At 67.6% G+C, this 54,700-nt stretch carries 53 protein-coding genes (2 of these 53 only partly in view); 31 read left to right on the forward strand and 22 right to left on the reverse strand.

The genetic code is table 11. From position 1 onward, the window contains the following. The 7 genes in view from csb2 to ABSH63_RS02385 are tightly spaced (at most 30 nt apart) and all read right to left on the reverse strand, a layout consistent with a single transcriptional unit that may run on beyond the window. A protein-coding gene (csb2, locus tag ABSH63_RS02355; protein WP_352887097.1) for a type I-G CRISPR-associated protein Csb2 crosses the window boundary here: on the reverse strand, positions 1-608 show its start. Its footprint begins 946 nt before the window's first position; only the first 608 of its 1,554 coding nucleotides appear in the window; the start codon lies at positions 606-608; its stop codon lies beyond the left edge, outside the window. A gap of 5 nt (positions 609-613) precedes the next feature. Then, positions 614-1,645 carry a type I-G CRISPR-associated RAMP protein Csb1/Cas7g gene (gene cas7g, locus ABSH63_RS02360; RefSeq protein WP_352887100.1) on the reverse strand — a complete coding sequence of 344 codons (1,032 nt, stop codon included), beginning with the start codon at positions 1,643-1,645 and terminating at the stop codon, positions 614-616. Between the two features lie 12 nt (positions 1,646-1,657). Continuing rightward, positions 1,658-4,048 carry a type I-G CRISPR-associated protein Cas8g1/Csx17 gene (gene cas8g1 / locus ABSH63_RS02365; RefSeq protein WP_352887103.1) on the reverse strand — a complete coding sequence of 797 codons (2,391 nt, stop codon included), beginning with the start codon at positions 4,046-4,048 and terminating at the stop codon, positions 1,658-1,660. After that, positions 4,045-4,554, reverse strand: coding sequence for a hypothetical protein (locus ABSH63_RS02370; RefSeq protein WP_352887105.1), 510 nt, complete (start codon positions 4,552-4,554; stop codon positions 4,045-4,047). Before ABSH63_RS02370 ends, cas8g1 begins: the two co-directional genes overlap by 4 nt. After that, positions 4,551-7,100: a type I-G CRISPR-associated helicase/endonuclease Cas3g gene (gene cas3g, locus ABSH63_RS02375; RefSeq protein WP_352887108.1), complete on the reverse strand. Its 2,550-nt coding sequence runs from the start codon at positions 7,098-7,100 to the stop codon at positions 4,551-4,553. Before cas3g ends, ABSH63_RS02370 begins: the two co-directional genes overlap by 4 nt. Positions 7,101-7,114: 14 nt before the next feature. Then, entirely contained in the window at positions 7,115-7,501 is a 387-nt protein-coding gene (locus ABSH63_RS02380; protein ID WP_352887111.1) for an HIRAN domain-containing protein, read from the reverse strand. Between the two features lie 30 nt (positions 7,502-7,531). After that, positions 7,532-8,557 carry a helix-turn-helix transcriptional regulator gene (locus ABSH63_RS02385; RefSeq protein ID WP_352887114.1) on the reverse strand — a complete coding sequence of 342 codons (1,026 nt, stop codon included), beginning with the start codon at positions 8,555-8,557 and terminating at the stop codon, positions 7,532-7,534. A 193-nt stretch (positions 8,558-8,750) separates the two neighbouring features. Between ABSH63_RS02385 and ABSH63_RS02390 the strand changes: the two genes are divergently transcribed. The 5 genes from ABSH63_RS02390 to ABSH63_RS02410 all read left to right on the forward strand — a co-directional run bounded on the left by ABSH63_RS02390 (position 8,751) and on the right by ABSH63_RS02410 (position 13,863). Beyond that, positions 8,751-9,062, forward strand: a complete 312-nt coding sequence (locus ABSH63_RS02390; RefSeq protein ID WP_352887116.1) for a hypothetical protein — start codon at positions 8,751-8,753, stop codon at positions 9,060-9,062. 67 nt (positions 9,063-9,129) lie between these two features. Next, positions 9,130-10,632, forward strand: a complete 1,503-nt coding sequence (locus ABSH63_RS02395) for a class I adenylate-forming enzyme family protein (protein WP_352887117.1) — start codon at positions 9,130-9,132, stop codon at positions 10,630-10,632. Next, entirely contained in the window at positions 10,620-11,060 is a 441-nt protein-coding gene (locus ABSH63_RS02400; protein WP_352887119.1) for an SRPBCC family protein, read from the forward strand. The genes ABSH63_RS02395 and ABSH63_RS02400 overlap by 13 nt, the downstream gene beginning before the upstream one ends. A 29-nt stretch (positions 11,061-11,089) precedes the next feature. After that, positions 11,090-12,460 carry a CoA transferase gene (locus tag ABSH63_RS02405; RefSeq protein ID WP_352887121.1) on the forward strand — a complete coding sequence of 457 codons (1,371 nt, stop codon included), beginning with the start codon at positions 11,090-11,092 and terminating at the stop codon, positions 12,458-12,460. Further along, positions 12,454-13,863: an amidohydrolase family protein gene (locus ABSH63_RS02410; protein WP_352887123.1), complete on the forward strand. Its 1,410-nt coding sequence runs from the start codon at positions 12,454-12,456 to the stop codon at positions 13,861-13,863. Before ABSH63_RS02405 ends, ABSH63_RS02410 begins: the two co-directional genes overlap by 7 nt. On the opposite strand, the gene ABSH63_RS02415 is transcribed toward ABSH63_RS02410, so the two are convergent. From ABSH63_RS02415 to ABSH63_RS02430, 4 genes are all read right to left on the reverse strand, one after another. Beyond that, positions 13,747-17,127, reverse strand: coding sequence for a M36 family metallopeptidase (locus ABSH63_RS02415; protein ID WP_352887125.1), 3,381 nt, complete (start codon positions 17,125-17,127; stop codon positions 13,747-13,749). The genes ABSH63_RS02410 and ABSH63_RS02415 overlap by 117 nt on opposite strands. A gap of 141 nt (positions 17,128-17,268) precedes the next feature. After that, complete coding sequence (locus tag ABSH63_RS02420; RefSeq protein WP_352887126.1) at positions 17,269-17,826, reverse strand: NnrU family protein; 558 nt, start codon at positions 17,824-17,826, stop codon at positions 17,269-17,271. Between the two features lie 87 nt (positions 17,827-17,913). Beyond that, positions 17,914-18,954 carry a glycosyltransferase gene (locus tag ABSH63_RS02425; RefSeq protein WP_352887127.1) on the reverse strand — a complete coding sequence of 347 codons (1,041 nt, stop codon included), beginning with the start codon at positions 18,952-18,954 and terminating at the stop codon, positions 17,914-17,916. Positions 18,955-18,966: 12 nt separating this feature from the next. Continuing rightward, a complete protein-coding gene (locus ABSH63_RS02430; protein ID WP_352887129.1) occupies positions 18,967-20,049 on the reverse strand; it encodes a glycosyltransferase family 9 protein in 1,083 nt (360 codons plus the stop codon). A 3-nt stretch (positions 20,050-20,052) separates the two neighbouring features. On the opposite strand from ABSH63_RS02430, the gene ABSH63_RS02435 reads away from it, so the two are divergent. Then, complete coding sequence (locus ABSH63_RS02435) at positions 20,053-20,766, forward strand: 3-deoxy-D-manno-octulosonic acid kinase (protein ID WP_352887131.1); 714 nt, start codon at positions 20,053-20,055, stop codon at positions 20,764-20,766. 11 nt (positions 20,767-20,777) lie between these two features. After that, on the forward strand, positions 20,778-22,046 hold the full coding sequence (gene waaA, locus ABSH63_RS02440) for a lipid IV(A) 3-deoxy-D-manno-octulosonic acid transferase (RefSeq protein ID WP_352887133.1): 1,269 nt from the start codon (positions 20,778-20,780) through the stop codon (positions 22,044-22,046). 36 nt (positions 22,047-22,082) lie between these two features. Here the strand turns inward: waaA and ABSH63_RS02445 are convergent, their stop codons facing one another. Continuing rightward, on the reverse strand, positions 22,083-22,847 hold the full coding sequence (locus tag ABSH63_RS02445; RefSeq protein ID WP_352887136.1) for a glycosyltransferase family 2 protein: 765 nt from the start codon (positions 22,845-22,847) through the stop codon (positions 22,083-22,085). Between the two features lie 239 nt (positions 22,848-23,086). Between ABSH63_RS02445 and ABSH63_RS02450 the strand changes: the two genes are divergently transcribed. The 9 genes from ABSH63_RS02450 to ABSH63_RS02490 all read left to right on the forward strand — a co-directional run bounded on the left by ABSH63_RS02450 (position 23,087) and on the right by ABSH63_RS02490 (position 32,059). Beyond that, positions 23,087-24,010 carry a glycosyltransferase gene (locus tag ABSH63_RS02450; RefSeq protein ID WP_352887138.1) on the forward strand — a complete coding sequence of 308 codons (924 nt, stop codon included), beginning with the start codon at positions 23,087-23,089 and terminating at the stop codon, positions 24,008-24,010. A 193-nt stretch (positions 24,011-24,203) separates the two neighbouring features. Continuing rightward, positions 24,204-24,866, forward strand: a complete 663-nt coding sequence (locus ABSH63_RS02455) for a TetR/AcrR family transcriptional regulator (RefSeq protein WP_352887140.1) — start codon at positions 24,204-24,206, stop codon at positions 24,864-24,866. A gap of 31 nt (positions 24,867-24,897) precedes the next feature. Continuing rightward, entirely contained in the window at positions 24,898-26,196 is a 1,299-nt protein-coding gene (locus tag ABSH63_RS02460; RefSeq protein ID WP_352887142.1) for a cytochrome P450, read from the forward strand. 139 nt (positions 26,197-26,335) lie between these two features. Beyond that, positions 26,336-26,500, forward strand: coding sequence for a rubredoxin (gene rd / locus ABSH63_RS02465; RefSeq protein ID WP_352887145.1), 165 nt, complete (start codon positions 26,336-26,338; stop codon positions 26,498-26,500). Between the two features lie 146 nt (positions 26,501-26,646). After that, positions 26,647-27,657 (forward strand): aromatic ring-hydroxylating oxygenase subunit alpha, encoded by a 1,011-nt coding sequence (locus ABSH63_RS02470; protein WP_352887148.1) that lies wholly within the window; start codon positions 26,647-26,649, stop codon positions 27,655-27,657. A 64-nt stretch (positions 27,658-27,721) separates the two neighbouring features. Then, complete coding sequence (locus ABSH63_RS02475) at positions 27,722-28,045, forward strand: 2Fe-2S iron-sulfur cluster-binding protein (RefSeq protein ID WP_352887150.1); 324 nt, start codon at positions 27,722-27,724, stop codon at positions 28,043-28,045. A 107-nt stretch (positions 28,046-28,152) separates the two neighbouring features. Next, positions 28,153-29,508 (forward strand): DUF1329 domain-containing protein, encoded by a 1,356-nt coding sequence (locus ABSH63_RS02480; protein ID WP_352887151.1) that lies wholly within the window; start codon positions 28,153-28,155, stop codon positions 29,506-29,508. 102 nt (positions 29,509-29,610) lie between these two features. Further along, positions 29,611-30,477: an SDR family NAD(P)-dependent oxidoreductase gene (locus tag ABSH63_RS02485; protein ID WP_352887153.1), complete on the forward strand. Its 867-nt coding sequence runs from the start codon at positions 29,611-29,613 to the stop codon at positions 30,475-30,477. Positions 30,478-30,562: 85 nt separating this feature from the next. Then, on the forward strand, positions 30,563-32,059 hold the full coding sequence (locus ABSH63_RS02490) for an aldehyde dehydrogenase family protein (protein ID WP_352887155.1): 1,497 nt from the start codon (positions 30,563-30,565) through the stop codon (positions 32,057-32,059). A gap of 97 nt (positions 32,060-32,156) precedes the next feature. Here the strand turns inward: ABSH63_RS02490 and ABSH63_RS02495 are convergent, their stop codons facing one another. Continuing rightward, entirely contained in the window at positions 32,157-33,614 is a 1,458-nt protein-coding gene (locus ABSH63_RS02495) for an aldehyde dehydrogenase family protein (protein WP_352887157.1), read from the reverse strand. 200 nt (positions 33,615-33,814) lie between these two features. Between ABSH63_RS02495 and ABSH63_RS02500 the strand changes: the two genes are divergently transcribed. Then, positions 33,815-35,260 carry a WS/DGAT/MGAT family O-acyltransferase gene (locus ABSH63_RS02500; RefSeq protein WP_352887159.1) on the forward strand — a complete coding sequence of 482 codons (1,446 nt, stop codon included), beginning with the start codon at positions 33,815-33,817 and terminating at the stop codon, positions 35,258-35,260. Between the two features lie 101 nt (positions 35,261-35,361). Here ABSH63_RS02500 and ABSH63_RS02505 read toward each other — a convergent pair whose 3' ends face one another. The 3 genes from ABSH63_RS02505 to ABSH63_RS02515 all read right to left on the reverse strand — a co-directional run bounded on the left by ABSH63_RS02505 (position 35,362) and on the right by ABSH63_RS02515 (position 37,266). Beyond that, on the reverse strand, positions 35,362-36,375 hold the full coding sequence (locus ABSH63_RS02505; protein ID WP_352887161.1) for a ParM/StbA family protein: 1,014 nt from the start codon (positions 36,373-36,375) through the stop codon (positions 35,362-35,364). Positions 36,376-36,455: 80 nt separating this feature from the next. Then, positions 36,456-36,848 carry a VOC family protein gene (locus ABSH63_RS02510; RefSeq protein ID WP_352887163.1) on the reverse strand — a complete coding sequence of 131 codons (393 nt, stop codon included), beginning with the start codon at positions 36,846-36,848 and terminating at the stop codon, positions 36,456-36,458. A gap of 10 nt (positions 36,849-36,858) precedes the next feature. After that, the gene (locus ABSH63_RS02515) at positions 36,859-37,266 is read right to left on the reverse strand and encodes a GFA family protein (RefSeq protein WP_352887165.1); all 408 of its coding nucleotides are present in this window, start codon (positions 37,264-37,266) and stop codon (positions 36,859-36,861) included. Positions 37,267-37,363: 97 nt separating this feature from the next. On the opposite strand from ABSH63_RS02515, the gene dapF reads away from it, so the two are divergent. From dapF to ubiB, 9 genes are all read left to right on the forward strand, one after another. After that, positions 37,364-38,203: a diaminopimelate epimerase gene (gene dapF / locus ABSH63_RS02520; protein WP_352887167.1), complete on the forward strand. Its 840-nt coding sequence runs from the start codon at positions 37,364-37,366 to the stop codon at positions 38,201-38,203. Further along, positions 38,191-38,895, forward strand: a complete 705-nt coding sequence (locus ABSH63_RS02525; RefSeq protein ID WP_352887168.1) for a DUF484 family protein — start codon at positions 38,191-38,193, stop codon at positions 38,893-38,895. The genes dapF and ABSH63_RS02525 overlap by 13 nt, the downstream gene beginning before the upstream one ends. Further along, entirely contained in the window at positions 38,882-39,829 is a 948-nt protein-coding gene (locus ABSH63_RS02530) for a tyrosine recombinase XerC (RefSeq protein ID WP_352887169.1), read from the forward strand. The genes ABSH63_RS02525 and ABSH63_RS02530 overlap by 14 nt, the downstream gene beginning before the upstream one ends. A gap of 79 nt (positions 39,830-39,908) precedes the next feature. Beyond that, entirely contained in the window at positions 39,909-40,454 is a 546-nt protein-coding gene (gene hslV, locus ABSH63_RS02535; RefSeq protein ID WP_352887170.1) for an ATP-dependent protease subunit HslV, read from the forward strand. Beyond that, complete coding sequence (hslU, locus tag ABSH63_RS02540) at positions 40,451-41,806, forward strand: ATP-dependent protease ATPase subunit HslU (RefSeq protein ID WP_352887171.1); 1,356 nt, start codon at positions 40,451-40,453, stop codon at positions 41,804-41,806. The genes hslV and hslU overlap by 4 nt, the downstream gene beginning before the upstream one ends. An 11-nt stretch (positions 41,807-41,817) precedes the next feature. Further along, positions 41,818-42,228: a gamma-butyrobetaine hydroxylase family protein gene (locus ABSH63_RS02545; RefSeq protein ID WP_352887172.1), complete on the forward strand. Its 411-nt coding sequence runs from the start codon at positions 41,818-41,820 to the stop codon at positions 42,226-42,228. 58 nt (positions 42,229-42,286) lie between these two features. Continuing rightward, positions 42,287-43,045, forward strand: a complete 759-nt coding sequence (gene ubiE / locus ABSH63_RS02550) for a bifunctional demethylmenaquinone methyltransferase/2-methoxy-6-polyprenyl-1,4-benzoquinol methylase UbiE (protein ID WP_352887173.1) — start codon at positions 42,287-42,289, stop codon at positions 43,043-43,045. A 10-nt stretch (positions 43,046-43,055) separates the two neighbouring features. Further along, positions 43,056-43,679 (forward strand): ubiquinone biosynthesis accessory factor UbiJ, encoded by a 624-nt coding sequence (locus tag ABSH63_RS02555; RefSeq protein WP_352887175.1) that lies wholly within the window; start codon positions 43,056-43,058, stop codon positions 43,677-43,679. Then, positions 43,676-45,289 (forward strand): ubiquinone biosynthesis regulatory protein kinase UbiB, encoded by a 1,614-nt coding sequence (gene ubiB / locus ABSH63_RS02560; protein ID WP_352887176.1) that lies wholly within the window; start codon positions 43,676-43,678, stop codon positions 45,287-45,289. The genes ABSH63_RS02555 and ubiB overlap by 4 nt, the downstream gene beginning before the upstream one ends. Here the strand turns inward: ubiB and ABSH63_RS02565 are convergent. From ABSH63_RS02565 to ABSH63_RS02575, 3 genes are all read right to left on the reverse strand, one after another. Then, on the reverse strand, positions 45,187-46,023 hold the full coding sequence (locus tag ABSH63_RS02565; protein ID WP_352887178.1) for a divergent polysaccharide deacetylase family protein: 837 nt from the start codon (positions 46,021-46,023) through the stop codon (positions 45,187-45,189). The genes ubiB and ABSH63_RS02565 overlap by 103 nt on opposite strands. An 85-nt stretch (positions 46,024-46,108) precedes the next feature. Then, positions 46,109-47,449 carry a S41 family peptidase gene (locus tag ABSH63_RS02570; RefSeq protein ID WP_352887180.1) on the reverse strand — a complete coding sequence of 447 codons (1,341 nt, stop codon included), beginning with the start codon at positions 47,447-47,449 and terminating at the stop codon, positions 46,109-46,111. Positions 47,450-47,610: 161 nt separating this feature from the next. Beyond that, positions 47,611-48,774, reverse strand: coding sequence for a murein hydrolase activator EnvC family protein (locus ABSH63_RS02575; RefSeq protein WP_352887182.1), 1,164 nt, complete (start codon positions 48,772-48,774; stop codon positions 47,611-47,613). A gap of 85 nt (positions 48,775-48,859) precedes the next feature. Here ABSH63_RS02575 and ABSH63_RS02580 point away from each other — a divergent pair, with 85 nt between their 5' ends. From ABSH63_RS02580 to ABSH63_RS02595, 4 genes are read left to right on the forward strand one after another with little or no spacing between them, the layout of a single operon-like run. Then, positions 48,860-49,285 carry a rhodanese-like domain-containing protein gene (locus tag ABSH63_RS02580; RefSeq protein ID WP_352887183.1) on the forward strand — a complete coding sequence of 142 codons (426 nt, stop codon included), beginning with the start codon at positions 48,860-48,862 and terminating at the stop codon, positions 49,283-49,285. A gap of 10 nt (positions 49,286-49,295) precedes the next feature. Next, a complete protein-coding gene (grxC, locus tag ABSH63_RS02585) occupies positions 49,296-49,550 on the forward strand; it encodes a glutaredoxin 3 (protein ID WP_352887184.1) in 255 nt (84 codons plus the stop codon). A gap of 10 nt (positions 49,551-49,560) precedes the next feature. Further along, the gene (gene secB / locus ABSH63_RS02590) at positions 49,561-50,091 is read left to right on the forward strand and encodes a protein-export chaperone SecB (RefSeq protein WP_352887186.1); all 531 of its coding nucleotides are present in this window, start codon (positions 49,561-49,563) and stop codon (positions 50,089-50,091) included. Between the two features lie 39 nt (positions 50,092-50,130). Continuing rightward, positions 50,131-51,135 (forward strand): NAD(P)H-dependent glycerol-3-phosphate dehydrogenase, encoded by a 1,005-nt coding sequence (locus ABSH63_RS02595; protein WP_352887188.1) that lies wholly within the window; start codon positions 50,131-50,133, stop codon positions 51,133-51,135. Between the two features lie 11 nt (positions 51,136-51,146). Here ABSH63_RS02595 and ABSH63_RS02600 read toward each other — a convergent pair whose 3' ends face one another. Together ABSH63_RS02600 and ABSH63_RS02605 are read right to left on the reverse strand one after the other, a co-directional pair. Then, positions 51,147-51,614: a tRNA (cytidine(34)-2'-O)-methyltransferase gene (locus ABSH63_RS02600; RefSeq protein ID WP_352887191.1), complete on the reverse strand. Its 468-nt coding sequence runs from the start codon at positions 51,612-51,614 to the stop codon at positions 51,147-51,149. Then, positions 51,611-51,916, reverse strand: coding sequence for a putative signal transducing protein (locus tag ABSH63_RS02605; RefSeq protein ID WP_352887193.1), 306 nt, complete (start codon positions 51,914-51,916; stop codon positions 51,611-51,613). The genes ABSH63_RS02600 and ABSH63_RS02605 overlap by 4 nt, the downstream gene beginning before the upstream one ends. A 120-nt stretch (positions 51,917-52,036) precedes the next feature. Here ABSH63_RS02605 and ABSH63_RS02610 point away from each other — a divergent pair, with 120 nt between their 5' ends. Beyond that, the gene (locus tag ABSH63_RS02610) at positions 52,037-52,318 is read left to right on the forward strand and encodes a hypothetical protein (protein ID WP_434223238.1); all 282 of its coding nucleotides are present in this window, start codon (positions 52,037-52,039) and stop codon (positions 52,316-52,318) included. 22 nt (positions 52,319-52,340) lie between these two features. Here ABSH63_RS02610 and ABSH63_RS02615 read toward each other — a convergent pair whose 3' ends face one another. Further along, on the reverse strand, positions 52,341-54,700 hold the 3' portion of the coding sequence (locus ABSH63_RS02615; RefSeq protein WP_352887197.1) for a M16 family metallopeptidase. The gene runs 400 nt beyond the window's last position; only the last 2,360 of its 2,760 coding nucleotides appear in the window; its start codon lies off the right edge, out of view; its stop codon occupies positions 52,341-52,343.

The following is a 54,700-nucleotide window of genomic DNA, read 5'->3' on the forward strand; positions in this document are numbered from 1 at the left end:
TTGGGCGGCTTCTTGCGAGCGCTGAGCTGCTCCGCACGAAACTTGCTGTATTGCTGCGGCGACAGCGGCTTGAGCAACCGCACGATTTCTCCAACTTCTCCGGTTTCGGTGTCCACGTCCTGTTCCGCGGGAACGCAGTTGCAGCCATCTGCCCACCTGACACGCTCGGCATGGACCCACGACTCGGCTCGGCCGAAGTAGCCGAGCACGTCGAGCAGCGCGTCGAGCAAATCTTGCTCATCATTTGAAAGTTCCAGCTCCGGCCAGGCGATGACGACGGGATCATCAGGACGCAAACGTACGAAGGCGTCGAAGATCATGGTGCGCTTGTCGCCCTTGGTGGGCATGTAATGCCGCGTGTGCGCGTAAATCACGTCCTCGGGCAGGCGGAAGCTTGGCGCCGGCGCCTCGGCGATGCGTGCCAGCAGGGATTTGAGCCGTTCCCGCGGATAACGATCCGAATCGAGCTTGCGATGCCAGGTGGCGATCAGCGCGCGCACCAACCGCCAGGGATCTGGCGGCCAGGCGACATCCGCTTCGTTGACGTGCCGGCCCCATGGCGTAGCGTGATAGCGGCCGGCAGGGAAAGTGAGAGCTACCGCGAGCATGACGCTCAGCCCTTGTCATCATTGTCTTGAGTATCAGACTTGGCTGCGGAGCTTCCTTTACCCTTCGCCTTACCAGAGCCGTCCCAGGTCACAGTCGTGATCCGCGCTTTGGGATCTTCCGGCCAGTCCTTTTCCTTCGCGACACGCGCGATGAGCCCAGGCAGTGCGCTTTCGAGCGTACCTCGGTTTGGCACCGCAAATTCTGGCGGACGTGTGACAGTAAGCGATTCGCACTCAAGGTCGCAGGCGGTGCGCAGTCGCAGCCCTTCATCGAGGAAGGCGCGAATCTTGAAGAGCGCCAAAACGATGAGAAGCTCGGTCACTGCATCACCCAAGCGGTACCCGCGGATCTGCGCGAGATCGAGGTTGAAGTAGGCGGTGATTCTGGGCGCGCTGAACTCGGAGCGCGAGAACGGAACGTTTCCAAAGCCGCGAGCCGTGTCTCCCGAGGGATTAACGTGATCGTTTTTGACACCGCCGCTTTGCGCTTCTCGCACGTCTTCGGCTTCGATGAACGCCGACAGCGCGCGCGGGAGCCGCAGCCGGCCGCCGGCGAGGTCCGACTTGGCGAGAAAGACGCCGTGCAGAAGCGCGTTGGTATCCAGTCCCAGCAGCACAGAGGCAAGCTTGCGGATATCCACCGGGCCCTCCTCCATGCCGGCAAGTTCCCGCTTGAGTAGATTCAGCACCGAGCCGTCCTTGCCCTCGAGGATGTACGGCGAGTTGGTGCGATGGGCTTCGAGCACCGTGTTGGTGAGTGGTTGTCCGCCTTTGTCGAGCACTTTGATCACAGGCAGCCCTTGCAGCGGTGTCACCCAATCATCCGCCACCTTGTCCCAACAGACAGTTTCCAAGCGATTCGCCATGCTCTGCGCGGACTCGACGAGCAACATGCGCGTTCCGTCTGGGCCGTCGTAGGTCGCAGCCCCGAGGTTGGGGAACCCGGTGGGCTGAAAGCGCGTGCCCTGGAGAGGCTTCAGGCGCGCCTCGATGAGCAGGCGCGGGACGCTTTTGAGTGCGGAAAAGTCGAGCGACATGGGCATCCTCCTTCAAGCGGTGTATTCGAGAGATTCCTCGGGGGTTTCGGACTCGGGGGTGAGATCGAGCCAGCGCAGCAGGCGGCCCGTCTCGGCGAAGGTCAGCGGAATCGTCAGCGTGGCAAGCAGCCGCGGGCCATCGAGGCCTGCCGCGCGCGGCGGCTTGCGCCCGGGCAGCTTCACACCCAGCGCGCGCAGGCGTTGCCAGGCGATCTGCAAAGCGCTGTCGATGTCGCCGCTGGCCAGCCGTGCGGGGATCTCCGCGGGCAGGCGCAGGCTGCGGTCCGGTTGCAGCCACTCGCGCCCATCGATCTTGATCGCACGGAGCAGGGATTCCGGGGTGAAAAATGGCTTCAACAGCGCAAACGCAGGCAGCGGTGAAACGACCTCTGCGGCCTGCGGCTGCGTAACTTGCTCCAGCTTTACACACGCGAGGCCTGCGAGCAGTTCACCGATGCGCCGGTCGTCGGTTTCACCGTCGAGAAAGCGCTGCACGTCGGCAAGTGTGGCGCCCTTGCGGCTGCGCAGCAGCTCACCCTCGGCGTTCAGGCGCACCGCTTCGAGGTGACGGCGATGCAATACCGCTGCCAGATTGCGCGTGAGTGGTCCTGAGCCCCAGCAAGCGAGGTAGCTGTCTTTGTCCCAGGACTGGGCATCCCAAGTCATCGGCGCGAGGTGTGGACGCAGGCTCAGATATCGCTCTTTGCCGTTTCCTTCCACGGGTAAAGAAAGACCCGCAAGTGCGAGCGAAATGCGAAATTCGGGGCTACCGTCATTGGCCGCGCGCACCCACTCCGATGACAGCGTAGGCACCGGGACGCGGATCGCCTCACGTGTCTTGGGGCTCACTGCGCACAGAGCTTCGATCCGACCAAGCTGCCGCAGCACCTCCAGCACCACCGTGCGTCCGGGGTTTTGCGTAAGCGCGAACAACGCGGCATCCAGGCGCGCTGCGGCGGCGCGCAAGGCATTGGGGGCTTTGTCGTCTCGAGCGTAGCGCTGCACCGATGTCAGCCATTCGCGCCGATCGAGTTCGTCGATGAGATCGGCTTCGGGATTTCGCCGGACAGCGATACGTGAAAGGGGAGTCGCCAAGAACGCCTTGCCCGAGCGCATCACGAAGGCGTATCGCTGAAAGGCTGTAATGCCGCGATCCACTCCGAGCCGTGAGACGGCGCGTGCGAAATCCAGTCCATCACGCGCAGGGCGCGTGCCGAGCACTGCCCGGCCCTCATTCAATAAGGCGAGAACCTCTGCGATGCCAAAAGGTGAAGACCAGAGGGGCATCCAGATCTCGCCACGGGCGTCGGCATCATCCGCCAAGCTCGCGGCACTTGCGGTGGTCAGACGGCTGCGCACAGTAAACGGTGCCGAGAGCATTGCGGCACTGTTTGATTCCAGCCTTCGTACTGCGGATGCTGCAAAAAGCACGGCGCCTTCCAGCATCAGAACAAAATCCCAGGGATTGATGCGCGCATCACCCTCGAAGCCCGAAGTGGCGTTCGGACCGCCGGCACTGCCGGGCGAGAACTGGCCGATGGATCGCTCGACGAGTGTCGCGGAGGGCGTAGCAAACAGGGCGGTGCTGAGCAGCTCCTTCGCGTTCGGTAGTGCATCACCCGTATCGGTGTTGAACACTTCAACCAACCGCTGCATGAAGTTGTTGGTGAAGTCCAGCCGTCCGTCGTTGCCTCCGGTGCCGAGCAGTGGCGGATAAGCGGGACTCTCGTTGGTCAGAATGACACTGGCATCCAGCCAGCGCAGAAGCTGCTCCGGTGCGCGATTGCGCATTGCAGCTAGAAATGCCGCTTTTCGTTCTTCCTTGGGGCTTTCAGTCAGCTTGAACTCTTCGAGCGATTTGCGCGCGCAGTCGATGGCGGAGCGATATGACTCGAAGCGTTGTGCCTTGCTTGTTCCGATCGCACGGATGCCATCCTGATTATCCTTGGAGAAAAAGCCACTGCCGCCATTCCAGGGCGCAACGATGGGCGTCGGCTGATAACGTTGCAGGAAAAACTCCAGCAGCTCGTTCTCCTTCAACCAAGTACGCAGTACGAACTGATCATCGCGCCAAAAGCCCATGACGTCTGGATCGCCCGCCTGTTCGGCGACCAGGCGCAGGATTGCGAGTGCCTTGAGGTAGGACGCCAGCGGCGTCGGCGTGCAGCCAGGTAGCACGATTTCGTTGCGACCGCGGCCACTGAAATGACTCGGTTGCGGTTCGCGCGCCTCCTGGCTCGGCGCCCGGCTTGCCGCCTGGCACGTGCGCTCGGCGTGGGCGGTCAGCCGGTCTAGCGCCTGCAGCCGCTCGCGCAGGGAGAGCGCGCGCCAGCGCTTCAACTGTTCGCGGCGGCTGCCGTCGAACGTGGTCTTGGACCAATCGATAGGCTCTTGCTCGCTCATGGCTTGCCCTCGTCTTCGAGGATCCAGCGCAGATGCTGGACATCGTCCAGGTCTCGGGGTCTTCCGGCCGCTTCCTTCATGCGGATCAGGGTCGGGATGGCGACGAACCGTGCGGGGAGGCCGGGGGCGATCTCCCCGGCCAGCGCGTTTTCGTATTCCTGGTGGAAGTCGAATGGTTCGTGGACGAACACATCCACGGAGGTTTCGCGGTGGCGATCGCTGAGGAAATTGAGCACCTGCATGCCCTTGTCCTCGATCCAGTGCTGACGCTGTGCGGCGTCGGAGAACTGGGCAGCGGTGACGGGAACCACGGGCCGATAACCGATGCGGGCGAGGGCATCGAAAGCCGAGATGATATTGCTCGCATCGAGCGCAATGACGAGATCGATGTCGGCGGTAAAGCGCAGGTAGCCATGGGCGTTCACCGCAAGCCCACCGGCGACGAGGTAGCGCACGGCCGCGTCGTTGAGCGCCTTGGCCACAGCCTCGAAGGCATCGAGTTTCATACCTGCTCCTTGCGCGAGGCTCGCCAGTCGGCGACACGCACGAGCGCTTCGAGGTAGGCGAGGCGGAACGGGCCGAGTGTCGTGAGCAAACGACGGGTGCGGGTGGTCCACGAGGGGCCTTGTACCCCTTCGCCAAGCTGCATCAGATCGAGCGCGATCGTAGTCTCGGGGAGCCGCTCGCTATCAGCAAAGGTAAAGGCTGGCAGGCGATCGCCAGCCCACACCCCGCGCGCGAACAGGCGATTGTCGGGCGGCTCGCTTTCGTCGGGCAGCGCGCGCAGGCTCATGCGCACCTTGCCGTGATGCGCGGCGACCAAATAGGCGATGAGATCGGTGTGGTCGTCGCTCTTGTGATTCTGGCGATGCAGCCAGGCGAGCATGGAGGCGAGTTCGTGGCGGAAGTGCTTGCGTTCGATTTCACGTCCATCAACGGTGACGCGATACTTCGCGCGTGGCGGTTTGCGGTCCGGCTTACGCCCGGCCTTGGCCCAGAAACCGGGTCCGAGGTCTTGATTGGTGCCTTGGCGATGCGCGTCGCGCAGCATGGTGTCGAAGGCTTCGTGGGTTTTGCCGAGATCGTGCCAGCGGTCGGCGGTGACGACGGCATCTCGCTCGGCCCCGGCAAGGCCAAGTGCGATGCACAGCCGTTCGGCCTCACTTTGCGCATCCGCCAGATGCTGCGGCAGGGGCACGGCCTTGACGAGCAAGCTGCGGGGGTCACCGTCGTAGGCTTCGGGTTCCTGCTCGACCACCGTTTCACTGAGCAACGGTTCGACACAGACTTTTTCGCCTGCGGCGAAGCCCAGATCATTGCGATAGCCACCCGCACCGGCCGCGATCATCAAGACCAGGCCCGGGCGGAGCCGATCGTTCTTGGCGTGTCGCTGCCAGCGCCGTGCGAGCGGATCCCAGCGCCAGACCTGACCAGGTTCGAGCCGATCGAGCAGTGCCGGCACAGCCGACCTGCCAAGACTGGCCCGGCACAGCTCGTCGCGGCTCGGCGCAGGCTGCAAGGGGTTGTTCGGGTCATCGCCGAAATCGCGCCAGAAGATCAGCACGTCAGCGTCGTCTGCATCGCGCACGTAGGGCGCGATGTCCACGTCGAAGCCGGACAGGTCCGGGTCGGTGTTGAAGAAGTCGAGGAAATCCTTCTTGCGCAGAACCGGGTGCAGAGGCGCGGCTTCGTCGGTCGGCGGCAAATCCGCGGGGCTGGCGCTGGTCAGGTTCTCGATTTTTCTTCGCGCCGCGGTCAACGCGTCGGTATCGTAGGGTTGTGCCGCCTCTTTGTCGTCGGCGAGGTCGATCCAGTAAATGTCCGCGCCGCCGCTGTCGTTGTATTCACCGTAGCGATTGCAGCGACCGAAACGCTGCACCAGCGAAGACCAGGGCGCGAGTTCCGTGAACAGCACGCAACTGGATAGATCCACTCCGGCTTCGATGGCTTGGGTGGCGATGAGGATGCGGCCCTCTGGGGGTGGCTCTTCCTGAAGCCGTGCCTCGATGGCGCGGCGGTCGGGTCCACGGAAACGGGAGTGGATCAGCAGCGGTTGCGGGCGGGATGCAGGCTCGATCGCCAAGTCGCTTTGTTTACCCCGCTTGGCGGGTTTGGGGTTGAGCGATTCGTAGAGCGCCTGCGCACGTTCGACGGTGTTGAGGATGACCAGGGTTGTCGTGCCAGGACGATGCGCCTTCGATACCGCCCTCGCCAGCGACTCGATGTAGCTTCGGACGTCCGCCTTGGTGGTACCGGTGAACCGAGCTTCAGCTTGTTGCAAATGTTTGACGGCCTCACGCCGTGCGCGCACCGCGGGGTGCTGGGATTCCTGCTCGGTAAGGGTCAGGGTGTTGAGGCCATCGGCTGCATGGTCCACAGTCGTGAGCCAAGCGCGGTTGAGCGTGGCGGAGATCCAGAGGCTGCGGCTCTGTTTGGCGGACGCAAGCGATTTGCGGAAGGCTTCGAGCTGCGCGCTGGTCGGAAGCCCCGGCCCCATGAGCTGCACTTCGTCGAAAATCCAGAAGGCATCGTTATGCAGCCACGCGAAGTGCACCGGCCATTGATAGCGGCTCATGCCGTAGCCGCGCATCAATGCGCGCGACAGTAACATGTCCTGCGTGCCGATCAGGATCATGTCTTCTTCCGGGTACTCGGCCCAGGTGGCTTGGGCGACATCCTCCGAGCCCCCCATCAGCAGATGCACCGAGACCTTGCCGTCGCCGGGCTTGCCGAGGATCCCGAGATTTTTGAGCCAGTCTTGAACATTGCGATAAGTCTGCTCGACGAGCACCCGCATCGGCAGGCAGTAGATCAAGCGTCGCGGCGTCGCCGCGTCGATCTCGGCCTCGCGCCCGTTGCTGCGCCAGCCGCGCTTCCACAGCCAGGCGAGAGCGACGGCGGCGGTCTTGCCCATGCCGGTCGGCACTTCGAGCAAGTCGGGCCAGGGCTTTTCCGCCAGCCGTCGTTGGTAATCGAAGGGCCGGAAATTCTGATCGCCGGCACGGCCAAAGGCGGCGCGGAAGAAGTCGTCATAGGCGTTGGGCAGGTTCATGGTCGAGCTGGCGTTCAGGCGAGAAGCTCCACACTCACCCGCACCCGCTTCCACGGGTCGGCGTCGAGTGCGAGGGCCTGGATGTGGGCGGCGAGCCGCTCGCCGCGGTCGAGCATCTGGGCGACGGCGGTGTTTTCCGCGCGTGGCAGGTAGCCGATGCGCTGGCCTTGGAAGTGCACGGCCACGGCGCGCGGGTCGTAGGGGTTGGTGGGTTCGCGTACCAGTTGGAGCGGATCGCCGGGCTGCATCAGCGCCCATAGGCGTTCGCCGGCGTGGTACTGAAAGCCGGCCAGCGGCGATTGTTGGAGCAGGACGCGGCGTGAGGGAGCGGCCTGGCTCGGTGCACTGGCCACGGCCGCGGGCACAGCGAAGATGAGCGAGAGCAAGCGTCTGCGGTTCATGGCGTACCTCGGTATGGGTTCGGACTTACGCTAACCCCCCACAGGCTCACCAGATGAGCCTGTGTCCGTCGGGACGGGCGGCGGACGGCGCGCGGTCGCGGCATGGGCGTCGAGCGCCGCGCGCAGGCGTTGCAGGACGGCTTCGCGCAGCTCGGCCGGTTCCAGCACCTGCACGTCGGGGCCGTGGCGCATCAGGTCCATCACCAGTTCCTCGCTGCGGTGATAGGGCAGGCGGCGTATCAGCGAGCCGTCTTGGTGGCTTTGGTCTTGTTGCTGCGGATGCCAGGTTTCGGCGGCCACCCAGCGCGCGGCGCGTGGTGAGAAGCTCAGCACCGCGGTGGCGGTGGGCTCGCCGGCGTAGATGCCGTAGCTGGTGGCGAGGGTGCGGTCGAGCCGGTCTTCGGCGATGTCCAGCGCGGTCTCGTCCAGCGCTTCGGCGGCAATGATGCGGTCCAGCGCGAAGGTGCGCAGGTCGCAACGGGCGTGGCACCAGCCGTCCAGGTACCAGTTGTCGCGGTACAGAGTGAGTCGCTGCGGGGAGACGGTGCGTGTGCTGAGCTGGTCGTCGTGGCGCGCGTGGTATTGGATGCGCAGCCGGCGGCGTTGCGCGAGCGCGCCGGCGACGATGGGGAAGCAGTCCCCAGCGGGCCGTGCGGCCATGCGCAGCAGGCGCAAGCGCGCACGCCATTGGGGTACGCCGACGCCGCGTTGCTGGGCGAGCGCTTCCAGGCGGCTGCGGAATGGGCCGAGGATTTCGGCGAGCATGCCCAGGGGCTGGCGCCCCAGGATCTCGTCGAGCAAGAGCAGCGCCGCCAGTTCTTCGGCAGAGAACCACATACCGGGCAGTTCGAAGCGGCTGCCGGTTTCGTAACGGTAGCCGCCCAGTTCGCGGTCGTGGATCAGCGGGGCGCCGAGGGCGTCGCGCAGGAAGGCGAGGCTGCGGTTGAGGGTAGCGCGGGAGCAGCGGAGCTGCTGGCGCAGGTCTTGGGCCGTCAGCACCGTGCGCCGCCCCGTGAACAGGCGGTGCAATTGCCAGATGCGCTCGAACGGATCCACGCTCCCTCCCCGGCCTGGAACCAGGACGGATGATGCACGCGGGCGGTGGCGACGACAAATCTGGCCGCCGGCCGGTGCGATCTCCTGCAAGTGGACGGGGCGCGGCGGACCGCGCTGGCCGTAGAGTGCGCCGGCGTGTAGCGGGCCGTATCCTCGTACACGCGGCCCGATTCGACGATATGGAGGCATCACGATGGCGAAAACGGCACTCAAGCCCGGTGGCCGTTTCAAGAGCGCGGTCAGCGACGCCCAGGTCATGGTGGTCAAGGCGCCGCCCGGCGAACACGAGCTGCGCTGCGGCGGCAGCGACATGATCCCGGCCCATGCCCAAGGGGGCGGCAGCCTGCCCGCGGACGATACCGGTGAAGTGCTGATCGGCAAGCGCTACGTCAACGAGGACGAGTCGCTGGAGCTGTTGTGCACCAAGGGCGGCAAGGGCACGCTGGTGTTCAACGGCACGCCGCTGACGATCAAGCAGGCCAAGCAGTTGCCGTCGTCGGATTGAGCCGACTCCCCTTCTGTGCTCGCAAGAGCAGGGCGGGCAGCGCGGCGAGAGCGCAGCGAGTGACACCATGAACATCTCCACCATCCTGGACATGGCCGCCGAGGCGCACGGCGAGCGCATCGGCGTCGTCCACGGCGACATGCGTATGGACTACGCCGCCGTGCGCGAACGCGCACAGGCGGCCGCACGGGCGATCGAGGCCAGCGGCGCCCGTTACTTGGCGATGCTCGATGTCAGCAGCCCGGCGGTGCCCATCGCGATCTTCGGCGCGGCCTATGCCGGCGTGCCCTACGTGCCGCTCAACTATCGCCTGACCAAGCCCGAGATCAACGAGCTGCTCGCGCGCGTCGCGCCGGCCTACGTGGTGGTCGGCGAGGCTTACCGGGGTTCGATCGAGCCGCGCGATGATCTGCGGCTCGTCTCGCGCGCCGAGTTTCTCGCGTTGCCGCCGGCCGCTGACGCGCCGCTGCAGCCGGACGAGGATCCACGTGCGATCGCGGTGCAGCTCTTCACCAGCGGCACGACCGGCAAGCCCAAGGCCGCGATCCTGCGCCACGAGAACCTGATGTCCTACATCATGGGCACGGTCGAGTTCGCCAGCGCCGATGCGACCGATGCGATCGTGGTGACGGTGCCGCCGTATCACATCGCCGGCATCTCGGCGGTGCTGTCGAGCACCTGGGCGTGCCGGCGCATCGTCCTGCTCGAAAATTTCGAGCCTCGTGCCTGGCTCGATGCGATGCGCAGCGAATCCGTCAGCAACGCGTTTCTGGTGCCGACGATGCTGCAGCGCGTGGTCGAGTATCTCGACGCGCTCGGCGAGTCGCCCAAGCTGCCGGCGCTGCGCGCGCTCGCCTACGGCGGCGGCAAGATGCCGCTGTCGACGATCACGCGGGCGATGGCGCTGTTCCCGGACGTCGACTTCACCAACGCCTACGGCCTGACCGAGACCAGTTCCACGATCGCCGTGCTCGGCCCCGAGGATCATCGCGCCGCCGCCGTCAGTGATGATCCGAAGATCCGCCGCCGGCTCGGCTCGGTGGGCAAGCCGGCCGCAGTCGAGATCCAGATCCGCGACGAAAGCGGCAAGGTCCTCGGCGCCGAAGAAGCCGGCCTGGTGTTCGTGCGCGGGCCCCAAGTGTCGGGCGAGTACGAATCGCTCGGCAGCCAGCTCGATGCCGACGGCTGGTTCTGCACGCGCGATCGCGGCTATCTCGACGCCGATGGCTATCTGTATCTCGACGGCCGTGCCGACGATGTCATCGTTCGCGGTGGCGAGAACATCTCGCCCGGCGAGATCGAGGACGTGCTGCTGACCCATCCCGCGGTCGCCGACTGCGCCTGCGTGGCGATCCCCGACGAGCAGTGGGGCGAGGCGGTCGCCGCCGCCGTCGTGCTCAAGCCGGATGCCAGGGTCGAGCCTGCCGAGCTGCAGGATCTGGTGAAGGCCCGGCTGCGCTCCTCGCGTGTGCCGCAGACCATCGTGTTCAAGGACAGCCTGCCGTACAACGAGACCGGCAAGGTGTTGCGTCGCGTGATCCGACAGGAGTTCGCCCAGTGTTCACGGTAGACCGCACGCTGGACATCGATGCGCCGGCCGATGTGGTCTGGCAGGTGCTCACCGACTTTGCGCACTACGGCGAGTGGAATCCCTTTGTACCCGAGGCGCGCTGCGAGCTGCGCCCGGGCGGGGCGATCGAGATGCAGGTGAAGCTGCGGGACAAGCCACAATTCCAGCGCGAGTGGGTTCACAGCGTCGGGCCGGGCCAGACCTTCAGCTACCGCATGAAGCCGGTGCCGCTGGGCGCGCTGCGCAGCGAACGCGTGCAGATGCTCCAAGCGCTGGGGCCGAACCGCACGCGCTATATCTCGCACTTCGAGCTCGCCGGCTGGCTGCAGCCGCTGGTCAGCGCGATCTTCGGCGAGGCCATGCGCCAAGGCTTCGAGGCGATGGCGCTGGGCTTGAAGCGCCAGGCCGAGGCCAAGGCGCGCCGCTGAAGCGGCGGCGAATCTGCTGTACTTGCGGCATGGTCGCGCCGCAGGCCGAGGTCGAGCACACCGCGAGCCGTTACGCGGCGGCGTTGCTGCGCGCGCTGGGGCGCGCGGACGTCGCAGCGGCCGTCGCGCCGCGGCATCCGGCCGTGGCCGCGGCGCGCTGCGGCCTTTTGGCGCTGACCGGACCGAGCGAGGCGCCGCCGCGGCTCTGCCCGGCGCCGCTCGCCGCCTGCGCGGACGGCGCGCTGGCGGCGCTGGCCGCGCTCGCGCCGCCGCGGGCCTTGGATGATCTTTGCGGCGCCGCGCTGCTGACCGAACGTGCCGCGATCTTCGGTCATGCGCGGCGCGGCCGCGTCTCGCCCGGCGGCAGCGCGCGTCTGCTCGACACGCGCGACGGCGCCGTCGCGCTCAATCTTCCGCGCGACGACGACTGGACGCTACTGCCGGCGCTGCTCGAACGGGAGATCGCGCTCGACTGGCCGGCGCTGGCGGCCGCGGTACGCGACACCACGATGCACGAGTTGGTCGAGCGCGGCCGCGAGCTCGGGCTGGCGATCGCGCCCGTCGTGCCGGCGCCGCTGCGCCGAGCGCTCCTCGCCGTCCCGGCGAGGAACGAGCCAGCGGACGAAGTGCGCAGGCAGCGACGCCAGGATTCGCATCCGCGCGTGCTCGACCTTTCGTCGCTGTGGGCCGGCCCGCTGTGCAGCCATCTGCTGCAGCGCTGCGGCGCCGACGTGGTCAAGCTCGAAAGCACGCGCCGGCCGGACGGCGCGCGCAACGGTCCCGCAACGTTCTTCGATCTGCTGAACGCCGGCAAGCGCAGCGTCGCGCTCGACTTTGCCAGCGACGACGGCCGCGCGCGTCTGCGTGAGCTCATATCGAGGGCCGACATCGTCATCGAGGCCTCGCGGCCGCGTGCGCTGCGCCAGCTCGGCATCGACGCCGAGGCGATCGTCGCAAAGCGGCCGCACCTGACCTGGATCAGCCTCACCGGCTACGGCCGCGGCGCGCCGCAGGAACAGTGGATCGCCTACGGTGACGACGCCGGCGTGGCTGGAGGGCTCGCGTATCTGATGCGCCAGGTGCACGGTGCGCCGATGTTCGTCGGCGATGCGATCGCCGATCCGCTCGCCGGCCTGCACGCGGCGCTCGCCGCCTGGGCCGGCTGGTGCGCGGGCGGCGGTGGTCTGGTGTCGATCGCGCTGGTCGATGTCGTGCGCCAGATCGTCGGCTTCGAGGCGCCGGCGGATGCCGCCGGCTGGCGCCAGCGGGCGCGCGACTGGGCCGATGCGCTCGGGTCTGATGACATCCGCGCGCCGCAGGCACGCCGCGCAGCGGCGCGCGCGCCAGCGCTGGGCGCCGACAATGCGCGCGTGTTCGCGGACTGGGGCATCGCATGCTGATCCGCGCCGCCGAGATCGACGGTCGCCGGCTCGACGTGCGCATCGCCGGTGCACGCATCGCCGAGATCGGCGAGGCGCTGATCGCCACCGCCGGTGCGCAGGTGATCGACGCCGATGGCGCCGCGCTGCTGCCGGGCCTGCACGATCACCACATCCATCTGCGTGCACTCGCCGCGGCGCGCGCCTCGGTCGACTGCGGTCCGCCCAAGGTGCGCGATGCGGCAGGGCTGGCGGAGGCGCTGCGCGCCGCCGATGCGCGCCTCGAAGCCGGCGCCTGGCTGCGCGGCATCGGCTATCACGAGTCGGTGATGGGCGAGCTCGATCGCGCCGCGCTCGACGCGCTGCTGCCGCAGCGGCCGCTGCGCATCCAGCACCGCAGCGGCCGGCTGTGGGTGTTCAACAGCGCGGCGATCGAGCGGCTCGCGCCGGATGCCGCGGCGCCGCTGGATCGGCGCCGCGGGCATCTGCTCGATTCCGACGACTGGCTGCGCGCACGCCTGCGCACGCAGCCGCCGTCGCTGCGCGCGATCAGCCTTGAGCTCGCCGCCCATGGCGTCACCGGCGTCACCGACACCACCCATCACAACGGCCCCGCGGCGCTCGCCGACTTTGCCGCGGCGCGCGCGCGCGGTGAGCTGTTGCAGCGGGTGCGCGTGATGGGCGATGCGCGACTGGACGATGAAACCGATCGCGCCGGCGCGGAGCGTGGCGAGCACAAGTTCCATCTGCACGAGCACGCGCTGCCGGCGCTCGATGCGTTGATCGACGCGATCCGCCGCAGCCACGATCACGGCCGCGGCTGTGCCTTTCATTGCGTGACGCGCACCGAGCTGGTGTTCGCGCTGGCGGCGCTGCGGGCGGCCGGGGTCTGGCGCGACCGCATCGAGCATGCCGCGGTCGCGCCGCCGGAGCTGGTCGAGGACATCGCCGCGCTGGGGCTCACCGTCGTCACCCAGCCGGGCTTCATCGCCGCGCGCGGCGACGATTATCTGCGCGAGGTCGAGCGCGAGGACCAGCCGTGGCTCTACCGCCTGCGCGGCTTCGTCGATGCCGGCGTGCCGCTGGCGCTGTCCACCGATGCGCCGTACACCGATGCCGATCCCTGGGCCGCGATCGCCGCCGCGGCCACGCGGCGCACCACCAGCGGCGCGGTGCTCGGCGCCGGCGAGGCTTTATCGCCGGCAGAGGCGCTCGCGCGTTTTCTGACGCCGGCCGCGCAGCCTGGGGGCAACGCGCGCCGTCTGCGCCCCGGGGTCTGCGCCGACCTGTGTCTGCTCGACCGCGGACTAGCCGAGGCGCTGCGCGATCCGGCCGCGGTGCGCGTGCGCGCCTGTGTCATCGACGGCGCGCTGGTGTACCGCGCGGGCGGCGGCACGTCGCCGCAAGCAAAGCAAGCCCAATAGCGCCAGCAGCGCCCCGGCGCCGAAGGCGCCGCCGAAACGGCCGCGATCGGGCTCGCCGCCGGGCGCACCGCCGCCATCGCCGCCGTCATCGGCCTTGCACGCAAAGGCGCTGAAGTCCTCGACCACACCGACCAGGTCGGTGCTCGAGCGCGACGGCGCGATCGCGTTCAAGCCCATGCCGCGCTTGGCGAAGCCGCCCGAGCAGGCGGCGTAGTCGTCGTAGTCGCTGGCGAGCACCACCGCGAGCACGGCGTCGCGGCCCTCGGTGTAGGTCGCGTCCGCCGGCGTCATCTTGAAGCCGCCGATGATGTAGTCCTTCATGCGGCGCTGCGCCTCGTCGAAGGGGTGGCGGGCGAGCAGCGCGGCGTAGCACTCCCACATGGCGTTGGCCCAGATCTCGCCGGCGTTGTGCACGGCGGAGTTGCTCGTGCCGGGGCCGCCGTCGGGGGTCGGCTCGCCGTCGGCGATGTGGCGGAAGGTGAACGCGTTCTTGGCGAAGTCGGTCGAGTAGGGCACGCGCCGGATGCCGCTAAAGAAATTGTTGCTCACGTACCACGCCAGACCGTAGGCGCCCTGGTAGGCGTCGTTGCCAGGGACCAGGCGGTCGTCCGCGCGTACCGAGAACATCAGGCTGTCGATGTCGCCCCAGCCCTCGCTCATCGCGCTCGACTGCTGGTTGCTCGAATCGGTCAGGCGATGGTGGACGTAGTGGAAGAACTCGTGCGCGATGATCTGGTTGTCGAGCGTGCCGTCGAGATCGATCGAGGGCTCGCGCTGCAGGTGCATGGTCACCGTCGCACCGGCGGCGAGCTGTGCCTTGAGCGCCTCGCCGTCGGCCTTGCGGATCATCACCGCCGGGATCTGGTAGATCGGGTCGGTGGGGCTGGCACCGGCGTTGATGGGGATGTCGCCGTTGCCCATCGAGATCGGATCACCGTCGGCGTTGTTGACCACGATCAGCGCCTGCGCGCCGGAGAGCAGCGCATGCTGGGCCTTGGTGGTGAAGTTGCAGTTGCCACGGTCGATCAGCGCGATGTTGCCGGCCAGCGCCGGGTCCGGCAGCGCCGGCACCGCCGGCGGCGGCAGCGGCAGGCCCGGGTCGGGCACTGCCTCGCCGCAGCCGTCGCTCGCGGCCACGCCCTCGGACTCGCTCGCCAGCACCAGCGTGCCGTCGATGCTGTACTCGGTCGGACCGAATGCGGCGGCGGCGAACTTGAGCGGCTCGCCCTGCACCGGGCCGGTCTGGCGCACCTCGCCGACGGTGATGCCGTCGAACAGGTATTGCTGCATCACCGGCGAGCTGCCGTCGGCCGGCGTCGCCATGTTGGCGTTGTTGCGCCCCGAGCCGTCCTGGCCTTGCGCCAGGATCGGATCGCCGTCGACGCCGCCGCGGCCGTAGTTGTCGCGCTGCGCGTTGCCGGCGGCCTCGTCGAAGCCGTGGTTGTACCACCAGTCGTGCAGCCAGTTGTTCATGAAGAACAGGTTCACCACCGCCGCCGCCTGGGCGTTGGCGGTCGCGGGGTCCTCGTCGGCCTCGAGCGGGTAGTCGAAGCTGCGGTCGCCGGTCGTGGTCGCGCGCAGTTCGAGCTCCGGCACGCAGGAGTTCACCGGCGGCGGCACCGCGAGGCCCACCGACGGCAGGTCGATGTTGTCGAGGCAGGCATCGACGTTGTTGCCGGTCGTGGTCGTGGCGTCGTCGGCGAGCCAGGGATCGCCGGTGACGATGCCCGCATGCTCCAGCGTGACGAGCTGCGTGGGTGCGCCGGTGCGCGTGATCGGATCGTTCGGCGCGCTGCCGGGGAACGGCGCATAGGCGTTGCCAAGCGGCGCGTCGTAGGGCTGGTACGGCGGCGTGGCATCGGCGAAGACGCGGTAGGTGAAGGCGGCGTCCGACTTCAAGTTCTTGCGATGCAGGATGCGCAGGTCGTTGGCGGAGACCACCAGCGCGTAGGCGCTCAGGTCGTGATTGGCCTTGGCGCGCGCGAACAACTCGACGTGGTAGGCCGGGATCAAGCCGCCGCGCTGCGGATACCACACGCGGCGCACGCGCGGTGCGCGCTCGAAGGCGTGGCTGCCAGCGAGCGCCGGCATCGAGAACAGGGTCCAGTCGCCGCGCACTTCGGTTGGCCGCAGCAGTGCCGCATCGACGGCGCCGCCGAGGCTGGCCCAGGCCGCGGCGATGGCCTGCGGCGCGCTGTGGGCGAAGCTCAGCGTGGAAACGAGCGCCGGGTCGTAATCCGTCGCGAAGTAGCCGGAGACGGCGATCGGCTTGTAGCGGCGATCGAGCAGCACGTTGAGCGAGCGGTAGAAGACCTCGATGCCGCCGACGCGCTGGCGCAGGCGCACCACGGCCGGACCGTTGCCGTTGAACTGCGCGTCGCTGACCTGCGCCTCGTCGATCATCGCGGCGGTTAGGCGCAGGTGCTTGGCCTCGCTGCGCAGGTGCGCACGCGCATGCGCGATCAAAAGCTCGCGTTCGGTCAGCGCGCCGACGGCGGCGACCGGCGCATCCTGCTTCGCCCACAGGAAGGTCGGTTTGCCCAGGCTGCGGTCGTAGAGCGCGGCCTGGTGGCGGCCGTGCAGATCGACCACCGGATAAGCGACGCCGGCGTTGGCGAGGCTGAACACGTCGAAGTTGGCCAGCCCCGGCAGCTCCTGGTCCTTGAGTCCCCCGAAGCCCGAGGCCAGGGTGGAATGCGCCAGCGCCTTGCTCGGTGCCGGCACACAGGAAGCGGGTGCCAACGCCGTCAGCGTCAGGCGGCCGCGGTAAGGCGTCGGCTGCGAGGCGATGAACGGACAGGCGACGATGCTGTAGACCCCGGCCTCGGGATTGTTGACGCCGACGTTCTCCTCGGGGCTGCCGCCGTCGCTGTAGCCGACCATCTCGCCGTCGCGGTAGACCGCGAGCACCAGGTCGGGGTCGGTGAACAGGCCGGCCGGATCCGGTGTGCCTTCGTCCCATTCGATGTGGAACTCGGCGGTGACGGTCAGCCCGTCGTAAACGCCCTCAGGCACCGTCAGCTGGATGACGTGCGTGTCGTCGACGCCGCCATCGAGGCAGGGGACCGGCGCATCGACCACGCCGCCGGTGGTGCCGATGCCGGAGACGCCGGGCAGCGCCGTGCCGGTCCATTCGGCGACGACGGACTCGCCGGGCGCGCTCGGGACGCTGACATCCTGGGAGGCCGGATCGGCCGCTTGCGCGAGGCCACCCAGCAGACTCGCCGCGACCAGCGCGGCGCGGCGGACGAGGGGATGAGGCATGGTGCACGAACCTCTTGGGCGATGCGGCGTCCGTGCCGGGACGGGGGATGCCCGGTCTTGGCGGGTCGGCCGTCATCCTACGCCAGGTCCGCCTCGGCGGACGAGTGGGTAATCCTCCACGGCCCGCCGCCACGCGATCGTTTAGATCAGCGCTCGCCCGGCGATCCACGGATGCAGGAAGATCAAGAGCGCGCTGATCAAAAGTCCGGCGATGGCGCTGAGCACGGTCTTGCCGGCGCCGACCGGCGCCGGCTTGACCCAGGCGCCGTCACGGCGGTTGATGAAGATCACTTCGAGCACCGCCCAGGCGAGCAGGCCGCCGAACAGGATGATCGAGCGCGTCTCGCCGTTGGCCAGCAGATGGGCGACGGCCCACAGCTTCACGCCGGTGAGCTGCGGGTGCCGGATGATGCGCTTGATGTCGGTGGGCGCCCGCGCGCTGATGAACAGGATCACCGCGATCGGCACCAGCAGCATGGTCGCGTGGCGCATGCCCGGCGGCGGCAGCCACAGACTGGTCGGCGGCATCGCGCGCCAGCCGAACACGATCAACAGCAGCGCCGCGACCAGCGCCAGCGAGAACAGGCCCTTGTACGGATTCAAGCCGATGCGCTCGATCAGCGCGCGGCGGGCAGCGGGCGCGAGCGCGACGGACAGATGGATCGCGGCCCACAGAAAGACGCCGAGCGTCAGCAGCATGTCGGTCTCCGCTTGCGTTGGGTGCTGGCGATGACGCCCAGCATAGCGGCATGCGCGTGCGAGCGGAACGAGCGGAACATGCGCCGATCAGCGGGTCTTGCGCACGCTGACCACGGGGCGTGGATGCGCGGGGCGTCGCTCGTCCGCCGTCGATAGCCGCTCGCCGCGCAAGACTCGCTCGTAGAGGGCGAGATAGCCGCGCGCCATGTCCTCCACGCGCGACACGCGCTCGCGGCAGCGCCGCGCCCATTGCCGGCGTTGCTGCGGCGAGAACGCGAGCGCTTCGCGCACCGCCTCGCGCGCCGCGGCATAGCTGTCGACCAGCCAGCCGGTCTCGCCGTGCTGCACGAACTCCGGCAGGGCGCCGTTGGGCGTGCACAGCACCGGCGTGCCGCTCGCCATGGCTTCGAGCACCACGAGGCCCGCCGGCTCGTGCCAGTTGACGGCGTGGAACAGCACCGGTGCGCGTGCCAGAAGATCGAGCTTGATCGCGCCGTCGACGTAACCGAGCCGCTGCACCAGACGCTGCGTCTTGATCGGATGCCGGCACCAGTGGCCCCAGACGCCGGGGCGCAGCCAGGGCGAGTATTTGCCGCTCATCTTCAGCGGCAGGTCGAGATCGAGCGCCAGATCCATCGCCGTGCGCGCGTTCTTGTGCGGCCATTCCATGCGCGCGAGGAACAGCAGATAGCGGTCTTTTTCCTCGGAGTAGCGGTAATCATCGGCGGGCACGCCGTTGCGCACGAAGCAGCGGCGGCCATGCAGACGCGCGTGCGACTCGCTGACGAACACGGTGTTGGTCAGCAGGCGCGCGTCCGGCCCGCGATTGCCGTGCTCGGTGATCAGGTACGGGACCGCGATCGCCTCCGGGTCGGGCGGCATGCGGTGCAGATGGACGACGTCACAGTCCCGCGGGATCACCTGCGCCAACGGTGTGTCGCGATCGCATGGGATCAGCTTGGCGCCCGGCACGGCGTGCTCGATGCCGCTCGCCGCGTTGGCGATCAGGCTCACGCGCAGACCCTGGGCGATCTGCGCACGGATCAGCCAGTACACCACGCGTTCGGTGCCGCCATAGCCCACCGGCGGGATCGGGTAGGCGGTCGGACAGTAGTGGACGATGTGCATGGCGGTTTTCGATCAGCCCCGCAGCCAGGGCGGCCGGCGCACCGCCGGCGGGGCGTCGAGTACGGCCTGCAGCCGTTCGAGCACCGCCTCGACCGTGATCAGTTCGAGCGCCGCCGGGTCGCGCACGCGGCGGCCCCAGCGCACCTGCTGCGCCGAGGCGCCGAGGTAACGCCGGACCGCTTCGTCGTAGACGCTGACGCACCAGCGCGCATCCAGCGGGCCGGTGCGGCCGGGATTGGAGGTCGCGTACAGGCCGATGGCCGGCGTGCCGACGGCGCTGGCCATGTGCACCGGGCCGGAGTCGGGGGCCAGCACGCACAAGGCGCGCTCGATCAGGGCCAGGAGCTGCTTGAGGCTGGTCTGGCCGATCAGGTTGACGAGGTCGACGCCGGCCTGCGCACTGATGCGTTCACCGTAGTCGCGCTCCAGTTCACTGCGACCGCCGGTGAGGATGGTGCGCACGCCGTGACGGATGCGCGCCTCGCGCACGACCGCGGCATAGCGCTCGGCGGGCCAGTTGCGGAAGTTGCGGACGCGCTGGCTGCTACAGGGGCTGAGGATCATCACCGGCGCATCGCCGCCGATCTGCGCCGCGGCGAAGGCACGATCGGCAGCGGACAGCGGGATGTCCCAGCGCCGTGGTCCGCGCGGCACGCCCAGGGCATCGCCGAAGGACAGGAAACCCTCGGCGACGTGGGCGTTGGCCATCGGCGCGATGCGGTGCGTCGTGAACAGCCACTGGCCGTCGCGCGCGCGCGCGCGGTCGAAACCGAGCTTGACCGGCGCGCGCACCCGCAGGGCCAGGGCATTGGCGCGCCACGACGCCTGCAGGTGGATCAAAAGATCGAAGCGGCGCCGCGCCAGAATCGCGCGCGGCGGCCGGCCTTCGAGCAGGCCGGTCTTCTTGTCATAGCGCAGGAACTCGATTCCCTCGATGTCACCCACTAAACTGGCCTCGGTCGTGCCGATCAGCCAGGTGATGGCGGTCTTTGGCCAGGCGGACTGGAGGTTGCGCAACAGGGGCACCGCGTTGCAGACGTCCCCGATCGCCGACAGCCGCAGCACGCAGATCGACGCGGGCGGGGAAGGCAACACAGCATGCAGGTCGGTTCCTGGCGGCACGCCAACGAGTTTATCGTATACGACGCGACGCTCATCGCCGCGCCCTCGCCGCAGCTGTTCGACCTTAACTGGTGGCAGGCGCGCGGCGCGGTCGAAGCGAGCTTCGCCGGTCGTGCCAAGGCGCACGTCGTGCGTCACGGCGAGTCGCGCTGGGTGCTGCGCCGCTACCTGCGCGGCGGTTTGGTGGCGCGTCTGTCCGCGCAGAGTTACGTCTGGACTGGTCTTGCGGCGACGCGGCCGTGGCGCGAATGGCATCTGCTCGCCGCCTTGCGCGAGCGCGGCTTGCCGGTGCCGCGACCGGTGGCCGCGCACGTGCGCCGCACGCTCTGGCAATACCAGGGACATCTGCTGTCCGAGCTGATCGCCGACGCCGAGCCCTTCGCCGAGCTGCTGCAGGCCAAACGCCTGCAGCTTGCGGACTGGTACGCCGCCGGCGCGGTGCTGCGACGCTTCCACGAGGCGCGCGTGCACCATCCGGATCTGAACCTGCGCAACATCTTGCGCGGCGCCGACGGCCGCATCCACTTGCTCGATTTCGACAAGGGCCGGCTCGACGCCCCGTCGCGTCTGCTGCGCAGCGAACTGCCGCGCCTGCGGCGCTCGGTCGACAAGCTCGCGGGCGACCCGGCGCAGCGCGAGGCCGTCGAACGCGGCTGGGACGCCCTGCTCGCCGGCTATCGCGGCCGATAGGCGGACGGCCAGTGCGCACGCTCTATCTGCTCCTGCTGACCCTGGCGACGCCGTTCGTGCTGCTCTTGCTTCGGCGACGCGGACGCGATCGCGCCGAGGCGGGCCGCTGGCGCGAGCGGCTCGGATGGGCGATGCCGGTCGCTGGCGGCCTCGAGGTCTGGGTGCACGCCGCCTCGTTCGGCGAGGTGCAGGCGGCAACGCCGCTGATCGAAGCCCTGCTCGAACGTCATGGCGATGGCCGCATCGGCGTGACGACGATGACCGCGACCGGCTCCGATCTCGTGCGCCAGCGCTTCGGACCGCGCGTGGTCCACGCCTACCTGCCGATCGATCTGCCGGCGTGCGTGCGGTGGCGACTGGCGCGCTGGCGGCCGCGCCGCGTCGTGGTCCTGGAGTCGGAGCTGTGGCCGACGCTGTACCGCGAGCTGGCGCGGCGAAGGATCCCGCTGCTGCTCGCCAATGCGCGCATGTCGCCGCGCTCGCAGCGTCGCTACCGCCTGCTCGGCGCGCTGGTACGCGAGACAGTGGCATCGGCGAGCGCGATCGCCGCGCAGTCGGCGCACGATGCCGCGGCCTACCGCGCGCTCGGTGCCGGCCGCGTGGAAATCACCGGCAATCTAAAGTTCGATTGCGTACCCCCGCCCGCGCAACTGGCCGCAGGGCGCGCGCTGCGCGACGCGCTCGGCGCCGAGCGCCCGGTTTGGGTCGCGGCGAGCACGCACGAGGGCGAGGAGCAGGCCGCGCTCGAGGCGCACCGGCGCCTGCTCGAGGCCCATGCCGATGCGGTGCTGATCCTGGTGCCGCGCCACCCGCAGCGCTTCGACGCCGTGGTGCGCCTGATCGAGCGCAGCGGCTGCACTTATGTCCGTCGCAGCGCCGAGCCCATGGCTCATGGCTCACCGCCCACGCCCCAGGTGCTTCTGGGCGACAGCATGGGCGAGATGTTCTGCTATCTCGCCGCCAGTGATCTCGCCTTCGTCGGCGGCAGCCTGGTGCCGGTGGGGGGACACAACGTGCTGGAGCCGGCGGCGCTGGGGCTGCCGGTGCTGTTCGGCCCGCACATGCACAAGCAGCGGCCGGCGCGCGCGCTGCTGCTCGAGGCCGGGGCGGCGCGCGAAGTCGCTGATGCGACCGAGCTCGCCGATGCCGTGGCCTCCTTGCTGCACGACCGCGAGCGCGCCCGGCAGATGGGCCTGCAGGCACGCGCGGCGCTGCAGAGCCATCAAGGCGCGACCATGCGCGTGCTCGCGATGCTGCAGACCCTGCCGGCGTGCCCCTGAGCTGGATCGCGGCGTGTGTGGCGGCCGCTCCTTGGGTCAGCGGTCCTCGCTCAAGGTCCTGAGCGCGGCGTACTTGTGGAAGGCGTACTGACCCAGGATCACCGCCATCAAGAACCCGCGCCAGCCGTCCAGCAGCCCTAGGCGCAGCACGTACTGTTGGATGAAATCCGTGAAGAACCGCAAGCAGGCATAGGCCAGGCTGGCACGCTCACCCTGCGCGTGCTTGTGCTGCGCCAGCAGCATGGCGTACTGCAGGTGCTTTTCCTGGGCGTGGGCGTAGGAGCGCCAGCTGTGGTGATCCAGCGGTGCGGTCAGCGTGCGCACGCGCCGCTCGGGTAGCAGCAGCTGTTCGTGCACCGGGCGCGTGCTGTAGCGCGCACCCTCGCGCCGGAACAGCTTGCCCTGTGGCGCGGTGTAGCGGCCGAAACGCAAGGGACGCCCGAAGAAATAAGTCCGCCACGGCATCTTGATCAGCGTCGCATCGAGCTCGGGTTCGGAGAGCACAGCGTCGATCTCGTCACGCAGTGCCGGCGTCACGCGCTCGTCGGCGTCGATCGACAGCACCCATTCGCCGTCCACGAGCCCGAGCGCGCGGTTGCGCTGCGCGCTGAAGCCCGGCCAGTCGGTCTGGTACACCGTGGCGCCGCGTCGGCGCGCGATCTCGACCGTGCCGTCGGTGCTGCCCGAATCGAGAACGACGACCTGGTCGGCCCATCCACAGATGGAGGCCAGGCAGTCGTCGATGCGATCGGCCTCGTTCTTGACGATCAGGAATACCGAGAGACGGCGACGGGCGCTCATGGGATCGGAGAAGCGGGCCGAAAGGGTCGAGCCGTTATTGAAGCGGCAGCGCACGCCAAGGGCAATGCCGCGCCAGGTCTGGCGCCGTCGCGGCCATGGCAAGCGGCGCGGCCCGCGGGATCGCCGAAGCGGTCGCCTCGGGCGCGGTGTTCCCACATGGCGGCACCGCACGGGGCTTGCCCGCCGGCGGCTGCGCCGGTACAACGTCGGCGCCGCCCGCACCGACCACGCTGCCTCCCATGCTGATTTCCGGCCTGAGCTTCATCCGCAACGGCATTGCCCTTGGCTACCCCTTCGTCGAGGCGATCCGGTCGATCCTGCCGCTCGTGGACGAGATGGTCGTCGTCGTCGGCGAGTCGCACGACGGTTCGCGCGAGGCGGTCGAGGCCATCGGTGATCCGAAGATCCGCATCATCGATTCGGTCTGGCCCCCGGTCACGCCCAAGGCGAGCGTGCTCGCGCAGCAGACCAACCTGGGCCTTTTGAGCTGCCGCGGCGACTGGATCGTCTACGTGCAGGGCAACGAGCTGTTCCACGAGCGTGACCTGCCGCGGCTGCGCGCGCTGATGACCGAGCACCTCGACAACCCCAAGGTCGAAGGCTTGCTGATCGAGCGCCTGGTGTTCTACGGCGACTATCGCCACTTCATCCGCACCTATCCGGACCGCTTCAAATACGTCGTGCGCGCCTTCAAGCCGTGGAACGGCGTCTACGCGATCACCAGCGCGATGACCTTCTCGGTGTTCGAGAATTACGGCGAGCGCGGTCGCGCGTTGCGCTGCATCGACAGCGGCGTGGACATGTTCCGTTACGGCAAGCTACTGACCCCCGAGGCAATGACCTGGAAGCTGCGCAACGCGCCGCACAAGCTGCGCGGCGACGACGCCCGCTTTGATGCGCAGTCCTATTACCAGTGGATTGCTCGCGACTGCATCCGCCCTTACCGCGGCGATCATCCGGCGGTCATGCAGGAGCGGATCGCGCGGCATCCGATCACTCTCGATTACGACGACCCACGCTGGCGCACCCATCTCACCGGCAAGGAGCGCCGGCGCCTCCTCGAATCCGCGTTCTACCGGCGCTTCGGCCTGCCCAGGTGGCGGCCCGGTCGCTACACGCTGGTGGGCGACTTCGTGCGCAAGGATCGCAGCGCGGAAGTCTGAAAGACCGCGCCAGCGGACAGCGGCGCCGCGCGCGCCCGGCCGTGACTGGAGCGGATCGGCGGTTCGGCGAATTCTCGTCCGACTGGGTGAGGATTTTCGAGAATCGATTCTCGAAACTATGGCGGACGTCCCAGATGTGGGTCCGATGCCGACAACAGCCGTCAAAGTCCGAGCGCCAACGCCGCCGCCCCGCGTGGGCCGGCCGCCGCGCGTGCAGGCGCCGGACATCATCGCCGCGGCGATCGAGATCGGTCTGGACAAGGTTACGCTCAAGCAGGTCGCAGACAAGCTCGGGGTCGGCATCGCCACGCTCTACCGGCATGTGCGCAATCGTGACGAGCTGGTGCGCCTGGCCGCGTTCCGCGTCGCCCTGAGCAGCCGGCTGCCGCGCCGTGATGCCGGCGCCACCGGGCACTGGGCGGCGATCGCGATCGGTTACGCCGAGACCTTGTTCGAGTCCTTCGCGCGCGAGCCGCAGCTCGTCTACGAGCTGATGAAGGGGCGCCTCGGGCCGGATGTCGAGATCGACTTTCTGGAGCAGTTTCTCGCCGCGCTCGAACCGCATGGCTTCACGCCGCCGCAGGGCGTGCAGTTGCACCACGCCGTGGCCATGCTGGCGATCGGCGCGGCCGTGGGCGCGACCTCGGTGAGCGCCGCGCGCGCCGCCGGTATGCCCCAGGACGTCGCCATGCGCCGCGCGCTCGCCGAGCGCGATCGCCATGCCCTGCCGCGGGTGCGCAGCGCCAGCGGCGTCTACGTCAACCCCGATCCGTCGCACTGGCTGCACGCGCTGCGCGATCTTCTGCGCGGCATCGCGCTGTCGCGCGGCGAGCCGCCGCCGGATTTCGGCGACTGAAGCGCCAGCGCGCAAAACCGAGGAGAGCCCCATGAACGACACCGCCAAGAGCCACACCCCGCATGCAGGCCGCATCGAGATCGACGCGCGGGTGTTCAATCCGTACTCGAAGGACTACATCCGCAATCCCGATCCGGTCTGGCAGACCCTGATCCGCGATTATCCGATCGCCTGGCACAAGGATCTGCAGATGTGGATCGTCAGCTCGCACGAGCTGGTCGATCGCATGCTCAAGGACAACCGCTTCTCGCCGTACTTCGGCCACTGGGAGCATGCGCCGCCGCCCAAGCCCGAGGATCAGAAGAACGATTTCGACAAGGCCTACGAGGTCGGCTTCTTCGCCGTCTCGCCCAAGGACCATCTGCGCCTGCGCAAGTTGACGATGCCGGCATTCTCCAAGCCGGTGATGGGCAAGATCGAGGCCAAGATCCGCGACTTGATCGTCCAATGCTTCGACGACATCGGGGATGCCGAGGAGTTCGACGTCTACCAGGCGCTGGCTTCGAAGATCCCGGTGCGCGCGATCGCGCGCATGGTCGGCGTGCCGACCGACAAGGAGGACTTCTTCCACGAGTTCGCGGTCAACGTCATCAAGGCCACGCGCATCAACCTCGGCCCCAAGGAGCGCGAGGCCGCGGTGCAGGCGACGCTGCCGGGTTTTGCATACTTTCGCGAGTTGCTCGCCGAACGCCGCGCGCGCGCCGGAGGGCCGGGCGACGACTTCTTCGGCAGCCTGATCAGCGCCAGCGACAACGGCTCGCAGCTCAGCGACCACGAGATCCTGTCGGTGATCTTCGCGCTGATCACGGCCGGTTCCGACACCGCGACCGATCTGCACACCTTCCTGCTGCTGGCGCTGCTCAGCCACCCCGATCAGCTCGCGCTGCTGCGGCAGAAGCCGGAGCTGATGGAGAACGCGATCATCGAATGTCTGCGCTGGGGCTCGTTCGGCAAGATGCCGTTCTTCCGCTTTGCCACCGAGGACGTCGAGTTCGCCGGCCAGTTGATCAAGAAGGGCCAGGGCATCGGTATCAACATCATGGCCGCCTGGCACGATCCGGCGAAATGGCCGGAGCCGACCAGGCTCGACATCACGCGCCGTCTCGACGGCAACATCGTTTTTGGCGCCGGCGCGCACTTTTGCATCGGCACCTATCTGGTGCGCGTGCAGGGCAGCCTGATGCTGACCGAGTTCATGAAGCGTTTCCCCGACGCCACGCTCGCCGACGGCGACGGCCGCATCGATTACGAGTGGACCCACCACAACGCGCGGCGCATCAACCGCCTGGTGGTGAAGACCAATCTTTCCGCGGCGCGCAAGGCAGCATGAGGCGCGACAACAGCCGTTCGCATCGACTGGCGCGCGCAGCGCGCGTATCGAGATGCCCGTGCCGGCGTCGCATGACCCCGATACACCGCGTCCGCGATGCGCACGCGGCGCTCGGGCCGACCGGATGGGGAGTGGGCCATTGAGCAAATACATCTGCGTGATCTGCGGTTACGTCTACGATCCGGCACTGGGCATTCCCGACGCCGGCATCGCCCCCGGTACCGCGTTCGAGGATCTGCCGGAGGACTGGATCTGTCCCGAATGCGGCTCGCCCAAGTCGGCCTTCGAGGTCTACGAGTCATGAGCGCCGCGGGCTTGGCCGTCTTTCACCTGAACGGACTAAGACGGTCGCAGGGGGGTGGTGCAGTATCGCAGTCTGCGCGCCACGCGCGGCCGGTTTCGCGTCCGTGTTGCCGCAACCACAGCAAGCCTTAAGGAGGGCGAGCCAGAATGGGTACCATCGACATCAAGCCACTCCTGGAATCGCAGTCACTGGAGCGCTGCCCCTTCCCGATTCCGGTCGGCTGGTTCTTCATCGACTATGCCGACACGCTCAAGCCGGGCGAGATGCGCAACGTCTTCGTCTTCGATCAGGAATGGGTGCTGTTCCGCACCGAATCCGGCAAGCCGGGCATGACCGATCCGTACTGTCCTCACCTGGGTGCGCACATCGGTCACGGCGGCAAGGTCTGTGGCGAGCACATCCGCTGCCCGTTCCATCACTGGGAATACGACACCCAGGGCTGGTGCAAGCACATCCCCTACGCCAAGCTCATGCCGCCGATCGCCAAGAAGCAGCCGATCCTGCGCGCGCTGCCGATGGTCGAGAAGTACGGCATGCTCTGGGCGTGGTATCACCCCGCTTGCGAGCCGCCGAGTTTCGAGCTGCCGTACATCCCGGAGCTGGAGGACGAAAAGGGGTATGCCGGCAACCGGCGCGGCTCCTGGACCGCCGACACCTGCATCCAGGAGATCGCCGAGAACGGCCCCGACGTGGCTCACCTGAAGTTCCTGCACGGCGCGCCGATGATTCCGCCGGTGCGGACGACCTACGAAGGCCCGATCATGAAGCTCGACATCGGCCAGGGTTACATCCAGGGCACCTCGTATGGCCCGGGCTTGAACGTCATGCGCTTCAACCAGCACGGCATCACCGCGACGATGATCTCCTACTCGGTGCCGATCACGCGCGAGAAGACGCAGATGAACATGTCGTTCCGGCACGTCGACTACCCCGAGGGCTCGCCCGAGCTGGCCGCGTCGAAGAAGGTCATCGACCACATGATCGGCGCTGCCGAAGGCGAGGAGAGCGCCGGCTTCGAGAGCGTCGACTTCATCGTCTGGAACCACAAGAAGTACCGGCCCAATCCGCTTTTGTGCGACGGCGACGGTCCGGTGCTGCAGTTCCGCAAGTGGTTCAGGCAGTTCTATCCCGGCTACGAGGACTCGACCAAGATCTGATCCGCGGCTCACGCGGCTGGTAGCGGCTGCGCACGGCGCAGCCGCTTTTTTTGAGGGACGGCAAATGGCAGTGGTACGCGTCATCGGTCGTGACGGCGGCACACAGAATCTGAACGTCGCCGGCGGCGGCCAGCTCATGGATGCGCTGCGCGACGCCAACACCGGCGTGCAGGGCACTTGCGGCGGCATGATGTCCTGCGGTACCTGCCATGTGTATGTCGATCCGGCATGGGCGGATCGGCTGCCGCCCAAGAGCGAGGACGAGGCGGCGATGCTCGAGGCGATCGGCGAGCTGGTCGAACTCAGGCCGACCTCACGCCTGTCATGCCAGATCGCCGTCGACGATGGCATCGACGGCCTGTGCGTCGAGATCGCCCCGTCGTTCTGAAGCGGCGCGATGGCAAGCGCGATGGGTGAGGGTGGATACTCAGTTCGGACGATGCACCGATCGTCGCCGCGCTTAGCATTGCCGACATCGTAAGGAGGAGAATCCACATGAAACTCGAATCCGTCGCTTTGGCGTGTCTTCTGGTTCTACCGCTGTCGCTCGCGGCGAAGGTGTCGCCCGAGAAGGCGGCCGAGCTGGACGGTCCAGAGCTCACCTGCATGGGCGCCGAGCGTGCCGGCAGTGCCTCCGGCGTCGCCGAGTACACCGGCAAGTGGGTTGGCAAGTGGCCGGGCGTGACCAAGGACTACGGCTACGAGCCGGGGCCTTATGCGGACGAAAAACCGCTGTTCACGATCACGGCGCAGAACATGGCGCAGTACGAGGACAAGCTGACCGAAGGCCAGAAGGCGCTGCTCAAGCTGTATCCGGACTCGTACCGGATGAACGTCTACCCGAGCCATCGCGACTTCGGCTTCCAGGACTGGGTCTGTGACACGGTGAAGAAGAACGCCGTCGAGGCCGAAGTCATCGACGACGGCCTGGGCATCACCGGCACCAGCGGCGCGATCCCGTTCCCGTTCCCACAGAGCGGCATAGAGGCGGTGTGGAATATCATCAATCCCCACCGGGCCTGGACCGAGAAGGCGGTCTGCGACATCGCCGATGTCTACGCCAACGGCAGCATCGCCTGGGGGCGTAACAAGTTCATGACGCTCAATCCCGGCAACGACCCGAAGAAGCGCGGTTCGTACACCGACAAGATCAACGCCTACTTCTACACCGGCTACCTGCTGCCGGAGCGCGACAAGGGTTTCGTCGCGGTCGGCTACCAGCCAAACAACTTCAAGAACGACGCCACCCAGTCCTGGCAGTACCAGCCGGGTCTGCGCCGCGTGCGCCAGGCGCCGGAGGTCTGCTGCGACTACCCGGTGCCGCCGGCCGGCCTACGCACCGTGGACGACGACTACGTCTTCAACGGCTCGCCGGAGCGCTACACCTGGAAGCTGGTGGTCAAAAAGGAGATGTACGTCCCTTACCACAATTTCAAGATCAACGATCCGGCGCTCAAGTACAGCGAGCTGATCAAGCCGAACACGATCAACCCGGACTACGTGCGCTACGAACTGCACCGCGTATGGATCGTCGAGGGTTACCTCAAGGACGGCATGCGTCACATCTATACCAAGCGCCGCCTGTACGCCGACGAGGACACCTGGATCGCGCTGTGGGCCGACAACTACGACGCGCGTGGTCAGCTCTGGCGCGTGGCCTTCGCCAACTACTTCTATTCGCAGGAATCGGCGACTTTCCACCGCGGCGCGTCGATCTACCACGACCTCACCGCCAAGGCCTATGAGGCCGGCTATCTGGTCAACGAACGGGGTGAGGACTGGTGGCGCATCAACATCCCGCTCACGCCGGCGGATTTCAGCCCGCAGGCGGCGGCCCGGGGTTTGCAGTGACACGCCGGCACTAGCCGTTTGCGTTGTCCGGAAAAAGCGGATGCGCGCCCCATGTCTTGGCCGATTCCCGGAAACGGGAAACCAGGAACTGGAAACTGATCCATGAAAGCTGCGTTCATCACCGGAGCGAACGTCGGTCAGGCGAATCTGCTCGCCAAGGCGCTGGTTGGGCGCGGCTGGCGCGTGTTCGCCGGTGTGTTGCCGAGCGCACCGACCGATCTGCAGACCGGCGGCAATCTCACCGTCGTCGACCAGGACGTGTCCGACGATGACTCGGTCAAGCGCAGCGCCGAGATCGTCACCGCGGCGCTCGACGGCAAGGGCCTGGATCTGCTGATGAACGTCGCCGGCGTCGCCAACATCGCCACCGGCGTGCTCGAAGGCGTGCCCCTGCCGGCAGTGCAAAAGCTGTTCAACATCAATTTGTACGGACAACTGCGGGTGATCCAGGCCTTTTTGCCGCTGATCCGCAAGAATGCGCCGGGCTCGCGCATCGCCAACTACAGCTCGGGGGCGATCATCGCCAATCCGATCGGCGCCGGTGCCTACAACATGACCAAGCATGCGATCCACGGCATGACCCTGACGCTGCGTCACGAGCTGGCGCCGTTCGGCATCCAAGTGACGTCGATCGTGCCCGGCGGGGTGCTCACCGGCATGTCGGCGAACTCGCACGCCAACACCAAGAAGAGCTGGTACGAGCAGCCCGAGGCGATCCGCCGGGTCTACGAACCGCACCTGGGTCACGTGATGATGCAGGTGTTGCCCGACATGCTGGAGAAAACCGGCAGCACGCCGGAACAGGCGCTCGAAGGCACGCTCAAGATCCTCGACAAGAAGAAGTGGGCGCCGATGGAACTGCTCGGCAAGGACGTCAAGCCCATGGGCGTGATGCGCCGGCTGCTGTCGGACCGCCAGCTCGAATTCGTGATGCGCAAGACCTTCAAGATTCCCGCGCACCCGGGATGACACACAGGCGGCTGCAGGTTGCGGAGCCCAGGCTGCAGAAAAGCTGCTGTGCACGCAATCCGCAACCGCAGTTCGGGAGCTTCAGATGAACGCCGTGCTCAAGGAATCGAACCCCTACGCCGATCTGTTCGATCGTCAGCTCGAAAAGTCGCGCGAACTGGCGCTGACCACGGCGGCGCAGCGCACCGACAAGATCCGGCGTCTGCTCAAGGCCATCCTCGACGCGCGACCGGCGATCCTCGAGGCGGCATATAAGGAGCTTCGGCTCGCACCGACCGACGTCGACGCCCAGCTTCTGATGATCAAGACCGAGGCCGAGTTCATCGTGCGCCATCTCGAACGATGGATGGCGCCGCAGCCGGTCCAGGGTTCGCTGATGACGCTGGGCAAGGTGAGCTACGTCCGCTACGAGCCCAAGGGCACGGTGTTGCACATTTCGACCTGGAATGCGCCGATCGCCGAGGCCTTCGTGCCGGGCTTCGGCGCGATCGCCGCCGGCTGCACCTTCACGCTCAAGCCGTCTGAGCTCGCGCCGCACTCGGCCGAGGTGCTCGCCGACATCGTCGCCAAAGTCTTTGGCGAGGACGAGTTCGCGGTCGTACAGGGCGCGGCCGAGGCGGCGAGCGCGCTACTCGCCTTGCCGTTCAACCACATCTTCTACATCGGCGGCCACGCGGTCGGCCGCATCGTGCTGCGCGCCGCGGCCGAGCACTTCGCGACGGTGACGCTGGAGATGGGCGGCAAGAACCCGGTGATCGTCGACCAGAGTGCCGATCTCGCCGAGGCCGGACGCAAAATCGCCTGGGGCCGCGTCGCCAACGCCGGCCAGGTCTGCCTCGCACCCGACTACGCGTTGGTGCACGAGTCCGTCGTCGACCGCTTCACCAGCGAGCTGGCGAACCACATGGCGGCGATGTACAACGCCGACGGCAAGGGCTTCCCGCATTCGCCCGAGCTGCCGCGCATCGTCAACCGCAAGCACTTCGATCGCATCAAGGCGTTGCTCGACGACGCGCTGGCCAAGGGCGCGAAGCTCGAGTTCGGCGGCGAGACCGACGCCGACGACCTGTTCATCTCGCCGACGATTCTGAGCAAGGTGACCGAGGACATGCGCATCATGCGCGAGGAGATCTTCGGGCCGGTCATCTGCATCGTGCCGTACGCGCGCCGTGAGGACGCGATCGCGACGATTCGTCGCCGGCCCAAGCCGCTGGGCTCGTACATCTTTGCCAAGGATCGCGAGGCGATCGACTGGTTTCTCGCGCGCACGACCTCGGGCAGCACCGTGGTCAACCACAATCTGATCCAGTCCGGCACCAACCCGCACTTGCCGTTCGGCGGCGTCAACGCCAGCGGCCAGGGGCGCCTGGGTGGCCGCTACAGTTTTCTCGAATGCTCGAACCCGCGAGCGGTGGTCGAGGACCGCTATCCGGCCGGCGATCCCAACATCATGTTTCCGCCGTACTCGGACAAGTACAAGAGAATGGTCGCGCAGATGTTGAGCAAAGAGATCAAGCTTCCCGATGCCATGATCAACGCGATCAACGGCATCATCCGCCTGAGCGCGATGTTCAAGAAGTAGGGCGGGGCAAGTCGCATCGCAACGAACCCGCCGCGCACGACTGCGCAAACGAAGAAGGCCGCTCGCGAGCGGCCTTCTTCGTCATGGTGACGGTCCCCTACTGCGTCTTGATCATCAGATCGAGCAGCTTGCGCTTGAAGTCGGTATAGGGCGGAAACAGCGTGCGCGCCATCATGAAGCGCGTGCGCACCACGGCGCGCTCGTGCGAGAACGCCTTGAAGCCGTAGATGCCATGCGCGCTGCCGATGCCGGAATTGTTGACGCCGCCGAACGGCAGGTTGCCGTGCGCGTACTGCACGACGCAGTGGTTGATACAGGTGCCGCCGGCACTGGTGCTCTTGAGCACCTTCTCGATCGTCGGCTCGTGGCGGCTCCAGATGTACAGGGCCAGCGGCTTGGGCGCGGCATTGATCGCGTCGATGACTTGATCCAGATCGCTATACGGGATGATCGGCAGCAGCGGCCCGAAAATCTCCTCGGACTGGATCTTGGCGTCGCTGGGGATGTTGTCGAGCAGCGTCGGCTGGATGAAGCATTCGTGCTCGACCGTCTCGCCGCCGCATAGCACGCGGGCGCCGCGCTGCTTGGCATCGGTCAGCAGCGCGTTGATGCGCTGGGTGTGGCGCTGGTTGACGACGCGCGCGAGGTAGGGCGACTTCATCTGTTCGGCCGCTGTCTTGCCGTAACAGGACTCGATGACCTCGATGCAGGCCTTCGCGAAAGCGTCTTTCTTCGAGGCGTGCACGTAGATATAGTCGGGTGCGATGCAGGTCTGGCCGTTGTTGGTGTACTTGCCCCACATCAGCGTGCGCGCGGCCAGTTCCAGATCGGCGGTTTCGTCGATGATGGTCGGCGATTTGCCGCCGAGTTCGAGAGTGACCGAGGTCAGGTGCTTGGCCGCGGCCGCCATCACCACCTTGCCGACCGCGGGCGAGCCGGTGAAGAAGATGTGATCGAAGGGCAGCGCGAGCAGCTCGGTGGAGACCGAGACGTCGCCCTCGAACAGCGCGACCTCGTCCTCGGCGTACAGCTCCTTGATCATTTTCGCCATCAGCGCCGACAGGTGCGGCGTCATCTCCGAGGGCTTGAGGATCGCCGTGTTGCCGGCCGCGATGCACGACACCAGCGGGCCGAAACACAGGTTCACGTTGTAGTTCCACGGCGAGATGATCAGGCAGCGGCCCTTGGGTTCGTATTGCACCCAGGACTTCAGGCCGATCGTCAGGCTGGTGGGCCACACGCCTTGCGGCTTCATCCATTTCTTGAGCGCGCGCATCGCGTGCTTGGCCTCGCTGATCACCGGCAGCACCTCGGCCAGATCGACCTCGGCCGGCGGCTTCTTGAAGTCCAGGTAGGCGGCCTCGTGGATCTGTTCGCGGTAGCGCATCATCGCGTCGCACAGGCGCTTGATCTTGGCGATGCGCTCCTGCGCGGTCGAGCGGCGCAGGCGGATCGCGGTTTCGCGCTGGCGCTCGAACACGCGCCGGATCTCGGCGGCGGTGGTGGACGTCGGGGCCGCGGCGCTGCCGGGCAGGTAGGAAACGACCGAGCTCATCTGTCTCTCCGGAATCGCGAGGCACGGGGCAGTGAGCCTCACGCGGCCTCATCATTGAACGGTTGGTCGAGTATAGGCCGGCACGACGATTGATGACACACCCGTCAGATTCATCTCGAACCGCCCGCGCAAAGCACTGATTGCGTTAAGGTCACGCCCTCGGAAGACGGCCGATGACGAGCCGGGAGGGGGAACGCGACATGAAGACGCTCAAGCCTTTGGACGCGGCGTGGCTGTATGTCGACACGGTCGACACGCCGATGCAGGTCGCCTGTATGGCGATCTTCTCGCTGCCCGAGGACGCGCCCGGCGACTTCATCCAGGGGCTGTTCGAGCATCTGCGCTCGGTGCCGCGCTTTGCGCGGCCGTTCAATCTCAAGCTCGCCTCGCCCAAGCTCAAGGCGGTGATGCCGGCCTGGGTCGAGGCCGAGCACATCGACCTGGACTACCACCTGCGCCACTCGGCGCTGCCGCGGCCCGGTGGCGAGCGCGAACTCGGCGTGCTGATCTCGCGCCTGCACTCGCACCCGATGGACTTCAACCGGCCGCTGTGGGAGGCGCATGTCATCGAAGGCCTCGAAGGCGGCCGTTTCGCCCTGTACATGAAGATGCACCACTCGCTGGTCGATGGTGTCGGCGGCATGCGCATGCTGCAGCGCATGCTCACACCCGATCCGCATGCGCGCAGCCAGCCTCCCCCTTGGGCGGTGGGCTGCGGCGCCGGCCGCGAGCGCGAACCGCAGAGCATCGACGCGCAGTTGCGCAAGTTCATGCAAGCCGCTCGCAACCAGCTCGGCAGTGCCCCGGCCGTCGCGCGTGCGCTCGGGCGCGTGGTGCGCAGCGCGGTGCAGCGGCGTGATCCGCAGGAAGCCCTGCCGTTCTCGGCGCCGCATTCGGTGCTCAATGCCAAGGTCTCGGCGCAGCGCCGCTTCGCGACCCAGCATTACGATCTGGACCGTGTGCGTGCGGTCGCGCGTGCGGCGGATGTCACCCTCAACGACGTGTTCCTCGGCCTTTGCGCCGGCGCGCTGCGGCGCTATCTGCTCGAGATCGGTGCCTTGCCGCGCAAGTCGCTCACCGCCGGCGTGCCGGTGTCGGTGCGCCCGGCCGACGACGAGAACGCCGGCAACGCCATCAGCTTCATCATCGCCAATCTCAACACCACGGTCGAAGACCCGCTGCAACGCCTGGCCCTGATCCATCAGTCCACACGGATCGCCAAGGATCAGTTGCAGGCGCTGCCCAAGGCCGGCATCGACAGCTACACGATGATCTTCATGGCACCGTTCATCCTGCAGCTGCTCGCCGGCCTCGGCGGGCGTGCGCGGCCGATGTTCAACGTCACCATCTCCAACGTGCCAGGGCCGCGCGAGCCCCTTTACTTCAACGGCGCGCGCATGGAGCAGATCTATCCGGTGTCGCTGCTCTCGCACGGTCAAGCCCTGAACATCACCTCGGTGAGCTACGCCGGGCAGTTCAACATCGGCATCACCGGCTGCCGTGACACCTTGCCGAGCATGCAGCGGCTCGCGGTGTACATGGGGGAGGCGTTGGAAGAGTTGGAGCGGGCGCTGGGCTCGACCGGGACGGCGCACACGACGACGGCCAAGCCGGCGGCGCGCAAGCGGGGGAAAAGGGCGGCCTGAGGGGCGGATACCACTGGCATCCGATCCTTCTAGATCGTGTGTTCAAGCCATCCCTGGCCGCCCGGCCTAGCGGTTCTCGATGCCGCCGGCATCAAGAATCTCTAGGCCCCCCACAGATGCTGGCCGTATTTCCAGTAGCCGAAGACGTTGTTCAGGCGCGCGTCGGAGTCGGCGGGCAGCGGCAGCACTTCGCCTTCGAGCAAAGGGGTGAGGAACGGCGCGAGCGCGGCGCCGCCGCCGCCGGTGAGCACGATGGCGTCGATGTCCCAGTCGTCGGCCCACAGGCGATTGACCTCCTGGGCGATGCGCGTCGCGAGTTGCTGGAAGGCGTGCTGGACGATGCCGGTGAGGTCGTAGCGCTTGCCCTTGATCTTGATCGTGCCCTTGGATACGCCGTCGTAGAGGCGGTACAGCTCGATGTTGACGCCGCTCTTTTCCTGCAGCGCATTGGCAATCGCGGTGTAGGCGACGGCGATGCCGGAGTCGGACGACTGGCTGCCGCGCTCGGAATAGCGGGTCTTCTCGCTGATGGTGTAGTCGGCAGTGCGAAAGCCCACGTCGATGATGCCGATCTTCTCGCTGATGAAGCGCTGACTCGCCGGCTTGCCGATGTCGCTGAGCATCAGGTTGAACATCGAACCGAAGGGCTGCGGAATCACGCGCACGCGCTCGATGTTGATGATTTTCTCCTCGCGTTCGCCCGTGCCGGTCTTGACCACGTGGATGCTGTGCCGCGCCTGCAGCAGATGGGTCAGTGCATCCTTGTATCTGCGGAAGAAGCTGATCGGCAGCCCCGTGACCAGACGCACCGGATCGCCGCTGTCGACGAAGGGCGCCAGCGCCGCCAGCGCCAGCGTGCGCGCGTACTGCCCGAGGAACTGGTTCTGGTCGAGGGTGAAGCCGCGACCGCGGGACTGCTGCTCGGCGAGCTCGCCGACGAAGAACGACTGGTTGCCGATCTGGATGTGCCGCGGGAACGGCGTGGCGCCGGGCAGCAGGCTTTCGTTGAACTGTGCCTCGTTGGCTTCGCCGACGACCGATTTGAAAACCTGGAACTGCTTACCGTCAGTGGCCTTGGTGTAGCCGAAGCCGATGTCCGCGCCGAGCACCTTCACGGGTGTGTCCTCTTGCAAGTTGCGCGCGTTTCTAGCACGCGGCCTGTCAAAACACAAAAGCGTCGGCGCCGGTGCCGGCGTTATGGCGGCTCGAGGTCGGCCCGGCCGTCGCGGCGCGCGACCACGTTGAGCACCGTGCCGGCCGGATCGACGACGCTGAAGCTCAGCTCGCCGTCACCATAGCGGCTCAGCGTGCCCAGCGGCGGAATCTGCCGGCGCTGCAGGTCCTCGTAGACCGCGCGCACGTCGGGCACCTCGATCGCCAGGCACAGGCCGCGCGTCTGCGTGGTGTGCAAAAACACCGGCAGGCGCGTCGGCGGGTTCGGACGCAGAAAGCCGATCTCGCCGCCGCAGACGCTCAGGTGCAGATACCATTCGCTGCGAAACAGCACGCGCGCATCGAAGGCGCGCTGGTAGAAGTCCGCGCATTCGTGCAAGGCCGCCGTGGTGATGATCGGGTACCAGGTGCGCATCGCTCGGCACTCAGGCCGATGACAGCCCGGCGAGCGTGTGCGCGTGCTTCTCCCAGTTGCGGCCGTCGAAGTCCTCGTAGTCGACGGCGCTGATCGTCGCCGGGTCCAGGCAGCGCAGGTTCACCGAGTAGCCGTCGGGGTTCGAGCGCGGGACGTAGAAGGACTTGATGCCGCAGACGCCGCAGAAGTGGTGCTGGGCGGTACCGGTGCCGAAGCGGTAGGTGCGCAGCACGTCGCTTCCGGACAGCAGGGTGAAGCGCGCCGCCGGCACGATCAGGTGCTCGAAGCCGGTCATCGCGCAGATCGAACAATTGCAGCGCTGTACGCGCAGCCGCGCCGGCGCACGCACCTCGAAGCGCACGCGAGCGCAGTGGCAGCCGCCAAGATGCGTGACCAGTTCCACGGCGTTTCCCATCATCGGTGGAGGCTGGCGCGCAGTATCCCGTCCGCCGCGTGCGCCCTGCAACCGGCACGCGCGAAGGCCGGGTGAGGACCTCGCGGGGTAGAATCGCCGCATGAAGCTGCGATTCACCAAGATGCACGGTGCCGGCAATGATTTCGTGGTCATCGATGCGACCTGCCAGGCGTTCCGGCCGACACCGGCGCTGCTGCACCGACTCGCCGACCGGCGCTTCGGCGTCGGCTGTGACCAGATCCTCGTCGTCGAGCCGCCATCGGCGCCGGACGTCGATTTCGACTATCGCATCTACAACGCCGACGGTTCCGAATCCGGCCAGTGCGGCAATGGCGCGCGCGCACTGGCGCGTTACGTGCGCGAGGCCGGACTGTCGGACCGACGCCAGATCCGCGTGCGCACCGCGACCGCGACGATGCAGATCGAAACCGTCGGCGACGGGCTCTACTGCGTCGACATGGGTGTGCCGCAGTTCGATCCGGCGCAGATCCCGTTCGACGCGGCTGCGCGCGCCGATCGCTACGCGCTGACGCTGTCCGGCGACGCATCGCTGGAGATCGGCGCCGTGAGCATGGGTAATCCTCACGCGGTGACGCGGGTCGACGACGTCGACACCGCGCCGGTCGAGCAGGTCGGGCGCCTGCTGCAAGCGCACCCTTCGTTTCCGCAGAGCGTCAATGTCGGCTTCCTGCAGATCGTCGATCGCGCTCACGCACGGCTGCGCGTCTACGAGCGCGGCGTCGGTGAGACGCTGGCCTGCGGCAGCGGCGCCTGCGCCGCCGCGGTGATCGGGCGCGTCTGGGGTCTGCTCGACGCGCGGGTCGAGATGCAGCTCAAGGGCGGTATCCTCACCATCGAGTGGCAGGGGCAGGACAGCCCGGTGCGGATGACCGGGCCGGCGGAGACGGTATTCACGGGAGAAATCGAATGGCCGAACTGACGGTCGCGCGCGAGGACGCGCCGGCAACCAAGCTCAGCGAGCGCGAGGTCGTCGCTTTTCTCAAGGCGCATCCCGACTTCCTCGGCCGCCATCCTGATCTGTTGGAGATCATCGAGCTGCGCCACAAGACCGGCTCCGCGGTGTCCCTGATCGAAAAACAGGTCGACATGCTGCGAGCGAAGAACCAGCGCCTCGAAGATCGCATGCAGCGGCTGGTCGAGACCGCGCGCGACAACGAACGCCGTACGCAGAGCATCCAGCGCTTGGCGCGTACGCTGATCCGCGCACCCTCGCTCGCCGCGATCGCGGCCGGCCTGGCCCGTTGCCTGCGCGAGGACTTCGGCATCGACGAAGTCTTCGTCGGCGTAGTTTCCGCGCAGTTCAAGCGCCACGACATCGAGGGCATCCACCCGATCGACGCGGACGGCAGACTCGCCCGCGCGTTCGAGAACTTTTTCCGCACGCGCCTGATCGAGTGCGGGCCGATCGCCGAGGAGCGCGCGCGGCTACTGTTCCCGAAGGCGGCAGCGCCGGTGCAGTCGGCCGCGGTGGTGCCGCTGGAAAAGGAAAAGTGCCTGGGCATGCTCGCGCTCGGCAGCGTCGATCCGCAGCGCTTCCAGCCGCGCCAGGGCAAGCTGTTTCTGGAACTGATGGCGGATCTGGTCGCCGCCGCGATCCGTGCGCGCATCTGACACGTCGACACCGCCCGCGGCCCCGGTGCTGCTCGCGCCGCTGATCGATGAGTACGTCCGTCACCTCGCGCAACAGCGGCGCTGCTCACCACACACCTGCGCGGCGGCGCGGCGCGATCTTTCAGCGTTCGCGGCCTACTGCACGCAGGCGGCGATCCGTGATCTTGCGCAGATCGACCCGCATCTGGTGCGCGCCTACATCGCCGCACGCCATCGCGACGGCCTGCAGCCGGCGAGTCTGCAGCGCCATTTGTCGATGCTTCGCGGGTTCTTTCGATACCTGGTACGCGAGCGGCGCCTCGACGCCAACCCGGCGCAGACGGTGCGCGCGCCGCGCCACAAGCGTCGCCTGCCCGGGGTGATCGCCGCCGACGTGCTCAATCAGGCGCTGGACCGCGCGCCGCAAGGCGATCTGGCAGTGCGCGATCGCGCCATCGTCGAGCTGCTCTACTCCGGCGGCCTGCGCCTGGCCGAGCTGCACGGCCTCAATGTCGACGACGTGGCCGGCCAGCGCAGCGAAACCACCATCACCGGCAAGGGCCAGCGCCAGCGCATCGTCATGATCGGCAAAGCGGCGCGCGCGGCGCTCGAGCAGTGGCTGCGGCTGCGCCCGCAGTACGCACAGGCCGACGAGCCGGCGCTGTTCGTGTCGAGCCGCGGCCGGCGGCTGTCGCGCGCGTCGATCGGCGCGCGCATCAAGGCCTGGGCGCGCAGCAGCGAGCTCGGCGTGCGCATCCATCCACACCGCCTGCGGCATTCGTTTGCGACCCACCTGCTCGAATCCAGCGGCGATCTGCGTGCGGTGCAGGAGATGCTCGGCCACGCACACCTGTCCACGACGCAGATCTACACCCACCTGGACTGGAAACGGTTGAGCGCGGTCTACGACGAGGCCCATCCGCGCGCCAAGAAGCAGCGCCCGAGCGCACGTTGAGGCCGCGACTCGCGGCGAGCGCCTTGAAAGGGTGGCGCGGCGGCCCCAGGATGGACCTTCCTCCGCGAACGAATCCGACATGAAGCAATTCGACGGTACCACCATCCTCTGCGTCCGCCGCGGCAATCTGGTCGCGCTCGGCGGTGACGGCCAGGTCTCGCTCGACAGGACGCGGATCAAGAGCAACGCGCGCAAGGTGCGGCGGCTGCACAACGACAAGGTCATCGCTGGTTTTGCCGGCGGCACGGCCGATGCCTTCACCTTGTTCGAGCGCTTCGAGGGCAAGCTCGACAAGCACGGCGGACAGTTGCTGCGCGCCGCCGTCGAGATGGCCAAGGATTGGCGTACCGACCGCTACCTGCGCCGGCTCGAAGCCCTCTTGATCGTCGCCGATGCCCAGACCTCGCTGATGATCACCGGCAATGGCGACGTGATGGAACCCGAAGAGTCCGGTGTGCTGGCGATCGGCTCGGGCGGCGCCTACGCCCAGGCGGCGGCGCTCGCGCTGGTGCAAAACAGCACGCTGGATGCGCGCAGCATCGTCGAAAAGGCCTTGCACATCGCCGCCGACATCTGCATCTACACCAACCACCAATTGACGATCGAGACGATCGAGTCCCGATGAACGACACGCCGCAACCCTCATCCACCATGACGCCGCGCGAGATCGTCGCCGAGCTCGACCGCCACATCGTCGGTCAGCAGGCGGCCAAGCGCGCGGTCGCGATCGCGCTGCGCAACCGCTGGCGGCGCGCGCAGATCGACGGCCAGATGCGCGCCGAGATCCACCCCAAGAACATCTTGATGATTGGCCCCACCGGCGTCGGCAAGACCGAGATCGCACGGCGTCTGGCCAGGCTTGCGAACGCGCCGTTCGTGAAGGTCGAGGCGACCAAGTTCACCGAGGTCGGTTACGTCGGCAAAGACGTCGACACCATCATCCGCGACCTGGTCGACGTGTCGGTGAAGATGACGCGCGAGCAGGCGATGCGCCGCGTGCGCGACCGCGCCGAGCTGGCCGCCGAAGAGCGCATCCTCGACGTGTTGCTGCCGCCGCCCAAGGACTTCGGCGAAGCCAGCCCGCAGCGCCAGCAGGAGAACGGCGCCGCGCGCCAGGTGTTCCGCAAGCAGTTGCGTGAAGGCAAGCTCCACGACAAGGAGATCGAGATCAAGCTCAATCAGCCGACGCCGCGCGTCGAGCTGATGGGACCGCCGGGCATGGAGGAAATGACCCAGCAGCTGCAGTCCATGTTCGCGAATCTGGGCCAGCATCGCGCCAAGACGCGCAAGATGAAGATCGGCGAGGCGCTACGCGAACTGATCGACGAGGAGGCAGGCAAGTTGATCGACGAGGAGGCGATCAGATCCGAGGCGGTACGCAATGCCGAGGAGAACGGCATCGTCTTCATCGACGAGATCGACAAGGTCTGCCGGCGCGGCGAGTACGCCGGTGCCGATGTATCGCGCGAGGGGGTTCAGCGCGACCTCTTGCCGCTGATCGAAGGCAGCACGGTGAGCACCAAGTACGGCTCGGTGAAAACCGATCACATCCTGTTCATCGCCTCCGGGGCATTTCATCTCGCCAAACCCTCGGACCTGATTCCCGAGCTGCAGGGGCGGCTGCCGATCCGCGTCGAACTCGATCCGCTCAAGGCCGAGGATTTCCTGCGTATCCTCACCGAGCCCAATTACTCGCTCACCGAGCAGTACCGCGCCCTGATGAAGACCGAGGACGTCGACCTGCGTTTCACCGAGGAGGGTCTGCGGCGAATCGCCGAGGTGGCCTGGCAGGTCAACGAACGTACCGAGAACATCGGTGCACGGCGCCTGCACACGGTGATGGAGCGGCTGATGGACGAGATTGCCTTCGAGGCGCCCGACCGCGCCGGCAGCGAGGTCGTGATCGACGCGGCCTACGTCGAGCAGCGTCTGGGCAAGCTCGCCGGCGACGACGATCTTTCGCGCTACATCCTCTGAGGCGCTCGGCCGTGAGCACGCCGGCGCCGAATCTGATCCGTCTGCACCGCAAGGCGCGCGTGCTCGAGGTGGCGTGGGCGGATGGCAAGCGCTTCGAGCTGCCCTGCGAGTACTTGCGCGTGTTCTCGCCCAGCGCCGAGTTGCGCGGTCACGGTCTGCCGGAACCGATGTTGATCGGCGGCAAGCGCGCGGTGAACATCGCCCGCGTCGAGCCGGTCGGCCGCTATGCGGTGCGTCTGGTGTTCGACGACGGCCACGACAGCGGCATCTACTCCTGGGACATCCTGCGCGAGCTGGGCGAGCGGCAGCAGGCCAACTGGACGCGCTATCTCGAGCGGCTCGACGCGCACCAGATGTCGCGCGACAGCGCCGTCGTGAAGCTCTCGGCCCTGGTCAAGACCTGGACGCCGCCCGGCGCCTGACGCGAGGAGTCTGGACGGGCCGCTACAATGCCGGTCTTCGTCCCGCGAACCTCGCCGCATGTCCAAAGACAACAAGCCGGGCTACACCCACTTCGGCTACGAGCAAGTGCCGACCGGCGAAAAGCGAGCGCGTGTCGCCGGCGTGTTCAACTCCGTCGCACGGCGCTACGACCTGATGAATGACCTGATGTCGATGGGCATTCATCGCCTGTGGAAGCGTTTCACCGTGGACCTCGCCGGCGTGAGGCCGGGCGAGCGGGTGCTGGACGTCGCCGGCGGCACCGGCGATCTGACCCGCGCCTTGCGCCGCGCCGCCGGTCCGCAGGGGCAGGTGATCCTCTCGGACATCAATGCGGCGATGCTCGGCGAGGGCCGGCGCCGCCTCATCGATGCCGGCGTCAGCGGCGTGCCGCTGGTGCAGGCCAATGCCGAGTGCCTGCCGTTCGCCGACGCCAGCTTCGATTGCATCACCATCGGCTTCGGACTGCGCAACGTCACCGACAAGGACGCCGCACTGCGCTCGATGCGGCGCTGCCTCAAGCCGGGCGGTCGCCTGCTGATCCTGGAATTTTCCAAACCGGTCCTCGATCCGCTGGCCAAGGTTTACGACCAGTATTCGTTCAAGGTGCTGCCGCTGCTCGGTCGCTACGTCGCCAACGACGAGGCCTCTTACCGCTATCTCGCCGAATCCATCCGCATGCATCCGGATCAGGCGACGCTCAAGAACATGATGGTCGACGCCGGCTTCGAGCGCGTGCAGGTCTACAACCTGACCGGCGGCATCGTCGCCGTGCATCGCGGCTTTCGCGTCGCATGAGACACGAGCGATGAGCGCTCCGGCCCTGCTGTGCGCGGCGATGGAGATCGCGCTCAACCGCCACCTTGGGCTGGAGCCCTCGGTGCTTGCCCAATGCGCGAGGTTGTCCGGGCGCGTGATCGAGCTGCGCACCGAAACGCCGGACTGGGCGTTCTGCCTCGAGTTCCACGCCGGTGGTGTGCGCGTCGCGCCCGAGCCGCCGCGCAAACCCGACGTGCGTGTGAGCGGGCATCCGCGGACCCTGCTGCAGCTCGCGCTCAACGCCGTACGCGAGGGCCGCGACGCCGGGATTCCGTCTGGCCTGCAGGTCGAGGGTGATGTCGAGCCGCTGCAGCGCTTCAGCCGCATGCTCGCCGAGGTCGGCTTCGACGCCGAGGAGTTCGCGGCCCGCTTTCTCGGCGACGATCTCGCCCACCGCGCGGTGCGCGGTCTCGGCAAGCTGTTGGCCTGGGGTCGGCGCAGCGCGGCGACGCTCGGCCTGGACGCTGCCGAGTACCTGCGCGAGGAAACCGGCGATCTGGCGCGGGCGGCCGATGTCGCCGACTGGAGCGCCGCGGTCGAGAAGCTGCGCGACGACGTCGCCCGCTTCGAGGCGCGCCTGCGCCGGGCCGAATCCCTGAGCCGCGCCGCATGACGCGGGCGATCAGCATCTCGCGCTGGCGTCGGCTGCTGCAGATCCGCCGCGTGGTCGCGCGCTACCGGCTGCGCGAACTACTCGATCCGGGCAAGCCGGCGCGCGATCCGCGACCGCGCGGCGAGCGCCTGCGCCTTGCGCTCGAAGAACTGGGCCCGGTGTTCATCAAGTTCGGTCAGGCCTTGTCCACGCGGCCCGATCTGGTGCCGCCGGACATCGCGGCCGAACTGGCGAAGCTGCAGGACCGCGTGCCGCCGTTTCCCGGCGCCGAGGCGCGGCGCATCATCGAGGCCGAACTGGGTCGTCCAGTCGAGACCTTGTTCGCCGCCTTCGACGACACGCCGATCGCATCGGCCTCGGTCGCGCAGGTGCACGCCGCGCGCCTGCATGCGGGCGCCGACGGCAGCCCGGGCATGGAGGTCGTGGTCAAGGTGCTGCGCCCCGGTATCGAGCGCGTGATCGCCGCCGACATCGAGCTGCTGCACACGCTCGCCGCCCTCGCGCAGCGCTTCTCGCCGACGGCGCGCCGTCTGCGGCCGCGCGAGGTGGTCGCCGAATACGAGAAGGTGATCCTCAACGAGCTCGATCTGATGCGCGAGGGCGCGAATGCCGCGCTGCTGCGGCGCAATTGGCTGGGCTCGGACTTGATCTATCACCCGCTGGTGTTCTGGGAATACACGCGCACGCGCGTGCTGGTGATGGAGCGCATCTACGGCATCTCGATTCGCGAACTGGATCGCCTGCGCGCGCTCGGCGTCGATTTCGAGGCGCTGTCGGAGCGCGGCGTCGAGATCTTCTTCAAGCAGACCTTCCGCGACAATTTCTTTCACGCGGACATGCACCCGGGCAACATCTTCGTCGACGCCAGCGATCCGAAGCATCCGCGCTATCTGGCCGTGGATTTCGGTATCGTCGGCCAGCTCACGCCGTCGGATCAGCGCTACCTCGCCGAGAACTTCTACGCTTTCTTCAACCGCGACTACCGGCGTGTCGCCGAGCTGCACGTCGAGAGCGAGTGGGTTCCGGCCGGCACCCGGGTCGAGGAGTTCGAGGCGGCGATCCGCACCGTGTGCGAGCCGATCTTCCAGCGCCCGCTCAAGGAAATCTCGTTCGGCTTCTTTTTGCTGCGCCTGTTCCAGATCGCGCGGCGCTTCGACTACCAAGTGCAGCCGCAGCTCGTGTTGCTGCAGAAGACGCTGCTGCAGATCGAGGGCCTCGGCCGCCAGCTCAACCCCGAGCTCGATCTGTGGAAGACCGCCAAGCCGATCATGGAGGACTGGATGCGCCGGCGCATCGGCGCGGCGGCGACGTTCGAACGCCTGCGCGATCAGCTTCCGCTGCTCGCCGAGGCGCTGCCGCAGGCACTGCACCGCCTCGCGCGGCCGTCACGCGACAGCCAGGTCACGCGCGCCGAGCTGCAGGCTTTGCGCGAGGAGCTGCGGCTTGCCGCTCGCCGACAGCGCCAGGCGATCATCGCATCGGGCTGCGGTCTGGGGGCGGGTCTGGTCTACCTCGCCGGTAAGGGGCCGCTGATCGCCGGTGCGCCGCTGCTGAGCTGGGGCCTTGCCGCCGCCGCGCTCGGCCTGTTGTTCAGCGCGCTGCGCCGCTGAAGATCCCCGCCGGCGGAGTGGATGCTGGTCAGCGCGGTCGAGATCCGCAGTTGCAGCGGCAGCACCGGCGGTTCGCGTTCGAGGCGGCGGATCAGCTCCGACGGCCGCACCAATTCCACGCCGAGCCGCGCAAGCTGCGGCAGGGTTTGCTCGAGCACCTCGATTGTCTCGGGATAGGGGTGGCCGATCGCCAGCGCGCCGCCGCTGCGTCGCGCCAGCGCGATCAGGCGTGCGAACTGCGCGCGCACGGCCTCCGCGCCGCGTTCATGGTCGAGGAACACGTGTCTTCGCGTCGCCGGGATGCCGTAGGCGCGCGCCAGCGGGTAGGCGAGGCTGTGGCGGCTGGTCATGCTGTCGACGAAAAAGCGTGTGCCGTGCAGGGAAAGCTGGCGCATCACCGCGTGCATCGTGCCGCGGCTCGCGGTTGCGCGGCTGCCCTGATGATTGTTGACGCCGGTGGCGTATGGCACGCTCTCGAGCAGGCGCGCGATGCGACGGCTGCGGACTTCGGCCGTCTCACCGACCCGTATCGCGAGCGGATGACCGCTGCCGGTCTCGGGCTCCATCGGCAGATGCACGAGGATTTCCTTGCCGGCGGCGTGGGCCAGCGCGGCGAGGCGCGGCGTGTGCGGGGATTCCGGCAAAAAAGCGCAGGCCACGGCACCGGGCAGCTCGACCACGCGCCGGTCCTGCTCCCAGCGGTCGCCGAGATCGTCGATGACGATGCTGATCATTGGCGCCGCCGCCGCGGGGACCGCGCCGGTCCCGATCAGCATTGCCAGCAGCATCCCCCTGAGCTGCCGACGCACGGTTTCGAGCCTAGCGCGCGGCAATCACCAGGCCCTTGAGCAGATTCAGGGCCTCGTACAGCGCGTAGTCGTTTTCGGCGAGTTCGCGCGCGGCCTTTTCCTGCTTTTCCGCGGCGGCTCGCTTCTTCTTGACCTCTTCTTGGTGCGCGGGGTCGTCGTTCTCGTTGCTCAGGCTCTTGGCCAGATCGGCCTCCGAGATCGGCGTGAACGGCTCGGGCTCGCCGTCCTCGTTGCGGGCGATGCGCAGAGGCCGGATGACGATGTCGGGTTCGATGCCCTCGGCTTGGATGGAGCGGCCCGACGGCGTGTAATAGCGCGCCGTCGTGATCTTGATCGCGCCCTCGTTGGACAACGGCAGGATGGTCTGCACCGAGCCCTTGCCGAAGCTGCGGCTGCCGACGACGATGCCGCGGCGTTGGTCCTGGATCGCGCCGGCGACGATTTCCGATGCCGAGGCCGAGCCGGCGTTGATCATCACCACGATCGGCTTGCCGTCGAGCACATCGCCAGCGGTCGCGTCGAACTCACGGCTGCCCTCGCCGTTGCGGCCGCGGATGCTGACGATCGTGCCCTTGTCGAGGAAGGCGTCGCTGACCTTGACCGCCGCATCGAGCACACCGCCGGGGTTGTTGCGCAGGTCGAGAATCAGGCCGTTGAGCGCACCTTGTGATTCCTTTTCGAGTTTGGCCAGCTCCTTTTGCAGGTTCGGCGCCGTTTCCGTGGTGAAGCTGGAAATGCGCAGATACCCCAGCCCCGGTTCGAGCAGGCGTCCCCGCACGCTGGCCACCTTGATCACCGCGCGCTCCAGGTGGAGCACCCTGGGTGCTGCCTCACCCTCACGCACCAGCGTCAGCGTGATTTTGGTGCCGGGTTCACCGCGCATGCGTTCGACCGCGTCGGACAGCGTCAGGCCCTTGACCGGCGTGTCATCGATTTTCACGATCAGATCGCCCGGCTGGATGCCGGCGCGCGCCGCCGGCGTATCGTCGATCGGCGCGACCACGCGCACGAAGCCGTCCTGCATCTGCACTTCGATCCCCAGCCCGCCGAACTTGCCGGACGTGGCGATGTTCATCTCCTTGAACTCGTCCTTGTCCAGGTACGCCGAGTGCGGGTCGAGCCCGGAGAGCATGCCGCGCACGGCATTTTCGAGCAGGGTCTTGTCGTCCACCTCCTCGACGTAGTCGGATTTGACCCGGTTGAGGATCTCGACGAAGGTCTGCAGATCCTTCACCGGCACGGTTTCGGCCGACTTGGTCTTGTCGGCGAGCACGCCGGAGGTGAGGCTCACCGAGGCGCCGATCAGGACACCGGCGGCAAGCGCCAGCGGCACGCGTTGGGTCGGAGACATGAGATAGCGGAGAACGTGAACCGGACGATCACGATAACAACTGCGAGACGGATCGGAAAGCGCGGCGGTTCACCGTGTGAGGATACCGGCGCAGATCGGATCGCGGCCGTCTGCCATCTGGCCACGCACGCGGCGCGGCGCTCCCAGGCGGGCGCGCCCCCTCAGCGCGTCAGCCACTGCCCTGGATCGACCGCCTGGGTGCCCTTGCGCAGTTCAAAATAGACGCCCGGCTGTTCGTGCCCGCCGGTCGTGCCGGCACGCGCCACGACCTGACCGGCGCGCAGGGTGTCGCCGACCTTGACCGTCGCCGACTGCGCGTGCCCGTACAGACTGTAATAGCCGCCATCGTGCTCCAGCAGCACGATCAAGCCGTAGCGGTGCAGCCAGCCGACATAAACCACGCGGCCGCGGGCGACCGCCTTGACCGGGGCGCCTTCGGCAGTGCCGATCCAATGGCCTTTCCAGGTCAGCTTGCCGCCGGCCTTGGCATCGCCGTAACGCGCGATCAGCTTGCCGCGCGCCGGCCACGGCAGCTTGCCGCGCAGCGACGGCAGCGGATTGTCGGAGTAACGGTCGCTGGACGGCGCCGGCGGCGGTAGCTCGGACAGAGTCTTTTCGACGCGCTCGATCAGCTCGCGGATCGAACGCTCTTCGCTGCGCAGGCGTTCGAGCTCGGACTTTTCGTCGACGATGCGCGCTCGCAGCTTGGCGAGCGCACGCGCACGCGCGCCGCGCGACTCGCGCAGCTCTTGGAGGGCCGCTTCCTGGCGCGACTTGAGCTCGGTCAGGCGTGCGATCTCCGCCTGCAGGCGCTCGGACACCGCTTCGAGCTCATCGACGCGGCTGCGAATGGCCTCGATCGCGCCAGCCTGCGCGCGCTGCAGGTACTCGTAGTAGACCAGCATGCGGCCGATCCGCTGCACGTCGTTCTGGTTGAGCAGCAACTGCACCTGCCCTTGGCGGCCGATGACATAGGCGGCGCGCAACTGCTGCGCCAGCGTGCGGTGGCGCTGGTCGAGCGTGCGCCGCGACGCGACGAGCTGCTGCTCGGTGTCGTGGATGCGCGCGCGTTGTGCCTCGACCTGCTGCTGCACGGAGGCGCGTTCGGCCTCGGCCGCTGCGATGCGGCGTTCGATCGATTGCAGTTCGCGTGCGAGCGCATCGCGCTGGTTCTGATCCTTCTCGATCGACTGCGCCAGCTCGTCGATGCGGCTGCGCAGCTTGTCCAGCGTAGCCTGGCGCTCGCGCAGGTCCGCGCTCGCGGCGAGGACGTCGCCGCACAGCACACACAGCAGCGTGACCACCAGGGCGGCGGGGCGGATCATGCGATAATGCTAGCAGTCCACCGTCCTTTGGCTCGCACCGGTTTTGCGGGCCGCTGGCCCGATTTCCCGATCCCGTAGCCCGCTGATGCAGCAGTTTCTCGAATTCTTCGGCAATCACCCCGGATTGTTCATCGCGCTGGGCGTCGTCGTGGCGCTGCTGATCGCCAACGAGGTGCATGGCAATCTCACCGGCGGCAAGCGCTTGACGGTGTCCGAGGCGGTGCGCCTGATCAACGATCGCGACCCGATCATCCTCGATGTGCGCACGCCGGCCGACTTCAAAAAGGGCCACCTGCTGCGGGCGCGTAACGCGCCGCTGACCAAGTTCGACGAACACCTTGGCCCCATCGCCAAGGACAAGGACAAGCCGGTGCTGGTGTATTGCGCGCTCGGCTCGAACGCCGTGACCGCGGCCGAGCGGCTGCGCAAGCTGGGGTTCGCCGAGGTGTACCCGCTGCGCGGCGGGCTCAATGCCTGGCTCGGCGCGAATCTGCCGGTGACGACGAAGTGAGCCTGTGCAGATGAAGGCGGTACGCATGTACAGCACGCGCACGTGCCCGTTCTGCGTGATGGCCCGGCGCCTGCTCTCGTCCAAGGGTGTGCAGGTCGATGAGATCGCCGTCGACGGCTGCCCAGAACGCCGCGAGGAGATGACGCGCATCACCGGACGCTACACCGTGCCCCAGATCTTCGTCGGCGATGTGCACGTCGGCGGCTGTGACGATCTTTATGCGCTCGAGCGTTGCGGGCGCCTCGACACCCTCCTCAAGGACTGACGTTGACCCCATGAGCGAAAAGCCCGAATCCAATCCGAACGCCGGCGCCGCGGCCGGCGGCACCCCGCCCCAGCGGCAGGTGCTGCTGCAGAAGATCTACTGCAAGGACGCCTCTCTCGAAGTGCCGCTGGCGCCGCAGGTGTTCACGCGCCAGTGGCAGCCGCAGGTGGATGTCCAGGTCAACACCGATGTCAAGCCGCTCGACGGCGACAACTTCCACGTCGTGCTCGCCGTGACGGTCACAGCCCGACTCGGCGACGACGTCGCGTTCCTCGCCGAGGCGCATCAGGCCGGCATTTTCCTCGTGCGCGGTTTCGCCAACGCCGAGGAACGCCAGGCGGTGCTCGCCGGCTATTGCCCGGGCCTGATCTTCCCGTTCGCGCGCGAGACCATCGCCGAACTGGTGCAGCGCGGCGGGTTCCCGCAGCTCTTGCTGCAACCGATCAACTTCGAGGCACTGTATCTGGAGCACCTCAACCGTATGCGCGCGCAACAAAAGACGGTCGCAGCGCAAGCCGCGGCGGGCGCGCCGACGCACTGAGCCGCCTTTGCGCGGCGCAGTGCTCACCGGGACGTACGCATGGCCGACTGCGCGATCGGTGTGATCGGCGCCGGTTCTTTCGGTACCGCGCTGGCCATCCACATCGCCCGCCGCGGCGCACCGACGCTGCTGTGGGGGCGCGACGCCGCGCGCGTCGCCGCGATGCAGGACGCGCGCGAGAACGCCCAGTATCTGCCCGGTTGCAGCTTCCCGGTCATGCTCACGGCGACGGCCGATCTCACGCATCTGGTGGGTGCCTGCGAGGACTTGTTGATCGCCACGCCCTCGCACGCGCTGCGGCAGACGCTGCAGACCCTGGCGCCGATGCTGCGCGAGGCTCAGGGGCTGGTCGCTGCCTGCAAGGGCTTGGAGCCGGGCAGCGGCCGGCTGGTGCACGAGGTTTTCGCAGACGTCCTCGGGTTGGATCGGCCGTTCGCGGTACTGTCGGGCCCGACCTTCGCCAAGGAGTTGGGCATCGGCTTGCCGACGGCGGTCACCATCGCCGCACGCGACGAGGCCTTCGCCGAGAAGATCGCGCTGCGCCTGCACGGCGGTGGTTTTCGTGCCTACTGGACCGACGATCTTCCCGGCGTCGAGCTCGGCGGCGCCGCCAAGAACGTCATGGCGATCGGCGTGGGCATCGCCGACGGCCTGCGGCTCGGCGCGAACACGCGCGCCGCGCTGATCACGCGCGGCATGGCCGAGATCATGCGCCTGGCCGAGGCGCTCGGCGCACGCGCCGAGACACTGATGGGGCTGTCCGGCATGGGCGATCTGGTGCTGACCTGCACCGACGACCAGTCGCGCAACCGACGCATGGGCCTGTTGCTGGCACAGAACAAGTCGGTGGCCGAGGCGATCGCCGAGATCCGCCAAGTAGTCGAAGGCGTCAAGGCCGCGCCCGAGGTCCTGCGGCTGGCGCAGCGGCATGGCGTCGAGATGCCAATCACTGCCGCCGTCGCCGCCGTGCTCGACGGGCGCATGAGCCCGGTCGAGGCGGTGCGCGCGCTGGCGACCCGGCCGGCCAAGGCCGAGAACGCCTGACGGCGACATGCTCAGCTTCGCGCGCCGTCGAAGCCGCGCTGACGCCAGACCTCGAACACGGCGACGGCCACGCTGTTCGACAGGTTGAGGCTACGGTTCCCGGGACGCATCGGCAGGTACAGGCGCTGACGCTCGGGAATCGTGTCGAGCAGATCCTGCGGCAGACCGCGTGTCTCGGGGCCGAACAGCAGCAGGTCGTCGTCACCGTAGCGCACGCTGTCGAAGCGGATGCGGCCGCGCGTGGTGAAGGCGAGCAGGCGCGCTGCCGGAAAGCATTCGAGCAAGGCAGCGAGCGAGGCATGGCGCCGGACCACGGCGAGGTCGCGATAGTCGAGTCCGGCACGACGCAGGTGACGATCCTCGAAGGCAAAGCCCAGCGGTTCGATCAGATGCAGTTCGGCGCCGGTGTTGGCGCACAGGCGCATCACGTTCCCGGTGTTGGGCGGAATCTCCGGCTGGTACAGCACGACGCGAATCATGCCGGACGCTCACTGCCGCAGGACCAGCAAACCTCGAAGGTCACCGGCGAGCACTCGCCGCAGACGCATGGCCAGCAGGCGTGCGCGTGGCGGCGGCGTTCGTATTGGCGCAACAGCTCGCGCGCGTGGGCCTCGTCGGCCTCGTCGCGCAGCGCCAGTCTCGGATAGACGTCCGCCTGCAGTTCGCCGCGCGCGCCCCAAAGCGGCGCGCCGAGCACGACGGTCTCGATGCCATGCGCCGCGAGAAAGGCGCGCAGAATCTCGGCCTCGACCGGGTCGGCGGCGGAATAGACGGGAATCATGGGCCATTGTAGGCGCATGGCCAAGTTCGTCTCGACCCGGGTTTGACACCTCCGCAGGCCCTGCCTAAGCTGCGGTAAACGCAAAAAGCGACACCGGATGCGGGGCTTACGATGAATTCCTTGAAACGATATGCAGTGGCGGCGGTGCTCGTGCTGAGTGCGTCAGCGGCCCATGCCCAGATCGACAGCGTGGACGAATCCCCGTCGGCCGCGGCCATGGCCTTCGACTTCGCCGTGGTGCGTCCCTTGGGCCTGGTGGCCACCGTCGGCGGCATCGCGCTGTTCATCGCACAACTGCCGTTTGCCCTGATCCAGGGCGAGCCGCCGAGCGAGCCGGCACGTCGCTTCGTCGTCGAACCTGCGGCCTACACCTTCAGCCGGCCGCTGGGCGAACTCGAATGAAATGACGCCGCCGGCGCGCCGATCAACGCAGGCGCGCCCCGTCGGCGTCGAGCACGCTGACCTCGCCCCAGCCGAGCGCACGAATCGGCTGTTCGATGCGCGCGAGATCGCCGACGACGACCCAAGTCAGCGCCTGCGGCTGTAACAGCCGGCGTGCCGCCTCGTTGACCGCGGCCGGCGTCAACCCGCCGATGCGATCCGCGTAGTCGTTCCAGTAATCGTCGGCGAGGCCGTGCACGAGGATCGTCGTGTACGAACCGGCGATGTCGCCCACGGTCTCGTTCTCGCCCGGCAGTGAGCGCACCAGACTGTTCCGCGCGAAGTCGATCTCCTCCTGCTGGAGCGGCGCCTTGCCGCGCACGGCTTCGAGCTCGCGGCGGATCTCGCGCATCGACTCGACGGTCTTGTCCGCCTGCACCGGCGCATAGGCGATGAACGGCCGCTGCGCCTTGGCACCGGAGATCGAGCTGAAGGCGCCGTAGCTCCAGCCTTTGGCTTCGCGCAGGTTCATGTTCAGGCGCGAGACGAAATTGCCACCGATCACCGCGTTGGCGAGCTGCATGGCGAGGTCGTCGGGGTCCGAAAGCGGCGGCGCGAGATGGGTGGCGAGGATCAAGCTCTGTTCGGCGCCGCTGCGGTTGACCAGGAACACGCGCGACGTAGCCGGCAGTTCGACGTGATCGAGCTGCTTTCGTGGCGGCGGCTCGTCGGGCGCGGACCAGGCACCAAGGCGCGATTCGAGCAGCGGCACGATTTCCTCCAGCGTGGTGTCGCCGACGACCAGCAGCGTCGAAGTGTCGGGCCGCAGCCAGCGTGCGTAAAAGCGCTTCACGTCGTCCAGCGTGATCGCGCGCACGCTGTCCTCGGTGCCGGTGCCGCTGCGCGGGTTGGCGTAGGCGTGGCCGGCACCGTAGATCAGGGCCGGATAGAGTCGCGAGGCGATGCCGTAGGGTTCGGCCTTTTCTTGCTGGATCGCGGCGAGCAGAAGCTGGCGCAGGCGCTCCAGGTCGGCTTCGGCGAAACGCGGGCGCAGCAGCACGTCGGCGAACAGGTCGAGGCTCGGCGCCAGCCGCGCCTTGAGCGCGTTGAGGTTGACGAAAGAGGTATCGAGATTCGAGCCCGCGGACAACTGCGCACCGAGTCGCTCGATGCGTGCCGAGAGCGCCAGCGCATCGTCGTCGCCGGCGCCCTCGTCGAGCATGTCCAGCGTCAGGCGCGCGGTGCCGGCCTTGATGCCGGCGTCCGCGGCGTAGCCGGCGTCGGCAATCAGCGAGACCTGCACCACCGGGGCCTCGTGACGCTCGGCGAGCACCAGCTCAAGGCCGTTCGACAGCGTCGCGCGCTGCAGCGGCGGCAGTTCGAGGTCCGGCGGCGCGCCGACCGCCGGCAGCTTGGAGCGATCGGCGCCGGTATCGGCGGTGCGATACTCGGGAAAGGGCTCGACGGTCAGCGTGAACCGGCCGTCGGCGAGCCAGTGCCGCGCGATGTCGCGCACCGCAAGCGGCGTGGCCTCGCGGACCTCGCGCAGCTCCTCGGTGTAGCGGTCCGGGGTGCCGCAGTAGACCTCGTATTGCGCGAGCACGGCCGACTTGCCGCCGAAGCCGTCGACGCGCTCCAGCCCGCGGATCGCCTGCGCGAAGGTCTTGGTGCGCACGCGCGCGAGCTCCTCCTCGGTCGGCCCATCCTGCAAGAAGCGATGCAATTCCTCGTCGATCGCGTGCTCGACCGCAGCGGCGTCGCCGCCCGGCTTGACGGTGACGTCGATCATGAACTGCGAGGCGATCTCGAAAGGACCCAAGCCGACGTTGACATCGGTGGCGATCTGGTCGCGGTAGACCAGGCGTTCGTACAGGCGGCTGTTCTTGCCGTCGCCGAGCACGCCGGCGGCGATGCCGAGGATGTTGGCCTGCGGATCGCAGAAGCCCGGCACGTTCCACACCTTGAAGATGCGCGTCTGCGGCACGCGATCCTGCAGCACCATGCGCTTTTCGCCCTGCATGCGCGGCACCCAGGCCTGGTGGCGCTGGCGCACCGGTCCGGCGGGAATGTCGCCGAAGTAGTGCATGACCTTCTCGACCACCGCGTCGGCGTCGACGTCACCGGCGATCACCAGCACGGCGTTGGCGGCGCCGTAGTGTTCGCGGAACCAGTCCTTGACGTCGTCCAGCGTGGCGGCGTTCAAATCCTCGGCGGAGCCGATCGTCGTCCACGAATACGGATGCTCGGCGGGATAGGTCGCGCGGGCGATCGTCTCCCAGACCTTGCCGTAGGGGCGGTTCTCGGCTTGGCGCTTTTCGTTGAGCACGACGGCGCGCTGTTCGTCGAGCCGGGCCTGATCGATCGCGCCGAGCAGGTGGCCCATGCGGTCGGATTCGAGCCACA

This window comes from Sinimarinibacterium thermocellulolyticum, from assembly GCF_040327995.1.
GTDB classification, from domain to species: domain Bacteria; phylum Pseudomonadota; class Gammaproteobacteria; order Nevskiales; family Nevskiaceae; genus Solimonas; species Solimonas thermocellulolyticum.

What these genes read in the sequence shown, in the direction of transcription:
- cas7g (WP_352887100.1), bottom strand. Translation starts at nt 1,645, where the DNA reads ATGTCGCTCGACTTTTCCGCACTCAAAAGCGTCCCGCGCCTGCTCATC.
- cas8g1 (WP_352887103.1), bottom strand. Translation starts at nt 4,048, where the DNA reads ATGAGCGAGCAAGAGCCTATCGATTGGTCCAAGACCACGTTCGACGGC.
- ABSH63_RS02370 (WP_352887105.1), bottom strand. Translation starts at nt 4,554, where the DNA reads ATGAAACTCGATGCCTTCGAGGCTGTGGCCAAGGCGCTCAACGACGCG.
- cas3g (WP_352887108.1), bottom strand. Translation starts at nt 7,100, where the DNA reads ATGAACCTGCCCAACGCCTATGACGACTTCTTCCGCGCCGCCTTTGGC.
- ABSH63_RS02380 (WP_352887111.1), bottom strand. Translation starts at nt 7,501, where the DNA reads ATGAACCGCAGACGCTTGCTCTCGCTCATCTTCGCTGTGCCCGCGGCC.
- ABSH63_RS02390 (WP_352887116.1), top strand. Translation starts at nt 8,751, where the DNA reads ATGGCGAAAACGGCACTCAAGCCCGGTGGCCGTTTCAAGAGCGCGGTC.
- ABSH63_RS02395 (WP_352887117.1), top strand. Translation starts at nt 9,130, where the DNA reads ATGAACATCTCCACCATCCTGGACATGGCCGCCGAGGCGCACGGCGAG.
- ABSH63_RS02405 (WP_352887121.1), top strand. Translation starts at nt 11,090, where the DNA reads ATGGTCGCGCCGCAGGCCGAGGTCGAGCACACCGCGAGCCGTTACGCG.
- ABSH63_RS02410 (WP_352887123.1), top strand. Translation starts at nt 12,454, where the DNA reads ATGCTGATCCGCGCCGCCGAGATCGACGGTCGCCGGCTCGACGTGCGC.
- ABSH63_RS02415 (WP_352887125.1), bottom strand. Translation starts at nt 17,127, where the DNA reads ATGCCTCATCCCCTCGTCCGCCGCGCCGCGCTGGTCGCGGCGAGTCTG.
- ABSH63_RS02420 (WP_352887126.1), bottom strand. Translation starts at nt 17,826, where the DNA reads ATGCTGCTGACGCTCGGCGTCTTTCTGTGGGCCGCGATCCATCTGTCC.
- ABSH63_RS02425 (WP_352887127.1), bottom strand. Translation starts at nt 18,954, where the DNA reads ATGCACATCGTCCACTACTGTCCGACCGCCTACCCGATCCCGCCGGTG.
- ABSH63_RS02435 (WP_352887131.1), top strand. Translation starts at nt 20,053, where the DNA reads ATGCAGGTCGGTTCCTGGCGGCACGCCAACGAGTTTATCGTATACGAC.
- ABSH63_RS02445 (WP_352887136.1), bottom strand. Translation starts at nt 22,847, where the DNA reads ATGAGCGCCCGTCGCCGTCTCTCGGTATTCCTGATCGTCAAGAACGAG.
- ABSH63_RS02450 (WP_352887138.1), top strand. Translation starts at nt 23,087, where the DNA reads ATGCTGATTTCCGGCCTGAGCTTCATCCGCAACGGCATTGCCCTTGGC.
- ABSH63_RS02460 (WP_352887142.1), top strand. Translation starts at nt 24,898, where the DNA reads ATGAACGACACCGCCAAGAGCCACACCCCGCATGCAGGCCGCATCGAG.
- ABSH63_RS02470 (WP_352887148.1), top strand. Translation starts at nt 26,647, where the DNA reads ATGGGTACCATCGACATCAAGCCACTCCTGGAATCGCAGTCACTGGAG.
- ABSH63_RS02475 (WP_352887150.1), top strand. Translation starts at nt 27,722, where the DNA reads ATGGCAGTGGTACGCGTCATCGGTCGTGACGGCGGCACACAGAATCTG.
- ABSH63_RS02480 (WP_352887151.1), top strand. Translation starts at nt 28,153, where the DNA reads ATGAAACTCGAATCCGTCGCTTTGGCGTGTCTTCTGGTTCTACCGCTG.
- ABSH63_RS02485 (WP_352887153.1), top strand. Translation starts at nt 29,611, where the DNA reads ATGAAAGCTGCGTTCATCACCGGAGCGAACGTCGGTCAGGCGAATCTG.
- ABSH63_RS02490 (WP_352887155.1), top strand. Translation starts at nt 30,563, where the DNA reads ATGAACGCCGTGCTCAAGGAATCGAACCCCTACGCCGATCTGTTCGAT.
- ABSH63_RS02495 (WP_352887157.1), bottom strand. Translation starts at nt 33,614, where the DNA reads ATGAGCTCGGTCGTTTCCTACCTGCCCGGCAGCGCCGCGGCCCCGACG.
- ABSH63_RS02500 (WP_352887159.1), top strand. Translation starts at nt 33,815, where the DNA reads ATGAAGACGCTCAAGCCTTTGGACGCGGCGTGGCTGTATGTCGACACG.
- ABSH63_RS02510 (WP_352887163.1), bottom strand. Translation starts at nt 36,848, where the DNA reads ATGCGCACCTGGTACCCGATCATCACCACGGCGGCCTTGCACGAATGC.
- ABSH63_RS02515 (WP_352887165.1), bottom strand. Translation starts at nt 37,266, where the DNA reads ATGATGGGAAACGCCGTGGAACTGGTCACGCATCTTGGCGGCTGCCAC.
- dapF (WP_352887167.1), top strand. Translation starts at nt 37,364, where the DNA reads ATGAAGCTGCGATTCACCAAGATGCACGGTGCCGGCAATGATTTCGTG.
- ABSH63_RS02525 (WP_352887168.1), top strand. Translation starts at nt 38,191, where the DNA reads ATGGCCGAACTGACGGTCGCGCGCGAGGACGCGCCGGCAACCAAGCTC.
- hslV (WP_352887170.1), top strand. Translation starts at nt 39,909, where the DNA reads ATGAAGCAATTCGACGGTACCACCATCCTCTGCGTCCGCCGCGGCAAT.
- hslU (WP_352887171.1), top strand. Translation starts at nt 40,451, where the DNA reads ATGAACGACACGCCGCAACCCTCATCCACCATGACGCCGCGCGAGATC.
- ubiE (WP_352887173.1), top strand. Translation starts at nt 42,287, where the DNA reads ATGTCCAAAGACAACAAGCCGGGCTACACCCACTTCGGCTACGAGCAA.
- ABSH63_RS02555 (WP_352887175.1), top strand. Translation starts at nt 43,056, where the DNA reads ATGAGCGCTCCGGCCCTGCTGTGCGCGGCGATGGAGATCGCGCTCAAC.
- ubiB (WP_352887176.1), top strand. Translation starts at nt 43,676, where the DNA reads ATGACGCGGGCGATCAGCATCTCGCGCTGGCGTCGGCTGCTGCAGATC.
- ABSH63_RS02565 (WP_352887178.1), bottom strand. Translation starts at nt 46,023, where the DNA reads ATGATCAGCATCGTCATCGACGATCTCGGCGACCGCTGGGAGCAGGAC.
- ABSH63_RS02570 (WP_352887180.1), bottom strand. Translation starts at nt 47,449, where the DNA reads ATGTCTCCGACCCAACGCGTGCCGCTGGCGCTTGCCGCCGGTGTCCTG.
- ABSH63_RS02575 (WP_352887182.1), bottom strand. Translation starts at nt 48,774, where the DNA reads ATGATCCGCCCCGCCGCCCTGGTGGTCACGCTGCTGTGTGTGCTGTGC.
- ABSH63_RS02580 (WP_352887183.1), top strand. Translation starts at nt 48,860, where the DNA reads ATGCAGCAGTTTCTCGAATTCTTCGGCAATCACCCCGGATTGTTCATC.
- grxC (WP_352887184.1), top strand. Translation starts at nt 49,296, where the DNA reads ATGAAGGCGGTACGCATGTACAGCACGCGCACGTGCCCGTTCTGCGTG.
- secB (WP_352887186.1), top strand. Translation starts at nt 49,561, where the DNA reads ATGAGCGAAAAGCCCGAATCCAATCCGAACGCCGGCGCCGCGGCCGGC.
- ABSH63_RS02595 (WP_352887188.1), top strand. Translation starts at nt 50,131, where the DNA reads ATGGCCGACTGCGCGATCGGTGTGATCGGCGCCGGTTCTTTCGGTACC.
- ABSH63_RS02600 (WP_352887191.1), bottom strand. Translation starts at nt 51,614, where the DNA reads ATGATTCGCGTCGTGCTGTACCAGCCGGAGATTCCGCCCAACACCGGG.
- ABSH63_RS02605 (WP_352887193.1), bottom strand. Translation starts at nt 51,916, where the DNA reads ATGATTCCCGTCTATTCCGCCGCCGACCCGGTCGAGGCCGAGATTCTG.